Source organism: Paraburkholderia suaedae, from assembly GCF_040812055.1.
Lineage (GTDB): Bacteria > Pseudomonadota > Gammaproteobacteria > Burkholderiales > Burkholderiaceae > Paraburkholderia.
Window position 1 is genome coordinate 171,584 of record NZ_JBFOAH010000011.1, and the last position, 42,190, is coordinate 213,773.

The 42,190-nt window shown below is 60.7% G+C and carries 30 protein-coding genes and 7 pseudogenes (1 of these 37 only partly in view); 15 read left to right on the plus strand and 22 right to left on the minus strand.

All coding sequences use genetic code 11. The features are described 5' to 3' along the window. Both ABQJ48_RS17370 and ABQJ48_RS17375 read right to left on the minus strand, forming a co-directional pair. Positions 1–51, minus strand: a pseudogene (locus ABQJ48_RS17370) (IS3 family transposase) (its annotated part extends 99 nt beyond the left edge of the window); the annotation flags it as partial. Then, positions 47–937: pseudogene (locus ABQJ48_RS17375) on the minus strand (ISNCY family transposase); the annotation flags it as partial. The pseudogenes ABQJ48_RS17375 and ABQJ48_RS17370, both read right to left, overlap by 5 nt. 492 nt (positions 938–1,429) lie before the next feature. Here ABQJ48_RS17375 and ABQJ48_RS17380 point away from each other — a divergent pair. Then, complete coding sequence (locus tag ABQJ48_RS17380; protein WP_367839232.1) at positions 1,430–2,134, plus strand: LuxR C-terminal-related transcriptional regulator; 705 nt, start codon at positions 1,430–1,432, stop codon at positions 2,132–2,134. 43 nt (positions 2,135–2,177) lie between these two features. Here ABQJ48_RS17380 and ABQJ48_RS17385 read toward each other — a convergent pair whose 3' ends face one another. Both ABQJ48_RS17385 and ABQJ48_RS17390 read right to left on the minus strand, forming a co-directional pair. Continuing rightward, on the minus strand, positions 2,178–4,124 hold the full coding sequence (locus ABQJ48_RS17385) for an ATP-binding response regulator (RefSeq protein ID WP_367839233.1): 1,947 nt from the start codon (positions 4,122–4,124) through the stop codon (positions 2,178–2,180). Between the two features lie 71 nt (positions 4,125–4,195). Then, entirely contained in the window at positions 4,196–6,139 is a 1,944-nt protein-coding gene (locus ABQJ48_RS17390) for an ATP-binding protein (protein WP_367839234.1), read from the minus strand. A 761-nt stretch (positions 6,140–6,900) separates the two neighbouring features. Here ABQJ48_RS17390 and ABQJ48_RS17395 point away from each other — a divergent pair. After that, positions 6,901–7,254: a DUF4148 domain-containing protein gene (locus tag ABQJ48_RS17395; RefSeq protein ID WP_367839235.1), complete on the plus strand. Its 354-nt coding sequence runs from the start codon at positions 6,901–6,903 to the stop codon at positions 7,252–7,254. A gap of 237 nt (positions 7,255–7,491) precedes the next feature. Then, positions 7,492–7,749 (plus strand): DUF4148 domain-containing protein, encoded by a 258-nt coding sequence (locus ABQJ48_RS17400; protein WP_367839267.1) that lies wholly within the window; start codon positions 7,492–7,494, stop codon positions 7,747–7,749. Here the strand turns inward: ABQJ48_RS17400 and ABQJ48_RS17405 are convergent. Further along, the gene (locus ABQJ48_RS17405; RefSeq protein ID WP_367839274.1) at positions 7,651–7,917 is read right to left on the minus strand and encodes a hypothetical protein; all 267 of its coding nucleotides are present in this window, start codon (positions 7,915–7,917) and stop codon (positions 7,651–7,653) included. The two genes, ABQJ48_RS17400 and ABQJ48_RS17405, sit on opposite strands and share 99 nt — an antisense overlap. Before the next feature lie 310 nt (positions 7,918–8,227). Here ABQJ48_RS17405 and ABQJ48_RS17410 point away from each other — a divergent pair, with 310 nt between their 5' ends. Then, the gene (locus ABQJ48_RS17410) at positions 8,228–8,764 is read left to right on the plus strand and encodes a hypothetical protein (RefSeq protein ID WP_367839275.1); all 537 of its coding nucleotides are present in this window, start codon (positions 8,228–8,230) and stop codon (positions 8,762–8,764) included. Between the two features lie 31 nt (positions 8,765–8,795). On the opposite strand, the pseudogene ABQJ48_RS17415 reads toward ABQJ48_RS17410, so the two are convergent. Then, positions 8,796–9,089: pseudogene (locus tag ABQJ48_RS17415) on the minus strand (H-NS histone family protein); the annotation flags it as partial. Between the two features lie 439 nt (positions 9,090–9,528). Between ABQJ48_RS17415 and ABQJ48_RS17420 the strand changes: the two are divergent. Further along, positions 9,529–11,211: a phospholipase C gene (locus ABQJ48_RS17420; RefSeq protein ID WP_367839236.1), complete on the plus strand. Its 1,683-nt coding sequence runs from the start codon at positions 9,529–9,531 to the stop codon at positions 11,209–11,211. A 140-nt stretch (positions 11,212–11,351) separates the two neighbouring features. Here ABQJ48_RS17420 and ABQJ48_RS17425 read toward each other — a convergent pair. The 9 genes and pseudogenes from ABQJ48_RS17425 to ABQJ48_RS17465 all read right to left on the minus strand — a co-directional run. Next, positions 11,352–11,855 (minus strand): annotated as a pseudogene (locus tag ABQJ48_RS17425) (NTP transferase domain-containing protein); the annotation flags it as partial. Between the two features lie 94 nt (positions 11,856–11,949). Continuing rightward, positions 11,950–13,179, minus strand: coding sequence for a hypothetical protein (locus tag ABQJ48_RS17430; RefSeq protein ID WP_367839237.1), 1,230 nt, complete (start codon positions 13,177–13,179; stop codon positions 11,950–11,952). A gap of 7 nt (positions 13,180–13,186) precedes the next feature. Beyond that, positions 13,187–15,016, minus strand: coding sequence for a glutamine--fructose-6-phosphate transaminase (isomerizing) (glmS, locus tag ABQJ48_RS17435; RefSeq protein WP_367839238.1), 1,830 nt, complete (start codon positions 15,014–15,016; stop codon positions 13,187–13,189). Positions 15,017–15,068: 52 nt separating this feature from the next. After that, the gene (locus tag ABQJ48_RS17440; RefSeq protein WP_367839239.1) at positions 15,069–15,518 is read right to left on the minus strand and encodes a hypothetical protein; all 450 of its coding nucleotides are present in this window, start codon (positions 15,516–15,518) and stop codon (positions 15,069–15,071) included. A 14-nt stretch (positions 15,519–15,532) separates the two neighbouring features. Then, on the minus strand, positions 15,533–16,861 hold the full coding sequence (gene pgaC, locus ABQJ48_RS17445) for a poly-beta-1,6-N-acetyl-D-glucosamine synthase (RefSeq protein WP_367839240.1): 1,329 nt from the start codon (positions 16,859–16,861) through the stop codon (positions 15,533–15,535). 57 nt (positions 16,862–16,918) lie between these two features. After that, entirely contained in the window at positions 16,919–18,961 is a 2,043-nt protein-coding gene (pgaB, locus tag ABQJ48_RS17450; protein ID WP_367839241.1) for a poly-beta-1,6-N-acetyl-D-glucosamine N-deacetylase PgaB, read from the minus strand. A gap of 6 nt (positions 18,962–18,967) precedes the next feature. Continuing rightward, entirely contained in the window at positions 18,968–21,028 is a 2,061-nt protein-coding gene (gene pgaA, locus ABQJ48_RS17455; RefSeq protein WP_367839242.1) for a poly-beta-1,6 N-acetyl-D-glucosamine export porin PgaA, read from the minus strand. Positions 21,029–21,972: 944 nt separating this feature from the next. Continuing rightward, a pseudogene (locus tag ABQJ48_RS17460) lies at positions 21,973–22,128 on the minus strand (IS6 family transposase); the annotation flags it as partial. 21 nt (positions 22,129–22,149) lie between these two features. Beyond that, positions 22,150–22,283: pseudogene (locus ABQJ48_RS17465) on the minus strand (IS6 family transposase); the annotation flags it as partial. A gap of 35 nt (positions 22,284–22,318) precedes the next feature. Here ABQJ48_RS17465 and ABQJ48_RS17470 point away from each other — a divergent pair. Next, positions 22,319–22,613, plus strand: a pseudogene (locus ABQJ48_RS17470) (Hsp20/alpha crystallin family protein); the annotation flags it as partial. A 348-nt stretch (positions 22,614–22,961) separates the two neighbouring features. On the opposite strand, the gene glyA reads toward ABQJ48_RS17470, so the two are convergent. From glyA to ABQJ48_RS17500, 6 genes are all read right to left on the minus strand, one after another. Next, complete coding sequence (gene glyA / locus ABQJ48_RS17475) at positions 22,962–24,221, minus strand: serine hydroxymethyltransferase (RefSeq protein WP_367839244.1); 1,260 nt, start codon at positions 24,219–24,221, stop codon at positions 22,962–22,964. Between the two features lie 79 nt (positions 24,222–24,300). Next, positions 24,301–25,512, minus strand: a complete 1,212-nt coding sequence (locus tag ABQJ48_RS17480; RefSeq protein ID WP_367839245.1) for a M24 family metallopeptidase — start codon at positions 25,510–25,512, stop codon at positions 24,301–24,303. 226 nt (positions 25,513–25,738) lie between these two features. Next, positions 25,739–26,749 (minus strand): GlxA family transcriptional regulator, encoded by a 1,011-nt coding sequence (locus ABQJ48_RS17485; RefSeq protein WP_367839246.1) that lies wholly within the window; start codon positions 26,747–26,749, stop codon positions 25,739–25,741. Between the two features lie 232 nt (positions 26,750–26,981). After that, the gene (locus tag ABQJ48_RS17490; RefSeq protein WP_367839247.1) at positions 26,982–28,439 is read right to left on the minus strand and encodes a purine-cytosine permease family protein; all 1,458 of its coding nucleotides are present in this window, start codon (positions 28,437–28,439) and stop codon (positions 26,982–26,984) included. Between the two features lie 19 nt (positions 28,440–28,458). Continuing rightward, on the minus strand, positions 28,459–29,256 hold the full coding sequence (locus tag ABQJ48_RS17495) for a creatininase (protein WP_367839248.1): 798 nt from the start codon (positions 29,254–29,256) through the stop codon (positions 28,459–28,461). 667 nt (positions 29,257–29,923) lie between these two features. Continuing rightward, positions 29,924–30,856 carry a methyl-accepting chemotaxis protein gene (locus tag ABQJ48_RS17500; protein WP_367839249.1) on the minus strand — a complete coding sequence of 311 codons (933 nt, stop codon included), beginning with the start codon at positions 30,854–30,856 and terminating at the stop codon, positions 29,924–29,926. Positions 30,857–32,210: 1,354 nt separating this feature from the next. Here ABQJ48_RS17500 and ampC point away from each other — a divergent pair. The 8 genes from ampC (at position 32,211) to pqqE (ending at position 39,410) form a co-directional block, all read left to right on the plus strand. Further along, positions 32,211–33,413 (plus strand): class C beta-lactamase, encoded by a 1,203-nt coding sequence (ampC, locus tag ABQJ48_RS17505; RefSeq protein ID WP_473094147.1) that lies wholly within the window; start codon positions 32,211–32,213, stop codon positions 33,411–33,413. Positions 33,414–33,901: 488 nt separating this feature from the next. After that, positions 33,902–33,976 (plus strand): pyrroloquinoline quinone precursor peptide PqqA, encoded by a 75-nt coding sequence (pqqA, locus tag ABQJ48_RS17510; RefSeq protein ID WP_113062024.1) that lies wholly within the window; start codon positions 33,902–33,904, stop codon positions 33,974–33,976. Positions 33,977–34,553: 577 nt separating this feature from the next. Further along, positions 34,554–35,120, plus strand: a complete 567-nt coding sequence (locus tag ABQJ48_RS17515) for a cytochrome b (protein ID WP_367839250.1) — start codon at positions 34,554–34,556, stop codon at positions 35,118–35,120. Continuing rightward, positions 35,117–36,133 carry an alpha/beta fold hydrolase gene (locus ABQJ48_RS17520; RefSeq protein WP_367839251.1) on the plus strand — a complete coding sequence of 339 codons (1,017 nt, stop codon included), beginning with the start codon at positions 35,117–35,119 and terminating at the stop codon, positions 36,131–36,133. Before ABQJ48_RS17515 ends, ABQJ48_RS17520 begins: the two co-directional genes overlap by 4 nt. Further along, entirely contained in the window at positions 36,130–37,068 is a 939-nt protein-coding gene (gene pqqB / locus ABQJ48_RS17525; RefSeq protein ID WP_367839252.1) for a pyrroloquinoline quinone biosynthesis protein PqqB, read from the plus strand. Before ABQJ48_RS17520 ends, pqqB begins: the two co-directional genes overlap by 4 nt. Before the next feature lie 62 nt (positions 37,069–37,130). Next, a complete protein-coding gene (gene pqqC, locus ABQJ48_RS17530; protein WP_367839253.1) occupies positions 37,131–37,898 on the plus strand; it encodes a pyrroloquinoline-quinone synthase PqqC in 768 nt (255 codons plus the stop codon). After that, positions 37,895–38,185: a pyrroloquinoline quinone biosynthesis peptide chaperone PqqD gene (gene pqqD, locus ABQJ48_RS17535; RefSeq protein WP_367839254.1), complete on the plus strand. Its 291-nt coding sequence runs from the start codon at positions 37,895–37,897 to the stop codon at positions 38,183–38,185. Before pqqC ends, pqqD begins: the two co-directional genes overlap by 4 nt. Before the next feature lie 4 nt (positions 38,186–38,189). Beyond that, a complete protein-coding gene (gene pqqE / locus ABQJ48_RS17540) occupies positions 38,190–39,410 on the plus strand; it encodes a pyrroloquinoline quinone biosynthesis protein PqqE (protein WP_367839255.1) in 1,221 nt (406 codons plus the stop codon). Between the two features lie 166 nt (positions 39,411–39,576). Here pqqE and ABQJ48_RS17545 read toward each other — a convergent pair whose 3' ends face one another. Further along, positions 39,577–40,677 (minus strand): YVTN family beta-propeller repeat protein, encoded by a 1,101-nt coding sequence (locus ABQJ48_RS17545; protein WP_367839256.1) that lies wholly within the window; start codon positions 40,675–40,677, stop codon positions 39,577–39,579. Positions 40,678–41,174: 497 nt separating this feature from the next. On the opposite strand from ABQJ48_RS17545, the gene purU reads away from it, so the two are divergent. Continuing rightward, positions 41,175–42,050: a formyltetrahydrofolate deformylase gene (purU, locus tag ABQJ48_RS17550; RefSeq protein ID WP_367839257.1), complete on the plus strand. Its 876-nt coding sequence runs from the start codon at positions 41,175–41,177 to the stop codon at positions 42,048–42,050. The last annotated feature ends 140 nt before the right edge of the window (positions 42,051–42,190 follow it).

Below are 42,190 nucleotides of genomic sequence, written 5' to 3' on the forward strand. Positions count from 1 at the left end.
CACGCTCGATCTTGCGATACCAACGGGTCGCGCCTGCTGCGAGACCGGCAAACCGGCCATTAAAGTCAGCGATGAAGTGGGGCGCGTAAGCATTGGCGGCCTCCTTCGTGCTGATTTCGCGTAGCCGCAACTCCTTCACGAGACGATCCTGCAACGTCAGATTCGCGCGCTCGACGCGCCCCTTCGCCTGACTGCTGTTGGCGCAAAACGTATCCACATTGAGCTCGTACAGCGCGCGGCCAAACTGCGTGACACCCTTGCCTGGCGTCACCGAATGGCTGTTGCAGTGAAAGACGCTGGCCTTGTCGCTGTACAGCGCGACCGGCTTGCCATGCTGTTCAAGGTACGCGCGCATCGCCTCGAAGTAGCTGAAGGTCGACTCGGTCGCCGTGAAGTGCAGCGCCATCAGCCGGCCCGTCGCATCGTCGATGAACACCAGCAGCGTGCACGCTGGCGCGCGTTCCTCGAACCACCGGTGATCACTGCCGTCGATCTGCACCAGCTCGCCCAGACACGCACGCCGGTTTTTCGGCTGGTGAAGCTTGGGCGGCCGCTGTTTGCGCGGAATCCACAGCCCCGCATCGCGAATCCAGCGCCGCACGGTTTCCTTCGCCAGCACCACGCCATGACATTCGGCCAGCTTCTCGCACGCCAGCGTCGGCCCAAAATCGGCATAGCGTTCGCGCACCAGCGCCATCGCCCGCGCCCGCAGGTCCACCGGCAGTTCGCGATTGCTGGGCTGGCCACGCCGCGCCGAGATGAGCCCGGCCGGTCCAGCGGCCTCATAGCGCCGCACCAGCCGGCTGACCTGACGTTCGCCCAGCTGCAGCCGTTCCGCCGCCAGTACGATCGTCAGGCGACGCTGGACGACCGCCTCGATGATCTTCACGCGCTCGAGCTCGTGCATGCTGATCGTGATGAATCCACGTCCGTTCATGGTCTGGCTCCGGGCTGTCCGTGATGCCGCAGCCTGCGCCACAGCAGCCAGCCCGGAGCAGGAAACCAGACATTTCTAAATGGCTGGAACACGACATTTCTATAAAGCTATTACAATCAAAAATATTGATAATTAGGATTATGTCAAATACGATCTCCTACTGCGCTGTAGTCACTGGCGAAAACGCGCCGTTCAGCGAAGGTATGGCGGCTGGCGCGGGATTTCCCCCGTCCATCAGTGGCCGGTGTGCTGATACCTCAAGTCCCTCTGGCTGCGATGGCAGCCACCAGTACAACGTCCAACTCGGCGATGAAGCGATACAACGCAAGATAGCCATGCGCTCCATTTGAGATGACCAGTTCACGCATTGCGCTGGCGCCTCGAACAGGTCGTCTGGCCTCGCCCGATATGCTAAGCTGCTTAGCAGTGCTGCGCGCAAACGTCGCGTGCGTTCGAATGGTTTTCTCGGATGTATGAAGAGGAGAAGCGACCATGAAAATCCTATGGGTCGATGACCACGAGATTCTTTGCGTTGCTCTCTCCGAATATGTCCAAGCCCACGCGTCAGAGCTAAGCGCAACCGCAATCGACATCACGCCCGTCTTTACGCTTGCCAGCGCGCTTGAAGAAGTCAGCAAGACACCTCCCCCCGACCTGGTATTCCTGGATCTCAATCTGGACGGCGAGAACCGTGGCGCGGCGACCCTTGAGCATTTCCAGGCTGGAAATCCATCCAACGTTCCCGTGGTCATCTGTACCGGACTTGCTCCTGGCAACGATCACGAAGTTGAAATTTTGCGAATGTGCATGCGTGATTACGCCGCTCGAGGAATCCTGCTAAAAGGAGGCGCGCACAAAAAAATGTTCATTGGACTAAGCAGGATTTTAGGAGGTGAACTCTGGATTCCAGAAGAACTGTTGCTCCGCTTTGCCTGCTCGACACAGGCGCCCACAGCTAGCTGGAATACGCAACATCTTGGGCTTTCTCCGCGAGAGTGGGACTTGGCGCGTTGCATTGCGCGTGGCCTCTCAGGGAAACAGATCGCAAGAGAGCTTGGCGTCTCCGAGGGACATGTCAGACAGGTTTCTTGTGTTATTTACGACAAACTTCAAGTCAGAAACCGCGTTGAAGCTGCACTTCGAGTCAACGCCGAGCTGGCCCTTGGAAAAGGGGCAGCCGATACGCGACCGTTGTGAAGTTCTTTGCTACACCGCTCGTCCTGTTCCCCTGCTATCACTTTTAACCGCCTTCGGTCGACGCTTTTGGCTTATGCTTTGCAAGCGTGGTCAACAAGGTTCGTTCCGAAACCGGTTTTGACAGAAGCTTCATGCCACTGGCGGCTACTTTTTTTAGCACTGCCGACGAGGTGTCCCCCGACCACAGGATGGCAGGGATCGAAGCGTTGGTAGCAGCGCGAACCGCTGCAATCGCAGCAATACCGTCTTCGTTTTCCAGCCGGTAGTCAGAGAGGATGCAGTGCGGACCGCTCGCCAAAGCCTCAATGCGCAACTGCTCGATGACGTCGGACGATGACTCCCCCGCCACAACGTAGCAGCCATGCTCGATCAGGCGCATCGATATTTCAATTCTTAAATCGCTGTTGTCTTCGATGATCGCCACGACCATATCATTCAGGTCCGGGTCGCCTTCTTCAACCGTTTGAACCTCGAGCAACTCCGGTGGTATGAGCCCCATGAACGGGACCGTCACCGAAAAACGCGAGCCCCGCCCTGGTGCCGAGTCCACGTCCAGTTGGTGACCAAGAAGGTTCGCGAGCCCCTGGACAATGGACAGACCCAGGCCAAACCCTTTTGCACGATTCCTCTCGGGATTATTGACCTGTACATAGCTTTTGAAGATATCCGCCTGTCTACCTTCAGGGATACCTATCCCGTTGTCCCAGACGCTTATCTTTATGCCGCTGCCACGCCTCTGGCAACTCACCAGCACATGCCCCTTCCTGCCACCCTGTTCCGAAGGCGTGTAACGGATCGCATTGAGCACCATATTCCGGACGATCCTGTCCAACGCATGGCGATCCGTACGGACCAGACAGGGGCGGCTATGGAGTCTCAACTTCAGCCCCTTTGCCTCAGCCAGTGGCTGCACATCCACGACGATGCCGCGCAAAACGGAAGGCAGCGCCACCTCCTGAATTTCGACATTCCAGGTCCCGGACTCGAGGCGGCAGATATCCAGTGCCCCGTTAATCATCCCTTCCATCGCATCTACTTGTTTTTGCGCAACCGAGACGTCTTCAACCAGATCGTTCGATTTAATGCTCCGCTCAAGAAAATTTAATTTCAGCCCAAGCGTGGTGAGCGGCTGGCGCAAGTCATGGCTTATCGCAGCGATCAGCAGGTTCTTCTCCGCCTTTGCCGCTTCAGCCCGCTCTCGTGCCTCATCGATAATCACTTCTTTAACGTATGCGCGCTTCTGACTATAGAAAAAAAACCTCGCGAGGAAACAATAGCCAACTAGTTGAGCCGTGTAGAAGCCCAGCACTGCTGGCCGGTAAGTATATAGAATGGGGCCCAGGCTAAATCCGAACGGAATAGCGCCGAGCGCGAATGAACCTAAATTCGCCCGAAGACTGGGCGCGAGCAGCAGCAAGGTAAATGTATGGCTAATCAGCGTGTACTCAAGGAAGCCCGAACTGGCCAATTTGACGTAGGGAGCATGGGTCGAGAAATCGGGTGGTGTTAGACCAAAGGTACCCGCCGCCCACCAGAACGATGTCAGTGTGACGGCTGCAGCCCAGGCCCAGTGCATCTGCTCGACCGCGCTGACGCTGGCGTGCTTCGGGAGCGCCTTGGTTTTTTTCAGCAAGTAGGCTGCCAAGGGAACGGCCAGCCCCCACAGTCCGAGGCCCCAGATGACACGGAACCAGCGATAGCTATCCGAGGTTTTGATCCACGATCCATACACGCACAACAGCGAGGCTCCGACCGAGACCAACACGGTCCAACATACCGCTCGGCGGGACAGCGATTGCAATAACTCGCGTTTGACGCGGAGATTCTGCTCGGTACTGAGTGCTGCAACCGGTCCCACAAAAATATTCATCAATTCAGCGAAGCTGCGGCGCTCGGTTGTGCGGGCCGTTTCACCCGCGCACAGTGATGCTCTGGCCTCGGGCCATTCGCCCGCGCCAGAATCACGTGGTTTGTGAATACGGGACGCCATAGCAGGCCTCCGGGAATCAGATGCAACTATGCGCCGCTGTAGTAGCTTTGTGTTCCCCTGCCATTTCTTTTTCATCCGCCTTCGGTCAATGTTTTTGGCTTATGTTCTGCAAGTATGGTCAGTAGGGTCTGTTCGAAATCCGGTCCTGACAAAAGATTCGTATCACTAATGGCTACTTCTTTAAGCATGGCTGACGAGGTGTCCCCCGACCACAGGATGGCAGGGATCGAAGCGTTGGTAGCAGCGCGAACCGCTGCAATCGCAGCAATACCGTCTTCGTTTTCCAGCCGGTAGTCAGAGAGGATGCAGTGCGGACCGCTCGCCAGAGCCTCAATGCGCAACTGCTCGATGACGTCGGACGATGACTCCCCCGCCACAACGTAGCAGCCATGCTCGATCAGGCGCATCGATATTTCAATTCTTAAATCGCTGTTGTCCTCGATGATCGCCACGACCATATCATTCAGGTCCGGGTCGCCTTCTTCAACCGTTTGAACCTCGAGCAACTCCGGTGGTATGAGCCCCATGAACGGGACCGTCACCGAAAAACGCGAGCCCCGCCCTGGTGCCGAGTCCACGTCCAGTTGGTGACCAAGAAGGTTCGCGAGCCCCTGGACAATGGACAGACCCAGGCCGAACCCTTTTTCACGATTCCTCTCGGGATTATTGACCTGTACATAGCTTTTGAAGATATCCGCCTGTCTACCTTCAGGGATACCGATCCCGTTGTCCCAGACGCTTATCTTTATGCCGCTGCCACGCCTCTGGCAACTCACCAGCACATGCCCCTTCCTGCCACCCTGTTCCGAAGGCGTGTAACGGATCGCATTGAGCACCATATTCCGGACGATCCTGTCCAACGCATGGCGATCCGTACGGACCAGACAGGGGCGGCTATGGAGTCTCAACTTCAGCCCCTTTGCCTCAGCCAGTGGCTGCACATCCACGACGATGCCGCGCAAAACGGAAGGCAGCGCCACCTCCTGAATTTCGACATTCCAGGTCCCGGACTCGAGGCAGCAGATATCCAGCGCCCCGTTAATCATCCCTTCCATCGCATCCACTTGTCTTTGCGCAACCGAGACGTCTTCAACCAGATCGTTCGATTTAATGTTCCGCTCAAGAAAATCTAATTTCAGCCCAAGCATGGTGAGCGGCTGGCGCAAGTCATGGCTGATTGCAGCGATAAACTGGTTCTTCTCCGCCGTTGCCGCCACAGCCTGCGATCGAGCCTCCTCGAGGACAACCTCGTTGACACAGGTGCGTTGCTGATCGTTGCACATGAACCATGCGACGACACAATAGCCAACTAGTTGAGCCGTATACCAGTCAAACATTCCTGGCCGGTTAACAAAGAACAGTGGTGCGATGTTAAATGCGAATGGGATAGCGCCGGTCACGATTGAACCTAAAGCCGCACGAAAGCTGGGTGCGAGCAGCAGCAAGGTAAATGCCTGGCCGATCATTGTCAGTTCCACGAAGCCATACCGGGCAAACGTAAAGTAATAACCATGAAGGCGCGTGAAGCTGGGCGGGATGAGCCCAAAACTGGCCGCCGCCCACCAGAACGATGTCAGCATGACCAATGCAGCCCATGCCCAGTGCATCTGCTGGACCGCGCTGACATCGGCGTGCTTCGGAAGCGCCATGGTCTTTTTCAGCAAGTAGGCTGCCAAGGGAGCGGCCATCCCCCACAGTCCCAGGATCCAGACGACACGAAACAAGGGATAAATATCCGACGTCTTGATCCACGATCCGAATACGAACCAGAACGTGCTTCCGACCAACAGTAGCGCGATCCAATATACCGATCGGCGGGACAGCGATTGCAATAACTCGCGTTTGACGAGGAGATTCTGCTCTGTACTAAGTGTTGCACCCGGTCCCACAAAAAGATTCATCAATTCAGCGAAGCTGCGGCGCTCGATTGTGTGAGCCGTTTCACCCGCGCACAGTGATGTTCTGGCCCCGGGCTTTTCGCCCGCGTCAGAATGACGTGGTGTAGAGAACGCCATAACAGGCCCCGGAAATCAGGTGCAGCTACGCCCCATTGTGCTAGCAGTCCGCCAGCAAGTCGATGGACAAGTGTTCTGTTTTTGCCGAACAAAAGTTCGTGATCCCCCAGGTGGTCTATACCTGAGATTTGTGCCCGCTGTGCCGAGCATTGGGTTGAAGACCGTCAAAACTGCTGAACGAGGGTAAGTATGAGGCTGATCTCTCCCGCTGCGCAGTACCAGTAACTCGCAGTTATTTTGATCAAGCGCGATTCGCCACTTGCGATGTTGGGTGCCTCGCGCCGTGTGTGCCGCGTCGAACCGCATCCGTAACCCGGCGTGTGCCGTACTCTCAAGAAGTCACTCTAACCAATAATCGCAAAGCGACACCGAACATTTATTCGTCCGCAAAGGAACATTTATTGCCGAACATCAAAATATCGACGTAACTACAACTGACACGGTTACACGGCGTAATTATGCAGCATAATTCGACACAAGGAGGGTGTGAATCACCGCACAATGGCTCGCGTTTCTCTCTTGCCTTACGGCTCTATAATCGGCCGATGCGAAAAACGCGGTGCGAAGACACGCGACGTTTTCCACCTCGCTTTCCGGGAGATGGACATGATCCGCAATACGTCCTCGAGCTAAGCCAACTGAGTCGCGGACGACTCCACACCCCATATCAACCATAGCTCCCAGTTTGTCTACAGAACTGGCTGCAGTGTGCTGTTAGGTATCCTGATTGGTAAGTGAGCCATAAATCAAGGAGCTTCACTATGAAAACCCTTGCATGCCTTGTTCTCGCCAGCTGTGCGCTTTCCAGCCCGGTCGTCAGCTTCGCTCAGAGCGCCGCGCCCGTCACCCGTGCACAGGTGCGTGCGGAACTGATCCGTCTCCAGCAGGCCGGCTATCACGTTGGCGACGGCGATCCTACGACGTATCCCACGCAAATTCAGGCTGCTGAAGCGAAGATCGCTGCACAGGACGGCCAGCAGCCGGGCAACAGTGACGTTGGCGGAACGACGAACGACGGCACCTCAGTTTCCGGCAGCGCCCAGCATGTGTCGAAGCCCTCGCCATCGTCGTGCGTCGGCCCCGCAAGTTACTGCAACCTTTTCTTCGGTAATTGACCGCCGAGGGCGGCGCAAATGGGCGACACCTCGGTAGGAGGCGTGCCGATGACGGGAACGCAAGCAGGTACGCGCAGGCAGTACGACACCCCGCGTACGATGGGGCTGTCCTGCGATATCTATCAGGGTAACTGATTGGACCCGTACCTGCGGGCCGTCGCCGATGGCGGGTCGGGACTATCCGACCCCTCCTGCGTGGTTCGAGCGACCGAACCACATTAGATGGAGTACACGGATATGAAACCGTTCAAACTTGCGGCATGGAGTGTCGCCGCTCTCGCATTCGGGTACGTTCAGGCTCAGGAGACGTCGCCTGCAACGCAGGCCATCAGTCCTGCCGCGTTTTCGACAGACTCTGTTGGCGGTGTCTCTGCCACGACCAGCGAGTCAGGCGTGTCAATGGGCAAAACGCGGGCCCAGGTCAAACAGGAACTTCAGCGTGCGCGCCAGTCGGGTGAACTTGACCGGATAAACGCGGAGTATGGCGGGCAATAACGACAGCGGTGTGCGATTCCGGGCAGCCGCCAGCCGCTGCTTCGTCGCCGTCGACAAGAACGTTGGCGGATGTGAGTCATTCCGGGCGACCACCACAAGGCCCAGAGGGCGAAGCTGAAGAAATCGTTTACTTTCACGGGCCCACGCACACGCGAGGAGGTAGTTCATGGCGCATTTGCGTGGCAAATCCAAAGCATACATGGCGGGTGCGCGAGCCCGATCGACGGTGTGGAAACAGGGTCGAGCGACCACTGGCTAGGCGTGTCGCCGATCGACGCTTCTCGCGCAGGCGAAGCGCCGGACGGATAGGAGATCGGCACCGCCCGCAAATCGTTCACTTTGCGCCTCAAAAGACCTCGCGGCGTCGCGTGGAATCTTTATCGACCCCAACCTACAACGGATTACGCAACGGTATCGTCGAGCGTGAGCGTGAGTTCACCTCGCCATATCGAATTCACCCGGTAACCAGGAGATGGGCATGACTATGAATCGTGTAGCAGTGTTGTCGGCAGCATTGGCGTTGCTCTGCAGTGGCGGCCCAGCCAATGCCGAGGACGAGTGCTCAAACGCAACCTTAAGGGGAACTTATGGGTTTAGCGTGCATGGCGAGCTTCTTGGGCTGCTGAATACCCAGGGGCTACATCGCTATAAGACTGCAAGCATCATCGATGGCGTCGCCCTACAGAAATTCGATGGCGCGGGCCACTTCGCACGCACCGATTTTCTTACCGTCGACGGCGCCCCGCGAGCGGCACAGACCGAGTTCAACCCCAATCAAACCGGCACCTATACGGTGAGCGCGGATTGCACCGGTTCAATGCACATGGTCTACAACAGCGGCGCTGTGCTCGACGCACGAATCGTCGTCGTAGACGAGGGAAAAGTTGTCAAAGGCATTCTTGATGCCGAGACCGTCCCTTCGTCTGACTCGGCCGCGGACGGTACCCGGTGTTCTGCAAATTGTGTTCTGGGTGTGCAAGTAAGCCTCGACGGCAGAAAAGTCGAGGGTCGATGACGGCCAACGTCCTGGCGTGCGAAGCGGCACGTTTGTCCATTAGGAACTCATTGCGGTCCTTGCCTGCAATCCAGGCGGGTGCTCGCCCACGGCCGCTCCACGTTGAGCCGCTTACGGGGTCGCGGTACTTTGCTACAAGCTCATTTGCTTGAACGCCTACCTTGCGCCCCGTTAGCTCGGAGAAGGAGATGCCGTACTCACACATCTTTTGCACGATTTCGTTCAACACGAGGAGGGTCTCTCGTTCCCTGGCTTCCGCCACCTGCCTGTTCAATGTTTCTTGTTGCGCGCGCAATTGAGCGATTTCAATACCCTGATATGCCATATGTTCTGAACTCTGTTGCTGTTATCCCCGTCGATTGATTTCGGCGGATGGTCCGTAAGTATAGGTGGTCCCGATGCCCGTACGTGTTACGGTCGAACGATACGGTGATCAGCGAAAAAGGCGACGAGCCGGCCACCTGGATTGTGTTAGCTTTGGGCATTGAGCGTCCCGCCACGATGAAGGACTCAGCATCAACGAGTCTCGCGGGTGCGCGGCCTGCCAGGTTTGCCGTCGCAAGGCAGCATATCGTCTATTGGCGCGATGGACCGTGGACTTTTATTTCGCAGCTTACCGGCATAACCACTCTGTAACCAACGCCATCTTTCTGAACTGACCGGGTGAATGGTGTGGCTGTTTAGGCTCTCCACACCCTTGCTTGCAGCGTTAAGAAATCAGACGGGTAAAAGTTAGCGAAAAGACCTTCTTGGGAGTTGGCCAAATGTTTTTTAGAACCGTTCTGCGAGGCGTTGCAGGTATCTCTCTCGCCCTGTCGCTATGTGCATGGGCCGATAGCAGAAACGCATTGGCCCCGTTGTCGACACAAGACCCGCGTCCGACGACCACACCCGTGAAGCACCTCGTTGTGATTTACAACGAGAACGTCTCTTTCGACCACTACTTTGCCACCTACCCGAATGCAACCAATCCGTCGGGGGAACCTGTTTTCAAGGCTGCAGCGGGAACACCGACGGTTAATGGTCTGAGCGGCACACTGCTGACTAACAATCCAAATTTCATCAATAAGCTCAACGGTGCGGGCGCAGCGAATCCGTTCCGGCTCGACCGCATGCAGGCTGCCACAGCCGACCAGGACCACGCCTATACGGCAGAGCAGCAGGCCTATAACAATGGCGCGGCCGACCTGTTCCCGTTGTACGCCGGGAAAGGGTCACGCGGAGGTGTAGGTGCATCCCGCACGACCGGCCAGGTTATGGGCTACTTCGACGGCAACACCGTGACTGCACTGTGGAACTACGCTCAGCATTTTGCGATGAGCGATAACGCATACACGGATACATACGGTCCGTCGACGCCGGGTGCTCTGGAGGTTATCTCTGGCCAGACTAACGGCGTGCAACTGGTCAAGACCAGCCAGCAGCCGTTCAATTTGAGGACCGCCCCCGATTCGTACTACATGAACGACGGCCGTGGCGGCGTTACGCTCATCAATGACGTCGACCCGGCGAATGACCTTTGCTCGAGCAGGGGCGACCAGATTCTGATGTCCGGCCAAAACATTGGCGACTTGCTCAACGCGAAGAACATAACCTGGGGCGGTTTCATGGGCGGCTTCAACCTGTCAACGACCAACCGCAACGGCACGACCGGTTGCGAGCGCAGCACAGTCACGCCGGCGGTCGGCCGGACAACAGCCGATTACATCGCCCACCACAACTGGTTCCAGTACTACGCATCGACGTCGAATCCGAATCATCTACGCCCGAGCTCGACCGCAGTCATCGGCTACACGCATCAGTCCGACGGCAAGACCGTTGACCCGGCAAATCACCAGTACGACTCCGACGATTTCTTCGCAGCGGTGAAGGCCGGGAACTACCCATCGGTCAGCTTCATCAAGGCTCCGGCCTTCCAGGACGGACATGCAGGTTACTCGGACCCGCTTGACGAACAGGCGTTCACAGTCAAGGTAGTCAACTTCCTGCAGCAACAGCCCGACTGGAAGAGCACGGCGGTTATTGTCGCGTGGGACGACTCCGATGGCTGGTACGACCATGCTTATGCGAATCCTACGAACTCGTCGTTCGACCCCGAGGCTGACCAACTGAATGGCCCCGGAAAATGCAGTACGGGTGCGGCTCCGGTAGGTGTAAACGGCGCCAGGGTGAACGGCCGATGCGGCCCCGGTACACGTATCCCGTTTATCGTGATTTCGCCCTGGGCCAGGGTGAACTACGTCGACCACACGCCGATTAGCCAGGCATCGGTGATTCACTTCATCGAAGACAACTGGCTTGGCAGTCAACGCATTGGCGGCGGCTCGTTTGATGCAACGGCCGGCAGCATCATGGGCCTGTTTGACTTCAGTGGCAGCGGCCAAAATCCAACTGTGTTCGTGGACCCGAACACGGGGTCGGTGGTTCCCTCCGTACCCGCTATCTAATCCCGCGATTCACATCCGAGCTGACGTGAGGCGAGCGGGACAATAGCTCGCATTGCCAGCCTCGGAGGGTTGGCGACAATTTTTCTTTTCGGACTGCCCCAGGCAGTGGCACGATGCCTGTCCGGCTGGCAGGCCTGGCGAATACCGGCCCCCTTCAAGACCAGGCCGAGCTGCTCGGGCGTCGCGTCTTTTTGTTCGACGATGCGCGCCACCTTGCCGTGCCGGTCGCGCACGATGCGCCCATAGCCGCTCGGATCGTCGAGCGTGACGGTGAGCACGCCGTAGCCGCCCCGCCCCGCGCAATCGATCAACGCCTGCAGCGTGCTGGCGCGCGTGAGCGGCACGTCGCCGTAAAGCACCAGCGTGGGCGCGGACGGATCGAGCAGCGGCAAGGCCTGCTGCACTGCGTGGCCCGTACCAAGTTGTTGCTCCTGCACGGCGAACTGGACGTCGGGCGCCGCGACAGCCTCGCGCACCGCTTCCGCGCCATGGCCGATGACCACGACAAGACGCGTCGGCTCGAGCGCGCGGGCCGTGTCGATGAAGTGGGCGAGGAGCGGCCGGCCGCCCAGGGGATGGAGCACCTTGGGAAGCGTGGACTGCATGCGTTTACCAGTGCCTGCTGCCAGAATCACGATATTCATGTCATTAGCGATTGGAAGGTTTCGGGCCGTTCGCCCGGTATGCCGTGGTACGAAGGTTTGATCCCGCGCGGCTTGCAGTAGGCGATCAAGCTTTTCACGGCGTCTCACAGCGATCCGCAGCCATCGCCGTCTTTACCGCATTCAGATCGAACTCCGCTTCCTGCAGGCCTTTGGGATTCGTCGCGACCCAATGCAATTGCGTCGGCGATCGCACTAGTCCGATGCTGCCCGTGTAGGTCCATTTGATCGGTGACGGCTGCGTGCCCGCCAGTTCGATCGATGAATCCGTCAACCGCAAATGCAGCAGCCGTCCATCCTGTGACGGCGTGAACGCACGATCGCCGATTACAGCAATGCCCGCTTCGCGCACCGACGCCGGCATGCACGTGAGCGTCGCGGTGGTTTCGCCGTTCTGATCGATGAGTTGCGCAAAGCCTTTGCCGTCCCCTCCCGTGGCGACCACCAGAAAGCGGTCGACGGACGGCACGTAAGCGGCCGCATACGTGTAGTACTGCAAACGCGGCGCAATCACGCGCGATCCGCCAAGCGCGCCAGTCGCGGGATCGAGCGTCGCGACCTTGAGCCGCGCGAAAGTTTCGCCAGCCACATATTGCTGCCACACGAGCAGCGCGCGCGTCGGCGAACCGGCGATCATCGGCCACCACTCGCGCACTCGGGGCGCGACGTCGACCGCCTGCACCAGCGCGCCGTCACCGTCGTAAATCTTCGCGTAGACGCCGTCGCCGGTTCCCAGATTGTCGACGCCGCCGCCGTCGATCCAGTCGTTCGAATAGAACACAACGAAGCGGGAGCCGACCGCCGCGACGTGCCCCGAATGACCGCCCGACAACACGTCGACGGGATAAGGCCGCACGCTCCGGAGATTCGATGTGTAGACGCCATAACGCTGGCTCACCTCGTTCGGCGTATTCCAGCCATCTTCGAACGTCACCATCACGCGGCCACCGTCGTTTTGCGCAACCGACACCGGCTCCTGCGCTTCCGGCCGACTGATGAACACGCGCGGCCTATCGAGGTTCGCCTGCTGCGGCGTCCAGCGCGCGACGTACACGTCGTGTGTCCAGTTGCGGTCGCGGCCAGCGCCGCGTGGCGGCAGGCCCGAGCTGCTGAAGAACACGGTCGACACGCCGCGCGCGTTGGTCGTCACGCCAATCCCGTGCATATAGGCGCGCAGGTCGCCCGTCGGCATGCGCGGCACACCGGTCGCCTTCGCCCTGGTTCCGGCCGCCGAAGCGCACGGGACCAGGCCAGACGTGACGCCGCATGCGGCCGCCACTACAAGAACCGCAAACGTCGTCCGCATGCTGGGCTCACTCCACAGTGACGGATTTCGCGAGGTTGCGCGGCTTGTCGACATCGGTGCCGCGCGCACAGGCGGTGTGATATGCGAGCAACTGCAAGGGCACGACATGGACGATTGGCGACAGCGGCCCATAGTGTTCGGGCAGTCTGATCACGCGCATGCCTTCGTCGCTTGCGATCTGCGCATCGGCATCCGCGAACACGAACAGCTGACCACCGCGCGCGCGTACTTCCTGCATGTTCGACTTCAGCTTTTCGATCAGCGCATTGTTCGGCGCAATCGTGATGACGGGCATTTCGTTCGTGACGATCGCGAGCGGCCCATGTTTCAGTTCGCCCGCGGGATATGCCTCGGCATGCACGTACGAGATTTCCTTCATCTTCAGCGCGCCTTCCAGTGCGATCGGATAGTGCACACCGCGGCCGAGAAAGAGCGCATGGTCCTTGCGCGCCAACGCCTGGGCCCACGCGACGATCTGCGGCTCCAGCGCGAGCACGCTGTTCAATGCGGCCGGCAGATGATGCAGTTGCCGCAACGCCGTTGTTTCGTCGACGGCATTCAGGCGATTGCGCTGCTTGGCGAGCGTCAGCGCGAGCACGTAGAGCGCGACCAGTTGCGTCGTGAACGCCTTCGTCGAGGCGACGCCGATTTCCGGTCCCGCGCCGGTCAGGTATTGCAGTTCGGTCTGTCGCATCATCGAGCTATGGGCGACGTTGCAGATCGCGAGCGTATGGTGATGGCCAATCTGCTGCGCGTGCTTGAGCGCCGCCAGCGTGTCGGCTGTCTCGCCCGATTGCGATACGACCACCACCATCGCGCACGGATTGACGACGCTTTCGCGGTAGCGGTATTCGCTCGCCACTTCGACCTGCGTCGGCAAGCCCGCAATCGACTCGATCCAGTGCTTTGCCGTCAACGCGGAGTAATAGCTCGTGCCACACGCGAGCAACAGCAGCGAATCGATCTCGCCGAATGCGCGCTCCGCTTTCGCGCCGAACAGCGCGGGCGTGATCGCCCGCACGCGCTCGGTGGCATCGGCGAGCACATCCGGTTGCTCGAAAATCTCCTTCTGCATGTAGTGGCGATACGGTCCGAGTTCCGCCGCGTAGTGGCTCGCGTGCTGCATTTGTACTTCGCGCCGCACGGTCGCGCCGTCGCGATCGACGATATGCACGCCGTCGCACGACAGCACCGCGACGTCCCCTTCTTCCAGGAAGATGAAATGCTCCGCGGTGCCCGACAGCGCCATCGCGTCCGACGCCAGATAGGTGCCGCGCTCGCCGACGCCGATCACGAGCGGCGAACCGGCACGCGCACCGATCACGCGGTCCGGCTCATTCTTGGCGAACACGGCAATCGCATACGCGCCGCGCAGACGTTGCAACGAGCGTTGCACGGCCGTCAGCAGATCGCCCGACGCGTCCCGTTCCCGCGTGTAGTGAATCAGGTGCGCGATCACTTCCGTGTCGGTATCCGATTCGAACGCGTAGCCGAGCGCCTTCAGTTCGTCGCGCAGTACTTCATGATTTTCGATGATGCCGTTGTGAACCAGCGCGATCTCGTCGCGTGAAAAAATCGGGTGCGCGTTGTCGGTGACGGGCGCGCCGTGCGTCGCCCAGCGTGTATGCGCAACGCCAATCGTGCCCGACAGCCGCGCTTGCTCGATCTGCGTCGCAAGGTTCGCGACTCGCTCGACGCTGCGCACGCGGCGCGGCGCACCTTGCTGCAATACCGCGACACCGCACGAGTCGTAGCCGCGATATTCGAGGCGGCGCAATCCCTCGGTGAGAACCGCGACGACGTCGCGTTGCGCCACTGCTCCTACTATTCCGCACATGGTGGTCTCCGTGGTGCGTTCCGTAATGGTTGTGAGCTTCTGCGCGGCGCCCTCAGGCAGCCTGGCGCTCGAATTCGGGCATCGATACGACGTGCGAGATGATGCCGTCGTCGTCGTGATAGGCGACGAGGCAGCGGCCCGCTTCCCCGACGTCGATATCGCGCGTCGTATGATGCGGTGCGTCGGCGCTGACCGGCATACGGCGCACGCGGTTGCTGTTCATCACGTCCATCTGGCGGCCGAGGGTCCAAAGAACCATCGTCGCCGCGACGGCCGTTATGCCGGCGATGCCGGGCATGAACGCGTCGAGCGACAACTCTTCGGCACTTGCATTGGTAAGACACCAGCGGATATAGGCGGCCGCCAGCAGCCACGTGCACAGCACGAGCGCCGGCCGTACGATGCGATACCACGCGACGGAGCGCAATGCCTTGTGCTTGCTCGATTCTGTCGCGAACTGAGCGACGGACTGCTTCGAGACATCGATGATCGGGAAGTTCATGGTGTGTTCTCTTCTCAGGGATGTTGAGCGGATTGCGTGACGTCGAGCGAGGCGCCGAACTGCGGCGCTGCGACTAACCCCGTGGATGAATCGGCCGTCACGGCGCCGCTCGAGCGGATGCCGCGATCGGGACTGACCCAGCGGGCGCGCTTGCGGCGCCGCTGGATGACGACGCCGGGCAATGCGATGACCGACGCAATCATGCTGATGGCCCAGAATGCGGCCGGATACCAGATGGTGTCGATGAAATAGCGCATCAGGTTCTTGTCGTAGCGCCGGTCGATCAGACAGCCAAGCAGGATCTGCGCGCAGCACGTGGCGAACAACAGCACGCCCGTGCCACGGGGAACGAACGCGAAGCGCCACGTTTCAGGCAACATCAACATCGCAGTAGCCGCCATCATCACGAGCGTGAACAGCATGCAGTACGCCCATACGATGCTGACTGCGTATTCGAGGAAGATCGGCCACATCATCATGTTGCTACGGGACAGCATGGCGCCCGCATACTTGAACAACACCTGAATGCCGCCCTTCGCCCAGCGCAGACGCTGCTTGTAGAGGCCGCGGAGCGTCTCCGGCATCAGGATCCAGCTGAGTGCGCGCGATTCGAAATGCACCTGCCAGCCTTGCACCTGAAGCTTCCAGCTGATGTCGATGTCTTCCGTCAGCATGTCGGAACTCCAGTAGCCGACTTCCTGCAACGCGCGCTTGCGGAACATCGACACGACGCCCGAGACCGTCAGCAAACGCCCATACATATGCTGAGTGCGCTTGATGAGGCCGACGATCGAAGAGAACTCTCCCACCTGCATGCGGCCCAGCAGCGATGAACGCGTGCGGATGCGCGGGTTGCCCGTCACCGCGCCAACCGACGCGTCGTCGATGAAGTGGTGCAGCATCCAGCCGATCGCTTCCTTGTCGAGCAGGGAGTCGCCGTCGATGCACATCAGGTACTCGGCATCGCTCAGCATCGCAGCCGTCGTGAGGCCGATCGCCTTGCCCTCGTTCTGGTGTTGATGCACGACCACCAGCTTTGGATAGAGGCTGACCAGTTCGTTGAGGATCTCGCCCGTTTGGTCACGGCTGCCGTCGTTGATCGCGATGACGTTGTAGTTCGGATAGTTGAGCTGATCCAGACACGCGATCACCTCGCGCACGTTGTCCGCTTCGTTATAGCAAGGCACCACCACCGACACTTTCGGATAGGACGGCAGCGGTCCCGCCGTATGCTGGCCCGCGTCCTTATGTTCGATCAGCAGATAGTGCAGCAGTCCGCCCACCATCCACAGATACGCCATCAAAAGCGGATAGTAAAAGACGAAGTTCGATATGACGCTCATTACATTCTTCATTTTTGTCCCCTAGCGTGGGTTTTGCGTGACGGTCTCACCCGACGCTCAACCCAACATCCCCTGGTTCGATCGCAGCGTGCTTTGCACCGACATCACGTCGCGCAACACGGTGGTGTCCGGCCGGTTGGCGAGGAAGTCATCGGGCCCGTAGCCCAGATGCACGACACCCGCCGCATTGAGCCGCTTCATCTGCGCGCGCAGCACGGCCGCTTCGACGGCGTGTTGCGTCTCATGGTTGACGGCCGGCAACTCGAACACCGTCTTCGCCAGTGCGCCCGGCTGCTTCCTCACTGCCTTCGTCAGCCCGTCGAGCCATGCATCGTCCGGTCGTGCACCAACAGCGCCAGGCGCCGCGACCAGTGCGACGAAGTCGTAATTCGCGACCGCCGACCCGAGGCTCTGCGAAAAGTTGCGCTCGGCGTTCGCATCGAACACGGCCTCTGCGAGCAACGTGCGCGCGGTCAGCACGTTGCCGCCGCCCTGATAGGCGCGCACGCGCTCGGCGAGCTGGTTGGTGAACGCATTCAGATACGCGGTCTTGCCGCCGGCCCAGCGCTGCATCAGTTCGTCCGATGCGTGGATCTGCGCGATGTCGGCAGGCAGGCCCCACGACCGGTAGACGGCAAGCGCCGCAGCGCTTGTGTCTTCGTAGGCGTTGAGCGTCGCATCCGGGCCGAACACGACGCCGTTGAAGCTCGCATAGCGCGTGAGGTCGTCGTACAGGTCCTGAATCACGGCGCGCGCGACGGGGTCGAATGGGCTGAGGCGCGGCATGCGCGCGTCGCGCGCGGCATCGGGGCTGCCGGCCGCCACCTCGACGAGACGACCCGCCGCCGGATGCAGCGACGGCAGTGCGAATGCGAGCAGCGGCATGCGGGCGTAGACCTGTACGCCAGCGCGCGTAATCAGTTGCCACGCGGTGCGGTTGAACAGATCGGCGCGCATCGGCAGATGGCGGTTCGGGAAGTACATCGCGCGCGCAACCCCCGTGTTGTCCGGATCCGAATACGCGTTCAGGTACACCGACTTCGGTTCGAGATCCTTGATGCGGTCGAGCAGCCGCCCGAGCTTCTCCTCGCTTTTGCTCGGGTCCGGGTCGTACATCTCGTCGAGCGATACGTTGACGACGCGCTCCACCGGGTTGTGCTCGCCGCGATACGCCTGCGACGAACGCATCTGCGCGATCAGCGTGCCGACGTCCCAGTCATACGACACGAGCAGACGCCGGATCTGCGTGAGCGGCACGTCGGGCGTGTTCGGACCGTCGTCGAGCGTGAAGTGCACGGCCATGCCGAGCGCCTGCGAGGCCTTGATCAGCGCGGCGTTGTACATGCCGTACGGCCATACCGCGGAGCGCACGGTGACGCCCGTGTTCTGCCTGATCAGATCGACGCTGCGCTGCAGGTCGCCCTGCACGCGTGCGTGGTATTCGTCGTCGGTTTCGTAGCGTTTCAGATCGGCGAGATACAGATGCGCGCTGGCGGCTGGCAGCTCGTTGCCCTGCGGATTCGCAAGCGCGCCGTGGTGCATGTCATGCGTGTGCGAGGCGATTTCGACGAGACCCGATTGCGCCATTTCCCGCAGGTCGTCCCAGCTCATGAAGTAGTCAGGTGGCATCACGGACTTATGGCTGATCCGCACCCCCTGGCCGGCCGGCGTATCGGTCCAGCGCGTCACGACGCCGACAAGCGCCGGATAGCCGTATTCCTGCAACAGCGGGAAAGCGCGCGTGTACTGGCTTTTATAGGCATCGTCGAAAGTGAGCAGCACGGCGCGTGGCGGCAGGCGCGGGCCGCCGTTGCGCGACGCGACGATCTGATCGACGCTGACGGGGCGGAAGTCTTTCGCCTTCAGCCACGCGAAGATCGTGCTGAGCGTCGCGGTGCTGATCGCGCAGGTGTCGGCGACCGTCGACACATCCGCGTGAAGGTCGTCGCGCACGTCGTGAATCGCGAGCACGCGGAACGTGAGACCGTCGTCAGCGTCCGGCGGGGGCAAACGGTCGAGCGCGAGGCGTGCCTGCGCAGCGGGAACCGCGGCGAGCCCGGCGGCGAAAGCAAGAAAGCGTCTGCGATTGAGCTTGTCCATGATGGCCTACAGAGGAATGTTCAGGTTCAGGTAGATGAGCTTGCTGATCTCGCGCGAGCGGTCCATGCTCTGGCTCGATACACCGATGCCGTATGCGAGCGATGCGTGCGCGCTGAACTGCCACTGCTGTTCGAGGCGGACCTCCCACAATATGCTGTTGCCGATGTCGGTCTGCCGGTAGCCGCCGACCGTCGCATACGCGCGGTTCGCCAGCGACTGGTCCGCGTTGCGCCACGAGGTCCACTGGTACATCGCGGTGACCTGCGCGGTCAGGTCGCGATGCGGATTGAAGTACGCTGTGTTCGCGAGCGTGTTGCTGCTCGTGTTCAGTTCGACCCAGGTTGCGACGAGGTGGCTTGGCGTGTTGATCAGGCGCTCGTACCACGTCGCCACCCACGCCTGGTTCAGGTTCGAGTCGCTGTAGCGCGAGGCGCCGTAGCTCAGTTCGAAGTAGCGGTAATCGTCGACGCGGTAGCGAACTTCGCCCGTCGCCGCGCGGCCCGTCACGCCCGCCTGATAGGCCTTCCACGGCAGCGTATTGACGTTGCTGTCGACGCCCGCCGAGAATTTCCAGTGGTCATCGGGCTCGAAGCTCAGGCTGCCGGCGCCGCCCGTCTTCGCTTGCGGTCCCGTCGAGTGGTTCACTTCGGCGGCGGCGTCGATGCCATGAAACCGGAAGTCGCCGCCGATGCCGTTGCGAATGCGGCTCACGCTGGTGCCGTCGCCCGTGTTCGCTCGTCCGCTGAACTGATGCGCGAAGACGCGCCAGTAGTCCGCGATCGGCATCGAATAGAGCTGGGTATCGATGCCCCAGTCTTCGTCTGCGATGACCGAGTTGCCCTTCTGCCCGTTCGCCGCGACGATCAACTGCGGGCTCTTGTACGCCTCGAAGTCGCGTTGAAACGTCTTCACCGTGTTGTTGTCGGGAAAACGATCGCCGAAGGTTGCGTTGATTTCCGCTGCCCGGTCATACTGGTTCAGTTGCAACGAGGTCTGGCCGAGGCCGGCGAGCGTTTCGACGTCGCCGGGGTGATCGACGAGCGTGCCTGCGTAACTTTTCTCGGCTTCATGCGGACGTTGCTGCACGAGCGATGCATCCGAGCGCGCACTGATCAATGCGGGATCGAACGGCGCGTCGTGGCGCAATTCATCGAGCGCCGCCACGCCTTCGCGCGTGCGGTCCGTGTAGAGCAGGTACTGCGCCTGAAGCTTTTTCACGCGGCCGTAGTCTTCGTTGACGTCTTCCGGATGCTCGGCCAGGTCCGCGCGAATCGGCGTGCTCGCCGCGATTGATTTCAGCAGTTGCCGTGCGTTCTCGTAACGGCCCGAGTCGAGGTACGCAAAGAAGAGGCCTTCCTCCACGTCGATCCGCTTGAGCGCGTGCGGTTCGAGCGACGGCACCAGCGGCGCGACGGGCGTCTGCAATGCGCGCTCATAAGCGGGCGCGGCCTTGCGCGGCTGGTCGAGATACGTGTATGCGTCGCCTGCTGCAGCATAGGTATGGGCGGGCATCGGTTCCGCGGAGCGCGCCAGGTCCTCGTACAACGCGGTCGCTTCCTTCATCCGGCCGAGGCCTTGCAGTGCCGCGACACGTTCGACGAGCACGGAACGGCGCACGTCCGCGTAGTCGTCGCCGGCCGGAATGCGGCCGAGCATGTCGTCGATGTGCTTAAGCGCGGTTCGGCTTTGCGCAAGACGGTCGGGCTCGTCCGTCGCGAGCGCCTGCTGACGTCCCCAATGCACTTCCGTTTCGACGACGAGCGCTTCGATCTGCAGCAGGTCGTGTGCGGAGAACGCATCCGCACTGACGCGCGCCTCCCGCAATGCAAGCTGCGGCGCGCCCTCCCCGGCTTCGTTGAAAATACGAGTGCGAAGCTGGTCGCGTTCGGACACGACTTTGCCTTCAGCAACCGTGTCTTTCGTTGCGGTCCCTTCTGCAATGTTCTCCTGTGCCTCGGACGCAGTGGCCGGCTGCGCAGCGCAGTAGTCGCGCATCAGCAGCATCAGCAGCAGGGCTGCGGCCTTGACTGCGGCGTGCTTGCGTCGGCTAGAGCGAATAGTTTTCATGGTCCCTCGTTTGTCGATGCCGACGGTCAGTCAAAACGAGTCCTTGCGCCATGCAAATGACGCATGGAGGTGCATTAAGGGCCTCGAGCTCTGGCGTGCGGCGTGGAGTTCAGCGTCTTGTACGTCATCCGGTCACCCCCGATACGCATTGACCGGTACATCTGGGCGGCGAGGCTTCTAGCGAAGTCCGTGCCAGGAGGCGCCAGAGCCTTTCGGGTCAACGATCGACGGGAAAAAATGCTGCAGCGCATCCGCAAAGCGGCAAATACGTTGCGTCGCTGAACTCCCCAATCCTCGTTATCGGCACGATTAAGTGGCGAAAAGACGGACTCGCTCGATGCATGTGTCATGCGCAGCAATGGTCCTGCTTGTGCATTGCAATAGAGGTCCTAATTGATTCAAACTTGATACAGCGCGCAACTCATGCGTCGATGCGCAATGCGCGACGCGAAAACGCTGCATCGCCTGGAGGCCCCGCGTGGCGGGCAGAAAAAGCCGGAAAAGTGCGAAAGAATCCTGCTGGACCGCCTTGTTGCACACGTGGCACCACGCTTGTAGCGCCCGCTTCGCAGCACGCGTACACATGTGGGCGAACGCACAGAGCGAAGTTGTGCGCGCTGTGTATCGTCTCGCTGCGGAAGACAGAAGAGAACGACGTCGACACGCTAAGCGATGCCAGAGGACGTGGCTCCCACGGTGAAAATGGCACGGGCGAATCGGTTGCAGTGCCGGGCTTTTGCCGCGATAGGTTTGAGGAGCAGGCGAGATCGCTATGCGAAGTACTGCTTATGTTGCGAGCACGCGGAATCGATCAGCGGCAGACGAATGGCTTCCGCGATCACATTTCAAAGCCCTTGTGGCGATAAGAATGGCAAGGCAATGCACTTCTGATGGCTCTGGCGCAGATAATTCGTCCGGGCGATCTGCTGTCTATAAACAGGATCTTATTGAACCGACAGGACCACACTCCACACAGCCGGCGCAGTAGTGTCTTTTAGTCGCAAGCCGGCAAGGTTAAATTCCCCCTTGCGAATGCAATGCATCAATTCGATGCCTGCGAGCGTGATCGCGGCGCTACTGAAACGTTTCAAGCCGAGCATGACCTCGCCTGGAACTAGATGTTGCGAAAATATTGGCTCAAGCTGGCGCAGGCTCAGCGGATGGCCACATACCACCGCACGCACATCAGGATTGCATCCAACGGATAGTGAAGACGTTTGAGCACCTTGCTCACGGCGGCGTTTCGCGTCTTCATCGTCGGTTACATCGTTCGTTTCAAGGACGCTCACCATAGCAGATCGTCGTACGGCGACAGAGTCAGATGATACGGCGGTGGTCCGCCACGAATACGACCGGTCACAACGCCGGATTACGCTAACGCCGCCCGTGGACATCTTCGAGGATGCCACGGCGTCACGGTGTGGGCGGATCTGCCGGGCGTGACAGAGGACCGGCTCGACGTGAAGGTCCACGATGCCAACCTGTACATCGAGGCCGGCGAGGTGGTACCCACGCCGCAGGAGCTGCGCCTGCAGCACGCGAGATCCGCCAGCCTCGCTTCGCGCGGGCGCTCTCTCTTGGTTCAAGACGCTCGCCTATACGATGATCAACCTGCACCACGACTGCTGAGCGTCATCGCAGCGCACCCAGTTCATGGATGGCGAAGCACGCCATGAACTGTCGCGCCATGGCGATTTGCATTCCTGACTATATTGTCCTCTACGACAACCCGATAGCCGCCATTTTTCGCAACGATCCATACTGCTTCGCAGGCTCGCGAATGTCGCTGCCATCCTGCGAGCCGGAAAGCCGCGAAACTAGCAACCCGTTGCAGCGAGCGGTCTCAACGGAAGGAGGAAATTGGAAATTGGTCGGCGTTCATCCCCGCACCGAGACGAGCCGTTCAAATACCCGGCTCTCATTCACAGCGCGCTCAGAAACCCACATACACCGGAAAGCGTGCGCACAGCCCCGACACCTGTTCGCGAACGCGATTTTCGATCTGTGGATCACCGAGGTTGTCGAGCACGTCGCAGATCAGCGTGGCCGTCAGCGCCGCATCCGCTTCGCCGAATCCGCGAGTCGTGATGGCCGGTGTGCCGATGCGGATGCCACTCGTCACGAACGGCGACTGCGGATCGTTCGGCACCGTATTCTTGTTGACCGTAATGTGCGCACGACCGAGCGCGGCGTCTGCATCCTTTCCCGTAATGCCTTTCGCGATCAGGCTCACGAGGAAAAGATGATCGTCTGTCCCGTTCGACACGACGTCGTAGCCGCGTTCGTTGAATACGACCACCATGGCTCGCGCATTGGCCAGCGTCGCCTGCTGATAAGCCTTGAATTCAGCACCCGACGCTTCCTTGAATGCCACCGCCTTGGCCGCGATGACATGCATCAGCGGCCCGCCTTGCGTGCCGGGAAATACCATTGAACTCAGCTTCTTTTCGATCGCCTCGTTGGCCCTGGCGAGGATCAGGCCGCCGCGCGGACCGCGTAGCGTCTTGTGCGTAGTGGTCGTGACGACGTCGGCGAATGGCAACGGATTCGGATACAGACCGGCAGCGACGAGTCCCGCCACATGCGCCATATCGACAAACAGATAGGCGTTCACGCGATCCGCAATCTCACGAAAACGCGCGAAATCCAGCACACGCGAATAAGCGGAAAAACCCGCCACGATCATTTTCGGCCGATGCTCGAGCGCCAGGCGCTCGATCTCGTCATAGTCGATCAGACCGGTCTGCGGATCCACGCCGTACTGTACTGCGTTGTAAAGCTTGCCCGAGAACGACACTTTCGCGCCGTGCGTGAGGTGGCCGCCGTGCGCCAGACTCATGCCGAGGATCGTGTCGCCCGGCGCGAGCAGCGCGAGGTAGACCGCGGCGTTGGCCTGTGAACCGCTATGCGGCTGCACGTTCGCATAGTCGGCGCCGAACAGCTGTCTCGCCCGCTCGATTGCCAGCGACTCGACCACATCGACGTGTTCACACCCGCCGTAGTAACGCTTGCCCGGATATCCCTCAGCGTATTTGTTCGTGAGCACGGAACCTTGCGCCTCGAGCACACGCGGGCTCGCGTAATTTTCCGACGCGATCAGTTCGATATGCGCTTCCTGACGCTGGCGTTCGAGGCGCATCGCGTCGGACAACTCCGGATCAAAGCCGGCGATGGTCTGTTCTTTCGAAAACATTGAAACGTCTCCAACAACGTGTTTATGCCTGCGGCCGCAGCCGCAGGATCGGGTCGCGATTGGTCCGGTCCAGGCTGCGTCAGCCCTTGATGATGTTGTGCTCGGGACCGTAAGCGAAACCGGTGATGTTGGTTGCGCCCTTCTCGCCGACCACCAGGATGTCGTGCTCCCGATAACCACCCGCACCCGGCAGCCCTTGCGGCAGCATGATCATCGGTTCCATCGAGACGACCATGTTCGGTTCGAGCACCGTGTCGATGTCTTCACGCAGTTCCAGGCCCGCTTCGCGGCCGTAATAGTGCGAGAGCACGCCGAACGAGTGGCCGTAACCGAACGTGCGGTATTGCAGCAGGTTGTACTCCGCGTAAATCCGGTTCAGCTCGTGAGCGATATCGCTGCAGCGTGCCCCCGGTTTAATGAGTTTCAGTCCGGCTTCATGCACTTCGACGTTGACCTTCCACAAACGCAAGTGCTCGTCCGAGCAGTGATCGAAGAACATCGTGCGCTCGAGCGCCGTGTAGTAGCCGGCAATCATCGAAAAGCAGTTCAGGCTCAGGATGTCGCCCTTTTGCACCTTGCGCGTGGTGACCGGATTGTGGGCGCCGTCCGTGTTGATACCTGACTGGAACCACGTCCACGTGTCCATCAGTTCCGAATGGGGGAAACGTTTTGCAATCTCGCGCACCATCGCCTGGGTCGAGGCCAGGGCCACTTCGTGTTCCGGCACGCCCTCATGCACCGCTGCCGCCAGCGCGGCGCCACCCACATCGCACACATTGGCGCCATGCTTGATGACTTCGATTTCCTCGGCGGACTTGATCATGCGCATGCGCATGGTCGGTGCGCCGATATCGACGAATTGCACCGATGGCAGCGCCGCTTTGAGCTTCTCGAGCACGTCCACCGGCACGTGATCGAACTCGATGCCGACCCGCCCTTTATTGTCTATTTCCTGTGCCACGGCGCGAAAGAAGTTGTCGCGCTGCCAGTCGGTATAGACCACGTTATAGTCGCCGACCGTGCGGCGCCACGGCTGCCCGCCGTCGATATTGGCCGAGATCGAGACCACCTTTCCGGGGGTCACCACCAATCCATACTTGCGGCCAAACGAGCAATACAGAAAGTCCGCGTAGTAGTTGATGTTGTGATACGACGTGAACAGCACGGCGTCGATATTCTCGTTGGCCATCAATGCGCGCAGCTTGCCTTGACGGTTCGCGTATTCCGCGTCGGAGAAGGTGTGCTTCACCTTTTCGCCGTTCTCGATCCGAATCAGATTTTCCAGTTTCATGCGCTCGCTCCTTTGTCAAAGAATCCAACAGGTGTGAGCAATAGTAGAAGTTCGCCGGTTTGGAACATTTCCTGAAGCGACACCATGTTCCGTGATTTCGACATCGAGGGTTTACCACTGCATGCGCTTCGGCTGTCGGATCGATGCATGGGGCAGACGTACTCGTCCACGCGCAGCAATGGCGCGCAGTGCTTCCAGACTGGAAAAAAGCCCCGGGCGGTGTGCTTTAAAGCGCGTTCTGATAACGCCGTCGATCGGCCATCGGCGATATGTTGAACTGGGCCTTATAACGCGTTGCGAAGTGAGTCGTCGAGGTGAAGCCGGTTTGCGAACAGACTTCTTCGAGTGGCTTACCCGTGCGGTAGAGCAGCTGCCGGGCGCGCAGCAGGCGAATCTCCAGATAGGCCTGAGCCGGCGTTTTGCCGGTCCGCTCGCTGAACCATCGCTCGAGCTGGCGTTGCGAGACGCCCAGAAACGAAGCCACTTCCACCATGGAAAGCGGCTCCTCGACGTTGCTTTCCATGATCTGCAGCGCCTCGTCGAGCTTCACGTGCTCGGCGCCCATGTATTGACGCAGCGATGTGCGCTGCTGTTGCTCATGACTGCGCCGTTCCGCAACCAGCAACTCCAGCACGCGCGCGGCAAGCGAGCGGCTGCCGGGTGGCATCCCCAGCAGTTGGATCATCAGGTCCAGCGGCGCGACTCCGCCGCTGCAGGTATAGCGATCCCGGTCTACTTCATACAGGCGATTGGACACGATCAGCTTCGGGAATTGGCCCATCAGAACGTCCTGATCCTCCCAGTGAATCGTGCACCGGTAGCCGTTCAGTAAACCGGCACGGGCCAGAAAGTAGCTACCCGTGTCAAGGCCGCCCAGCGCCGTGCCGCTGCGCGCATGCAGACGCAGCCAGTCGAGCACCGCGCCGGTGCCCTTGCGCGGAATCGGATTGGGACCCACTACGAAGAGGGCATCGAATGCGCCGGAGTCGTCGATCGTCGCATCCGGCAGAACGCGGATGCCGTCGCTCGATTTGACACAGTCTCCTCCTGCGCTAATCAGTTGGTAGTCGTAGACCCGGCGCCCAATGATCATGTTGGCGATCCGCAAAGGATCGACCGCGGCACCGAGTGCGATCAACGAGAAATTGTCGAGCAGCAAAAAACCATACTTTCTGACGCTCAGATCATGAAGTCCGTCAGCGCGAGGATGTTCGAGTTTGATAGGGTTGGTTGACATCGGTGATCTTTTGACCTGAACGATCCAGTTGAGCTGCAGCCCACTGCGCAACCATTGCTTGGGTGGACGGATTCCTCGCATGCTACCCCCAGCATGCTGTCATTTCCAGTGAGGTCTCTCTCGCTGTGGTCGATGAAGTCGATCAAGGCGTGGAAAAAAACCCGCGCTTCTCAACGGCATTCGAGTGGCGTTGAGAAGCGCGGGAAACCGGACGATTCGGTCCTGCTCCAGTTCAGCTCGCCGCCTGGGCAACCGCATCCGCCGTGGCGCGGAAGTGTTGGCTGCGCCGCGCCATCGTGAAGTAGGTCACGCCTGCAGCAACCAGGCCGAACTCAAAGCTAAGATCGCCCCACCCGAGGTAATCGCGCATCAACGGGCTGACGAAGGTCGGCGAATTGGAGAACAAGAGCGACGCTACGATTCCGGTCAGCAGCGCAATGACACCCGGCCAGAAGATTCCACCGTCGTACCAGTACGCGCCGCTGCCCCACTTCATCCAGGCATCCGCCTGATATCGGCCACGCCGCATGAAGTAATCGACTATCACGATGGCGGCCCACGGCGCTGTCCAGAAGACCATGTAGTTCAGGAACACTTGATACATGTCGAAGAACTGTCCGTAGAACACCGTCACCACACGAAAACAGAGCGTGAACAGGGCAATGATGGTCAGCGACGTAATCCGGTTAATCGGAATGCGCAGCGCAAGCAAACCCAATCCGGCCGTATAGCCGTTGGGCACATTCGCCGCTATGCCGCCGAGAATAATCGAAAACAGCAGCGGCACGATGAACCACGTCGGCAGAAATCTGCCAAGCTGGCCGACGGGGTCATCGCCGAGTGTGCCGCCCAGCGCGGTGGCAAACAGCACGCCGATCACTTCACAGAACATCAGCGCGACGAACTGCCCGCCGCCAGCGGCGAGCGCGATCTTTTTCCAGCTGGTTTCCGCAGGGAAATAGCGACTGTAGTCGGACGCGAAGTTTGCCCAACCGATCGGATAGGAAAAGATAATCCCCATTGCGATCAGCCACGTACTGATGGAACCGCCGCCGTGGTTGATGGCTGACACCATGGCGAAGCTCGTGTGCGGCAACACGAATGCCGCCAGTCCGCCAAACAGCACGGCGAGTACGACCGCAATCCATTTCTCGGCAGCGATGATAGTCGCGTGACCGAAGATGGCCAGTAAGATCTCTGCGGCCAGAATGATTGCGAGCGAAATCCAGACCACCGCATGACTGTGCAATCCGCCCATTTTCAGCAAGGTCTCGAGCGCCTGCGTTGCGACCACCGAGTTGATCGAAAACCAGCTGAGCGCCGACACCAGGCTGACAGCCTTCGGCAGGAACGAACCCAACTGCCCGAAAGAACTGCGCGACGTCATGATGCCGGAGGTGCCCGTACGTGGCCCCATGATCGTGGTCAGACCCAGCACGAGACAGCCGAACAGATTGCCGACCAAAATCGCCCCGAGCGCCTGCCACAGCGACAGACCCTGGGACAGCGCCAATGCGCCCGTCACGACCACCACGTAGTTGGTGTTCGCACCGATCCACATTTTGAACAACTCGGCCGGTGTGCCGTGCCGGTCGTTCAAAGGGATCGGGTCGATCGCATGTTGTTCGATGCTCCACGCTTTGTCGGCTGCAACTTCGGCGCGCCCATCATAGCTATCGTAGGTTTGCATGACTTTCCCTCGTCGAATTTCAAGTGCGCCGCGCGTTGGCGCGCGCATCGTAAGCGGCGCAAAGTGCGCGCGAGATCCCTTCAACACAGACCTCGAACAGCAACGCGCCCTTCTCCGCGGACGCGGCCGCAGCCGATGACAGGCAGCCGGAAGCCGGCGTCCACTCCGCAATCGGCGGAAAGACGTCATAAGGCTCGAAGCTCGCGGCCGCATGCTTGGGCACACAGGACATGTCGACCAGATGTGGATGCAGATGCAGCATCAGCGACGTCTCCAATATGCCGCCGTGCTCCACGGCCCAGCCCGGAAAACCGTCCGGATAGATTCGCGCGATCGTTTCTTCCGTAACGAAGTCCCAATACGAAAGCATCACAACCTGAAAGTCGTGAATACCCTCCCAGCGCAGTTCGCGAATCGCCAGATCGACGCCTTCAACGGCGAACATCGAATTTTCATAATGTCCGTTGACAAGGCAGATCTTCCGCGCGCCGTGACGAGCGAACTCTCTCAGCACGTCCTTGACCGTCAGCGACAGCGTATGACCGTCCAGACTGGTGGTGCCGCACAGATGATTCCCACCGCCGCTCTTTTGCTGCGACTTGTAGCCGTACGCAATGGGAGGCGCCACCAGCGCACCAATTGCCTGTGCTACTGAAACCGAAACGGCGCTGGGTAACAGAACGTCCGGGTTCATCGACATATGAGGTCCGTGCTGCTCCAGCGCCCCAATCGGAATCAGAATGGGCTGCCCTTCCTCTTTGACGCGCCGCGCGTATTCCGGCCATGCCAGCTCGCCTATTGCTACACTCTTTGCCATGTCGATCTCCTCCTTGCCTGTTGTTTCTATCCATTTCGCTATGACCGAGCGAAGCCTGGCCCCGACTCATCCTAGATGCCTAAAAATCAGCGAAAATTTCTCGCCACGACAAATCGCTTCGTTTTTTCGACATGCGGGCGGGCATGACAAACGGCTTCGAGCATCGATAAAAAGTAGTCGCGGCAAATTGTTGCGCCTGGAAATGCGTGCTCCCGTTGCGGCAGAAAGTGACGACCTCTTGCTGCGTACGTTTGCGAGGAAATCCAGTAGCTGTGGCCGAATGGTAGAAGCTTGGCGAACCAGAAAATTATCCGCTGCGTCAGGACGCTTCCTGTTTTCGACATGCAGGGTATACACTGTCTTGAACGATACTTAGGATGCCTAACGATATGAGGAATGTCTCTCGGGAGAATGACATGCACGCGGCTGACTTTGACTGTGTTGCACGTGGACTTAAGCGTTCACGATGTCCGTGCGCGAAGCGACTGCTGCGCTACCGTGCAGTGAGGCTTCGACTTCCTGGCGACGCACGCCGCGCGATTTAGATACGCAGCGGGCAAGCTCGGGCCACTTCGGTCCGAGGGGTTCGGAGGCAATCCTGGTTTCATGCTGCCATCGGCCAGCGAAGGCGGGACCGCCCCGCCGTCTCGCTAACCTGCGGCGCGGATCAATTCGCCAAGGTGAACAACGCGACGATCTGACGTAACCGGGCCGCCTGGTCCTGCAACGACTCCGTGGCCGCAGCTCCCTGTTCCACAAGGGCCGCGTTCTGTTGTGTGACGCCATCCATCTGCGCAACGGCTCGCCCGATTTCGTCGATTCCTCGGCTCTGCTCCTCGGAGGCGGCCGCAATCTCGCCCACCAGGTCCGACACCTGCCTGATTACTGTCCTCACCTGGGCTACCGTGTCGCTCACGCCGACCGCCTGCGTGAGACTCTGGTCAACCGTCGCAACCGACGCGTCGATCAGCGTCTTGATTTCCTTGGCCGCCGCCGACGACCGCTGAGCAAGGCTTCGCACTTCGCCCGCGACGACGGCGAAGCCGCGACCGTCTTCGCCCGCGCGGGCCGCTTCGACAGCGGCATTCAACGCCAGGATATTGGTCTGAAATGCAATCCCCTCGATCAGACCATTGATCTCAGCGATCTTCACTGAACTTCGGCTGATCTGCTCGATGGTCGTCACCATGGCGTCGACCGCTTCGTCGCCGGAATCGGCCATGCCGGAAGCGCTCATGGCGAGGCTACTGGCCTCGCGGGCGTTCATCGTGTTTTGTCTTACCGTCTGCGTCAGTTCGAGCATGCTTGCCGCCGTTTCTTCCAGCGAGGCTGCCTGCTGTTGGGTGCGCGATGAGAGATCGTGGTTCCCAGCGGCGATCTGGCTCGTGGCGGTGGCGACGAAGTCGGTGGATTGATGCACTGATACGACAGTTTCTTCTATGCGGCTGATTAGCTTGTCGAACGCTACAGCAGCGTCGCCAAACTCGTCCATGCGCGGGCTTGCCGAGCGCTTGGACAAGTCTAGCGAATCCGCGAGCTCTTCGAACTTCCGCGTCATCCGCACCATGCCGCCGCAAACGATGCCAAGCAAACTCATCATGCCATAAGCCGCCACCGCGATCACTAATGCGGAACTCGCAAGCTGAACTTGCAAGAGTGTTCGCAGCGACACAGGGATGCCGGCGTTCGATTTCGATAGCACAGCAATACCGCACAGAAAGCAGATCGCCGAGAGAAAGACGCATGCACCCGATATCGCAAGAATTCTGATTCGAATGGTGAGGGTCGACTTTGACATACAGTGCTTTTGTTTCCAGCTGGTGTGTGTAAGGGAGGCGTCGAAAATCGGAATAGAAGGCGCGGCGTAGAGTCAATTCGCCAAACAGACTACAGTTGCTTTTCCATTGGTGGGCGCATGGTCGAAATAATGAGCCGCACTCCCGACAAGTCGGCAATGGTCTTATGTGCTTTGCTACAGTTGTAAAGCCCGCTGACTCGGACGCTGTAAAGCTCTCTTGAACACCCGAAAACTCCGCCCCCTTTTGGCAGTCCAACGGTTAAGGCGCGGCGCTGCGATCTCCACCGGTTCGACACCGGGCGACATTTGAGACTTTTTTGACGAACAAATCAGGGACCCTCGTACAGCGGACCGGACGGGGTGCTGGGCCCGCGATCAATACCTCGTTGATGGAGCGGAAGAGGCGCGGAATCCATCAGGGGCAAGGCGTCGAAAAGCTTGTTCTTAAGTGTCTCCGTGAGCATGGTATCGTCCCGCTTTCAATTGTATTTGTCTGAAACCCGACGCAGCATACGAGACTCAGGTTTGCTTCGTCCAATACCTATTGAGTCTGCACCTATACCGTCGAAGCATACAGCAAGTCCATGCACTTTCTGCTGCTTTTCCCGGTAGCCTGCGTGACCGGTGTGCAAAGCTGGCCGGCAGGGTTCATGACGATCATACTGGCGGGCGTTCCGTCCTCAACCAGCGATGATCGTTTCCATCGGCGGTATCCAGCCCGCTCATTTTACGGACGGAAACAGTTTCCAGACGAAGCGCCGCGCCCCGGAACATGAATTAAGAGCGTTCTTTACGTCGGGGGCGCCAAGCCAAAACTCGCGTCCGGTCACAAAGACAACCGCGCTGCGCAAAACGAGTGACGACGGCGCGAACCATTGAAAGCGGTCCATAACTCGTGATATGGTCGTGCCTCCGATGCAGACTTCGACTGCGTGTTTAGAGGGCGTGCGGGCTGTGAGTTCATCAGCAATCGTCACGTATCCCGGAATCGCCGGCGCGGCGACCATTAACGTAGTAGTCCGTATTATGTTAATGAACGACAAAGCGCGTGTGTGGAAGCACATCCCGCGGCACGGCTCTCGTTGATGGCGCCGACCGATAGCCATCCAAATCGCTTCACTTTTCGACAGTACCCAATAGGAAACATTCTAGAAAAATGCAAACGATGCAATTCAGCGCTATGCGCCTCGTGGCGGCACTCTCCTTCGGCCTATTCGCGACCGCAGCGCTCGCCAAAGCGGCGGATGACCCTCAAGCCAGCCTCCGCGGCGTGGTGGACGCGGCGGTACGACCGGTGATCGAGAAATACCGCATTCCGGGCATGTCCGTCGGCATCACTGTCGGGGACAAATCCTATGTGTTCAATTACGGCGTCGCATCGACGCAAACGCGCCGGCCTGTCACGCGCGACACCTTGTTCGAACTCGGATCGGTAAGCAAGACGTTTACGTCGACGCTCGCATCCTGGGCGCAGCTCACCGGCAAACTTTCGTTATCCGACACAACGGCGAAGTACTTGCCGTCCCTGCAAGGCAGCCCATTCGGCGGTGTAAAGCTCGTCAACCTGGGCACGCACACGCCGGGCGGGCTTCCGTTGCAGGTGCCGGACGCGATCCAGAGCAACGATCAACTGATGCAGTACCTGAAGGCGTGGCAGCCCGCGTATGCACCGGGAACTCACCGAACGTACAGCAACGTGGGGATCGGAACACTCGGCCTGATCACGGCAAAAAGCATGGGTCAGGATTTTGACTCACTGATGGAGCAGCGTCTGTTCCCCGCGCTAGGCATGAGCAGCACTTACATCAAGGTTCCCGCCGCAAGCATGCCTGACTATGCGCAAGGCTACGCGAAAGACGACACGCCCGTGCGGATGTCGGCTGCAATGCTGTCCTCGGAGGCTTATGGCATCAAGTCGAGCACCGCCGACATGATCCGCTTCATGCAAGCAAACATGAATTTGCTCAAACTGGATGGGACGCTACAGCGTGCGCTCACGGATACCCACACCGGCTACTTCAAGGCAGCCCCCATGACGCAAGATCTGATCTGGGAGCAATATCCGTATCCGGTCGCATTGAAGACCCTGCTCGAAGGCAATTCATACGCGATGATCTACCATCCGACGCCGGTCACGCCAATAAAGCCGCCGCTGAGACCACGGAAAGACGTCTGGATCAACAAGACGGGCTCGACGGACGGCTTCGGCGCGTACATCGCGTTCGTGCCCGAAGCGCGGCTCGGTATCGTCATCCTCGCTAACCGGAACTATCCCAATGACGACAGAGTCACCGCAGCATACAAAATCCTCACGTCGCTTGCCGGTCGCGAGCAAGCAAAAGAAGCAAATCATGAATAACCAATGGCGCAAAACCGCGGCACAAGGCGAATGGCCCTGAGCTCTGCTACTTGCTTGAAGGCGACGTGACGGTGCGCCAATGCGAATTCGCGCTTTATTTTGCGCACTTAACGCATACAACCTCACACGGCTATCGCAGAGCAGTTTTCCCACCGGTGTGAAAAATCGGCGCACAATGTCTGTCGAGCAACAGAGCATGTGCGACATGGCACTGTCATCCTATGCCCGTGCGACGGAATGCTTTGCTGGGTTCTCGCCGCACAGCCAAGCGCCCAATAGCAAATGGTGCGAGAGCGATCTGGCAGCGCTGCTGGCGGTTGGACCGGCGAGATCCGGCACGCACTGTATAACCCGCCCTACGTACTTTGGCGCATCCTTTCGGCATGACGCACGTTCGGGCATAAAGCTTGCGCCGTGCCTATGCCCATGAAGTCCGGCATGGGGCCGGGCCGACGGCAAGGCTGGACCAACCGATGGAGGAAGCACGTATGCAGTGGACCACTCCGAGCTACACCGATGTGCGTCTGGGTTTCGAAATCGTGATGTACGTCGCTACGCGTTAGGCCCGCAAAGGGGTCGCACACGCGGCCCCTTTTGCAAACAACGATGCAGCTCATCCGCTGATCAACCGGCCTTTCGGGGCTGTCAGGATACTCGCTCTCATCGGCACCCCCGCGCGTGTCCTCCGGGGCCGTGCCGCACACCGCACTACCGACGGGCCGACCGTGCCCGCCAGCCGCGTCGGGTGCGTGCGCCTCGCCGCGTCTTTCGCCCACATCGAACCCCGACTCGACGAGTCGCGCTACGACGCAGGACGCTTGGGGGCCAAGTGTGGTCGGCGGCGGCCCCGCGGTCGAGCTCACGCCTCGGGGCCGATGGCGCGAAGCTGGGGCATCGCGAGCGAACCAGGCCCGGATTTTGCCTCCGCGATGAGGCACTGCACGTTGCTGCGCGCTTGCGTCAGCGACATTCACCGGCGGCGGTCCCGGTTTCGACGTATTCTGATCTGTGCTCGCACGCACTCTCGCGGCCGAGATGGCCCTGTGTTCGCCGTCTCCTGGAGGGAAGCTTAGAGGCCCGTAACGCCGCGCGGTGCGTGACATTCGACACCGAGACGCCAGGTAAAAGAAGGAGGCAGCCATGACGACAGCGCATTCTGCGAACCCGAAGCCGGCTCTCGACACCGGCGCGCCACGCTATGCCGGGTTGCTGATCGCGCTGCATTGGCTGATCGCGCTCGGCATCATCGGGCTGCTGGCGCTCGGCTTGTATATGGTCGGATTGCCGAAAGGCTTGCCTGTCAAAGCGACGTTGATCAACCTGCACAAGTCGCTGGGGCTAACGGTCTTCGTGCTGGTGCTGGTGCGCATCGTCGCGCGGGCGGCCTTTCACCGGCCGCCCTTGCCGCCGATGCCACCTTGGCAGCGCATCGCCGCGCGCACGACTCAGGGCCTTTTATACGTCGGCATGGTCGCGATGCCGCTGGCCGGTTATCTCGGTTCGTCGTTCAATCGCTTTGGTACGCGCTTCTGGGGCATCCCGCTACCGAAGTGGGGCTGGGACGACGCGCATTTGCGCGCGCTTTTCTTCGGCATTCACAAGGCCGTGGCATTCGTGCTGATCGCGCTGATCGTGCTGCACGTGGCCGGCGCGCTCAAGCATCAATTGATCGATCGGGACAACCTGCTCGCGAGAATGCTGCCATGACGATGCGCCGCACCGCGCAAGGTTCGCGGCACGCATTGCCGCCACTCGACGCTCGCACATTGCGCACGCGCGACGGTCATCGCGTGCGGTTCTGGGTGGCGGGCGCTGCGGACGGTGTGCCGGTGGCCGTCCTGCACGGCGGCCCCGGCAGCGGCAGTCAGCCGGACGCGCTGCGGCTTTTCGATCTGAGCCGCTTCCGGGTCGTGCTGATCGATCAGCGCGGCACCGGCGCATCGACGCCGTACGGCAGCGTGCGCCACAACCGCGCCGATTTTCTGATCGCCGATCTCGAAGCGATCCGCGCGCGACTCGGCTTCGACCGCTGGGGCGTGTTCGGTGGATCCTGGGGCGCGGCGCTGGCGCTCGCGTATGCGGGACAGTGCCCGCAAGCGGTCATGGGCGTCGTGATGCGCGGTCTGTTCCTCACATCGGCGCGGGAGGTGCGCGGTCTGTTCGTCACGTCGCGCAAACGCGCGCCGCGCGCATGGGCCCGGCTGCGCGCCGCGGCGCAGAGCGAGCGGCCCGCCGGCTTGGCGGCCCGCTGCGCCGCGAGCCTGCAATACGGCGCCAATGAAGCGCGGCAACGCGCGCTCGCACTGGCATGGCGCGGCTACGAAAACGCGGTGCTCGCGAGCGGCGCTACACGCCGCGCGGCGCAGCCCCGCGCAAGAAATCCGCAACGGCTCGCCCGCAAGCTGGTCGGCAAATACCGTATTCAGGCTCACTACCTCGCGCATCGCTGCTGGCTCGGCGCAACCCGTTTGCTCGCGCTTGCGCGCCGCGCGGCAGCGGCCGGCGTCCCGCTTGCGGCGGTGCACGGCTCGCGCGACCCGGTTTGTCCACCGCGCAATCTCCGGCGCCTGGCCCGCGCGGTTCCCGCCGCGCACGTCGAGCTAGTGCGCGCGGGTCATCTGGCGAGCGACCCCGCGCTTCATCAACGGGTCGCGCACGCGCTGGCCGCGATGTTCATCCCAGCCAATCAGGAGGGGCGCAGCATGCGCCGCACGGCATGAAGATCAAGGTGCTCGGTTCATCGGCGGGCGGCGGCTTTCCGCAGTGGAACTGCAACTGCCGCAATTGCGACGGCGTGCGCCGCGGCACTTTGAAGGCTACCCGGCGCAGGCAGTCGTCGATCGCGGTGAGCGCAAACGGCGAGGACTGGCTGCTCGTCAATGCGTCGCCCGATCTGCTCGCGCAGATCGCCGCGAGCCCCGAGCTTCAACCGGGGCGCCGTGTACGCGATAGCGGCATTGCCGCCGTGCTCGTGATCGACGCGCAGATTGACCACGTCACCGGCCTCTTGATGCTACGCGAGCGCGACGCACCGCTGCCGCTCTACGCCACCGATGCGGTATGGCAAGACCTGTGCTCGGGCTTTCCGGTCGCGCCGATCCTTGCGCACTACTGCGGCGTCGAACATCGCCGCATTGCGCTCGACGGTGCGCCGCTCAGCGTCGATGCGCTCAGCGGCGTGCGGATCGACGCCTTGCCGCTGTCGAGCAAGGCGCCGCCCTACTCGCCGCACCGCCATGCGCCCGAGCGGGGCGACAACATCGGGCTCGTCTTCACGAACCTGCAATCGGGCAAGCGCGTGTTTTATGCACCGGGGCTCGGCGCTATCGAACCCCATGTTCTGGCAGCCATGCGCGAGGCCGACGTTGTGCTGGTGGACGGCACGCTGTGGACCGGCGATGAAATGATCCGCCAGGGGCTGTCGAAGAAGACGGCCGCCGACATGGGGCATCTGCCGCAGTCCGGTCCCGGCGGCATGATCGAAACACTAGATTCGCTCGACGCGGATCCAACCCGCCAGGCAGGCGCTATCCGCAAGGTGCTCATTCATATCAACAACACCAACCCGATTTTGGTCGAGGACGGTCCCGAGCGGCGCGTGCTTAGTGAACACGGCATCGAGGTCGCGTACGACGGCATGGTCATAGAACTTTGAAATGCACAATATTCAGGAACACTAATGAGTTTCCCCTGTGATCGGAAAAAAACGGAGCGGGCATGAACGCGAACGAGAGTCACGAGAGCCATGAGACGGCCCCGATGCGCGGCGCGAATGCCAGGCGCACTTCAGCCGCGGATGATCCCGCCTGGAGCCGCGACGAATTCGAAGCCCAGCTGCGCGCGAAAGGCACCGCTTATCACATTCATCACCCGTTCAACGTGAAGATGAATAGCGGCGGCTGCTCGCGCGAGCAGATTCGCGGCTGGGTCGCGAACCGCTTCTACTATCAGATCAACATTCCGCTGAAAGATGCGGCGATCCTGTCGAACTGTCCGGACCGTGAGACGCGTCGCCGCTGGGTGCTGCGCATTCTCGACCATGACGGCTACGGGGATGCGGAAGGCGGCATCGAAACATGGGCGCGTCTTGCGGACGCGGTCGGCATGTCGCGCGACGCGCTGTGGTCGCTCGAACACGTGACGCCGGGCGTACGTTTCGCCGTCGACGCCTATGTGAATTTTGCGCGCCGCGCGCCGTGGCAGGAATCGGTCTGCTCGTCGCTCACCGAGATGTTTGCGCCTCAGGTTCATCGCGACCGGCTCGCGAACTGGCCGCAACATTATCCGTGGATCGAACCCGCGGGTCTCGCCTATTTCCGCTCGCGCATTGCGCTCGCGCAACGCGACGTACAGCACGGACTCGAAGTCACGCTCGCGCATTTCACGCGACGCGAGCAGCAGGAACGGGCGCTCGAGATCTTGCAGTTCAAGCTGGATATTTTGTGGACCATGCTGGACGCAATCGAAAAGGCCTTCCCGCAATGAACGACATGACAGGCACCGGCGGCGCCAGGCCAGCCGCCATTCCATTGACGATCGCGAGGCCCTTTCGTCTGCAGTGGGAACCCGCGCAAAACGCGCACGTGCTGCTTTACCCCGAGGGGATGGTGAAGCTCAATCAAAGCGCGGGTGAAATTCTCAAACGCTGCGACGGCACGCGCGACATAGACACGCTGATCGCCGAACTGGAGCAGGCGTTCAACACCACCGGGCTCGGCACGGAAATACGGGCTTTCATTGCCGACGCGCACGGGCGCGGCTGGCTGGAGTAGCGCGATGAACGAGCTTGCGCAACCCGTCTCGCAACCCGCTGCCGGCACGCGGAGCGACGACACCGCCGGCGTGCCGCCGCCGCTCTGGCTGCTCGCGGAGCTGACATATCGCTGTCCGCTGCACTGCGCCTTTTGCTACAACCCGCTCGACTATACGGATCACAGCCGCGAACTCAGCACCGCGCAGTGGATCGACGTGCTACGCGCAGCGCGTGCGCTGGGCGCCGTGCAACTCGGCTTCTCGGGCGGAGAGCCGCTTGTGCGCGACGACGTCGAAGTGCTGGTCGAAGAGGCGCACAAGCTCGGCTTCTATACGAATCTGATCACCTCGGGCGTCGGCCTGACCGACCAGCGGCTCGACGATCTGAAGGCTGCCGGTCTGGACCATATCCAGTTGTCGTTTCAGGATTCGACGCAGCAGTTGAACGATTTCCTGAGCAGCACGCGCACCTTCGAGCTGAAACAGCGCGTCGCCGCTTCGATCAAACGGCGCGGCTTTCCGATGGTGCTCAACTGCGTGCTGCATCGCTACAACCTGCCGCACGTCGACAAGATCATCGACATGGCGCTGGCGATGGGCGCCGAATACCTGGAGCTTGCGAATACCCAGTACTACGGCTGGGCGCATGCCAACGAGGCGCAGTTGATGCCGGCCCGCGAGCAACTCGAAGCAGCGGAAGCGGTGGTCGCACGGTATCGCCGCACGCACGGCGAGCGCTGCAAAATTTTCTTCGTGGTGCCGGACTATTTCGAACGCCGGCCGAAGCGGTGCATGAACGGCTGGGGCGCGGTGTTTCTCGGCGTCGCGCCCGACGGCGTCGCACTGCCCTGCCACGCCGCGCGCGGGCTGCCGGGACTGACGCTGCCGAATGTGAAAGACACGCCGTTGCGCGAGATCTGGTACGACAGCGATGCGTTCAACCGCTTTCGCGGTCTGCACTGGCTGAAGGAACCGTGCCGCAGTTGCGAGGAAAAGGAACGAGACCTGGGCGGCTGCCGCTGCCAGGCCTACCTGCTCACGGGCGATGCGGCCAACGCCGACCCGGTCTGCGACAAATCACCGTTTCACGAGACCGTGGTGAAGGTCGTGCAACGCGCGGCGTCGGCGTCGGCAATCGCGGCGCGCGAACAGCCCATCCTGTTCCGTAACGACGCGAACTCGCGCAAGCTTGCGGCGGGCGCGCGAGAGCCGGATGCCACCGGCGGCAACGCTGCCAAATCATGACTGGTGAGACCATCTTACGGCGGGCCGTCGACGACCACCTTGGGAACCCTACCTTTGGCAGCGCGAACCCCGTCAACGAGCCGCTCGTTGGTGCCGCGGCGAGGACCGGCGTGTCGGTAGCTTGCACCACACGCAGAAATAGTGCCGCGGCGCAACACAGCACCGATCAATGCGATTCGATCGAGCCGTCGCTGCGCGGATAAGTGACGATGCCCCATGCAAGCGGCAATTCGCCGATCTGCCCGATTGGCTGATAGGTTTTCGCGTCGAGTACATAGACCGAATCGGAACGCCCGCATGCCACCATCAGCTTCGTGCCATCCGGCGTGAAGCTGAAGTGCCAGCAACGCTGGCCGACGGGCACGTCGGCGACTTGCTCGTAAGTGTGGCCGTCGAACACCTGGAGCGTCCGGTCGCGCGCCGCGGCGACGAAAAGCCGCTGACCGTCCGGGCCGAATGCGACGCCGTACGGTCCCAGTTTGGTATCGACGGTCTTGAGCACCTGAAAAGTGTTCGCGTCGATCACGACGAACTTGCTGAGCGACTCCAGCGTGACCACATACTGCTTGCCGTCCGGCGACAGACGAATGCCACGCGGGCGGCCGCCCGCTGCAAGCTTGATCGTCCTGATCGGAGCACCGGTGCGCGTATGGTAGACGGACACCGTATCGTCGCCTTCGTTGGCGACCAGCATGCTCTGGCCGTCGCGCGAAAATTCGATGCCCTCGGTTTCGTGACCGCTCGTCACCGAGCGAATCACGCGCCACGTTTTCAGATCGACAATGGCGATTTCCGCGGGTGGCTTGTTGGCATCGTCGTCGTCCATGCCGGGCTTTCCGTCTGGCTTTCCGCCAGGCTTTTCGTCCGCTTTGGCTGCGGGCGGCCCGCCATCTCCGCTGGGCTCGTAAGTCACATAGGCGTAACCGTTTCGCACCCGCACATACTCGGGATTCTTGCCGATCTTCACCCGCTTGACGATCTTGCCCGATGCCGTGTCGATCACCGCGAGATCGCCCGAATTCTTGTTGGCAACCAGAAGACGCGTGCCGTCCCCGTTCAGGCTCAGGCCGCGCGGACCGTCCGCGCCAACCGGAAACGTTTTTGCGAGCATCATCCGATCGAGATCGATCACGCCGACGCCGGCCTTCTCACTCGTCACATAGGCTAGCGGCGCGGCTGCGTGCACTGTGCTCGCGGCGACTATTAGCGCGGCAGTCAGAGCGATGCGACGGCACGAGCGTGTTAGGGGAATCCGTGTCTCCGGCATGGTTGTACTCCGTGGTGACATCGCTAAGCCGCGATTGCTGGGGCCATCCGTTCAAAGTATCGCACCGGTCGATTCTTTCACAACCAGGAGAAGCTCACCTGTCCAATTTTCATGCCATCAGCGTGTTCTTGAATACCTGACGGTCTTTCACCATCGTTAAGTCGATTAACAGCAAGCCAGTTGACCGATCTTTCGTGCGGCGGCGATCTTGCGGCAGTCGGCCGATCTGTCTGCTGCGGCAATGGGCGACCGAGTCCGCGAGCATTCAGACCGTGTTTCCGCCAACCAGTCACCCGCCGGAGAAAGTGCGCGCGGCGATCGACACACTCATGCAGCGGCTCGCGGCCGCTGCATGAATCGCGGCCGGCCAGGGCGCTGACGCTCCCATTCCAGCGCAACGGCGCTTAACTTCTATCCGCGAGGCTTGTCTCTTTGCTCTACTTCGACAATGGACGCCGCGCGTCGCGGCGTCGCCTTTTCGTCCACCTGGAGAGCGCATGTCCGCCGATTCCCGTCCTGCTCAACTGGTTCTCACTGTCGCGTGTCCGAGCGCGGCGGGCCAGGTTGCCGCCGTCGTCGGCTTTCTCGACCGGCATCATTGCTATATCGACGAACTCACAGTGTTCGACGACGAGCTTAGCGAACGCTTCTTCGTGCGCTGCGTCTTTCATGGCGCCGATAGCGGCGAAACGCTGCACGTCGCCGCGCTAGAGCGCGAATTTACGCCGATCGCCGAGCGCTTCCGAATGACCTGGGCGCTGCACGATGTCAGCACGCGGCCGAAGGTGCTGATCATGGTTTCGAAGCTCGAGCACTGTCTGGCCGATCTGCTGTTCCGCTGGCGCATGGGCGAACTGAAGATGGACATCGTCGGCATTGGCTCGAATCATCGCGATCTCGAACCGCTCGCGCAACAGCACGGCTTGCCGTTTCATCATCTGCCGATCACGCCGGACACGAAGCCGCAACAGGAAGCGCGCTTGCTCGACCTGTTCGAGACGTCGGGCGCCGAGTTGATGATTCTCGCGCGCTACATGCAGATTCTGTCGGGCGAGACGAGCCGCGCGCTCGCGGCACGCGCGATCAACATCCACCATTCGTTCCTGCCCGGCTTCAAGGGCGCTAAGCCTTATCACCAGGCGCATGCGCGCGGTGTCAAACTGATCGGCGCAACGGCCCACTTCGTCACCGACGATCTCGACGAAGGGCCGATCATCGAACAGAGCGTCGAACGGGTGGATCATTCGTACAGCCCGGAGCGGCTGCTCGCGACCGGACGCGATGTCGAGTGCCTGGCGCTCGCAAGAGCGGTCAAGGCGTTTGTCGAACGGCGCGTGTTTATCAACGGCGATCGAACAGTGGTGCTGCAATAAAAAAAACGCCGCTTTTGTAGCGGCGCTCTCCTTGAAACGACTGCTCGTAAAACCGCGTCAAACTCGCCGCTTAAGCTTCATCCATCCGGCGAGTCCCGCTCGATCCCGCTACCGCGCTCACTTCACCCAGCTATCCACGC

Excerpts from the sequence above, each read along its gene's own strand:
- ABQJ48_RS17380 (WP_367839232.1), top strand. The coding sequence starts at position 1,430 with ATGAAAATCCTATGGGTCGATGACCACGAGATTCTTTGCGTTGCTCTC.
- ABQJ48_RS17385 (WP_367839233.1), bottom strand. The coding sequence starts at position 4,124 with ATGGCGTCCCGTATTCACAAACCACGTGATTCTGGCGCGGGCGAATGG.
- ABQJ48_RS17390 (WP_367839234.1), bottom strand. The coding sequence starts at position 6,139 with ATGGCGTTCTCTACACCACGTCATTCTGACGCGGGCGAAAAGCCCGGG.
- ABQJ48_RS17395 (WP_367839235.1), top strand. The coding sequence starts at position 6,901 with ATGAAAACCCTTGCATGCCTTGTTCTCGCCAGCTGTGCGCTTTCCAGC.
- ABQJ48_RS17400 (WP_367839267.1), top strand. The coding sequence starts at position 7,492 with ATGAAACCGTTCAAACTTGCGGCATGGAGTGTCGCCGCTCTCGCATTC.
- ABQJ48_RS17405 (WP_367839274.1), bottom strand. The coding sequence starts at position 7,917 with ATGAACTACCTCCTCGCGTGTGCGTGGGCCCGTGAAAGTAAACGATTT.
- ABQJ48_RS17410 (WP_367839275.1), top strand. The coding sequence starts at position 8,228 with ATGACTATGAATCGTGTAGCAGTGTTGTCGGCAGCATTGGCGTTGCTC.
- ABQJ48_RS17420 (WP_367839236.1), top strand. The coding sequence starts at position 9,529 with ATGTTTTTTAGAACCGTTCTGCGAGGCGTTGCAGGTATCTCTCTCGCC.
- ABQJ48_RS17430 (WP_367839237.1), bottom strand. The coding sequence starts at position 13,179 with ATGCGGACGACGTTTGCGGTTCTTGTAGTGGCGGCCGCATGCGGCGTC.
- glmS (WP_367839238.1), bottom strand. The coding sequence starts at position 15,016 with ATGTGCGGAATAGTAGGAGCAGTGGCGCAACGCGACGTCGTCGCGGTT.
- ABQJ48_RS17440 (WP_367839239.1), bottom strand. The coding sequence starts at position 15,518 with ATGAACTTCCCGATCATCGATGTCTCGAAGCAGTCCGTCGCTCAGTTC.
- pgaC (WP_367839240.1), bottom strand. The coding sequence starts at position 16,861 with ATGAGCGTCATATCGAACTTCGTCTTTTACTATCCGCTTTTGATGGCG.
- pgaB (WP_367839241.1), bottom strand. The coding sequence starts at position 18,961 with ATGGACAAGCTCAATCGCAGACGCTTTCTTGCTTTCGCCGCCGGGCTC.
- pgaA (WP_367839242.1), bottom strand. The coding sequence starts at position 21,028 with ATGAAAACTATTCGCTCTAGCCGACGCAAGCACGCCGCAGTCAAGGCC.
- glyA (WP_367839244.1), bottom strand. The coding sequence starts at position 24,221 with ATGTTTTCGAAAGAACAGACCATCGCCGGCTTTGATCCGGAGTTGTCC.
- ABQJ48_RS17480 (WP_367839245.1), bottom strand. The coding sequence starts at position 25,512 with ATGAAACTGGAAAATCTGATTCGGATCGAGAACGGCGAAAAGGTGAAG.
- ABQJ48_RS17485 (WP_367839246.1), bottom strand. The coding sequence starts at position 26,749 with ATGTCAACCAACCCTATCAAACTCGAACATCCTCGCGCTGACGGACTT.
- ABQJ48_RS17490 (WP_367839247.1), bottom strand. The coding sequence starts at position 28,439 with ATGCAAACCTACGATAGCTATGATGGGCGCGCCGAAGTTGCAGCCGAC.
- ABQJ48_RS17495 (WP_367839248.1), bottom strand. The coding sequence starts at position 29,256 with ATGGCAAAGAGTGTAGCAATAGGCGAGCTGGCATGGCCGGAATACGCG.
- ABQJ48_RS17500 (WP_367839249.1), bottom strand. The coding sequence starts at position 30,856 with ATGATGAGTTTGCTTGGCATCGTTTGCGGCGGCATGGTGCGGATGACG.
- ampC (WP_473094147.1), top strand. The coding sequence starts at position 32,211 with ATGCAAACGATGCAATTCAGCGCTATGCGCCTCGTGGCGGCACTCTCC.
- ABQJ48_RS17515 (WP_367839250.1), top strand. The coding sequence starts at position 34,554 with ATGACGACAGCGCATTCTGCGAACCCGAAGCCGGCTCTCGACACCGGC.
- ABQJ48_RS17520 (WP_367839251.1), top strand. The coding sequence starts at position 35,117 with ATGACGATGCGCCGCACCGCGCAAGGTTCGCGGCACGCATTGCCGCCA.
- pqqB (WP_367839252.1), top strand. The coding sequence starts at position 36,130 with ATGAAGATCAAGGTGCTCGGTTCATCGGCGGGCGGCGGCTTTCCGCAG.
- pqqC (WP_367839253.1), top strand. The coding sequence starts at position 37,131 with ATGAACGCGAACGAGAGTCACGAGAGCCATGAGACGGCCCCGATGCGC.
- pqqD (WP_367839254.1), top strand. The coding sequence starts at position 37,895 with ATGAACGACATGACAGGCACCGGCGGCGCCAGGCCAGCCGCCATTCCA.
- pqqE (WP_367839255.1), top strand. The coding sequence starts at position 38,190 with ATGAACGAGCTTGCGCAACCCGTCTCGCAACCCGCTGCCGGCACGCGG.
- ABQJ48_RS17545 (WP_367839256.1), bottom strand. The coding sequence starts at position 40,677 with ATGCCGGAGACACGGATTCCCCTAACACGCTCGTGCCGTCGCATCGCT.
- purU (WP_367839257.1), top strand. The coding sequence starts at position 41,175 with ATGTCCGCCGATTCCCGTCCTGCTCAACTGGTTCTCACTGTCGCGTGT.